The 55,524-nt window shown below is 60.9% G+C and carries 54 protein-coding genes (2 of these 54 only partly in view); 26 read left to right on the top strand and 28 right to left on the bottom strand.

Annotated features, from left to right (window positions below; genetic code table 11):
* Nucleotides 1-562: the 5' portion of a bifunctional nicotinamidase/pyrazinamidase gene (pncA, locus tag OHL16_RS17245; RefSeq protein WP_263368422.1), read on the bottom strand. 77 nt of this gene lie to the left of the window's left edge; the window shows 562 of its 639 coding nt (coding positions 1-562); the start codon lies at nucleotides 560-562; its stop codon lies beyond the left edge, outside the window.
* Complete coding sequence (locus OHL16_RS20375) at nucleotides 559-945, bottom strand: DUF3592 domain-containing protein (RefSeq protein ID WP_396127212.1); 387 nt, start codon at nucleotides 943-945, stop codon at nucleotides 559-561. The genes pncA and OHL16_RS20375 overlap by 4 nt, the downstream gene beginning before the upstream one ends.
* Nucleotides 946-1,251: 306 nt before the next feature.
* Here OHL16_RS20375 and OHL16_RS17250 point away from each other — a divergent pair, with 306 nt between their 5' ends.
* From OHL16_RS17250 to OHL16_RS17275, 6 genes are read left to right on the top strand one after another with little or no spacing between them, the layout of a single operon-like run.
* Nucleotides 1,252-2,964, top strand: coding sequence for an acyl-CoA carboxylase subunit beta (locus tag OHL16_RS17250; protein WP_263368423.1), 1,713 nt, complete (start codon nucleotides 1,252-1,254; stop codon nucleotides 2,962-2,964).
* Nucleotides 2,961-3,485, top strand: a complete 525-nt coding sequence (locus OHL16_RS17255; protein ID WP_263368424.1) for a hypothetical protein — start codon at nucleotides 2,961-2,963, stop codon at nucleotides 3,483-3,485. Before OHL16_RS17250 ends, OHL16_RS17255 begins: the two co-directional genes overlap by 4 nt.
* 10 nt (nucleotides 3,486-3,495) lie before the next feature.
* Nucleotides 3,496-4,359 (top strand): hydroxymethylglutaryl-CoA lyase, encoded by an 864-nt coding sequence (locus tag OHL16_RS17260; RefSeq protein WP_263368425.1) that lies wholly within the window; start codon nucleotides 3,496-3,498, stop codon nucleotides 4,357-4,359.
* Nucleotides 4,360-4,391: 32 nt separating this feature from the next.
* Nucleotides 4,392-5,171 (top strand): enoyl-CoA hydratase/isomerase family protein, encoded by a 780-nt coding sequence (locus OHL16_RS17265; protein ID WP_263368426.1) that lies wholly within the window; start codon nucleotides 4,392-4,394, stop codon nucleotides 5,169-5,171.
* A gap of 30 nt (nucleotides 5,172-5,201) precedes the next feature.
* Nucleotides 5,202-5,639, top strand: a complete 438-nt coding sequence (locus OHL16_RS17270; RefSeq protein ID WP_263368427.1) for an acyl-CoA thioesterase — start codon at nucleotides 5,202-5,204, stop codon at nucleotides 5,637-5,639.
* A gap of 54 nt (nucleotides 5,640-5,693) precedes the next feature.
* On the top strand, nucleotides 5,694-6,428 hold the full coding sequence (locus tag OHL16_RS17275) for an SDR family oxidoreductase (RefSeq protein WP_263368428.1): 735 nt from the start codon (nucleotides 5,694-5,696) through the stop codon (nucleotides 6,426-6,428).
* On the opposite strand, the gene OHL16_RS17280 is transcribed toward OHL16_RS17275, so the two are convergent.
* From OHL16_RS17280 to OHL16_RS17325, 10 genes are all read right to left on the bottom strand, one after another.
* Nucleotides 6,418-6,834: a cobalamin B12-binding domain-containing protein gene (locus tag OHL16_RS17280; RefSeq protein ID WP_263368429.1), complete on the bottom strand. Its 417-nt coding sequence runs from the start codon at nucleotides 6,832-6,834 to the stop codon at nucleotides 6,418-6,420. The genes OHL16_RS17275 and OHL16_RS17280 overlap by 11 nt on opposite strands.
* 58 nt (nucleotides 6,835-6,892) lie before the next feature.
* Nucleotides 6,893-7,753, bottom strand: a complete 861-nt coding sequence (locus tag OHL16_RS17285) for a glycosyltransferase family 2 protein (protein WP_317891083.1) — start codon at nucleotides 7,751-7,753, stop codon at nucleotides 6,893-6,895.
* A gap of 147 nt (nucleotides 7,754-7,900) precedes the next feature.
* A complete protein-coding gene (gene cyaY, locus OHL16_RS17290) occupies nucleotides 7,901-8,245 on the bottom strand; it encodes an iron donor protein CyaY (RefSeq protein ID WP_263368430.1) in 345 nt (114 codons plus the stop codon).
* 131 nt (nucleotides 8,246-8,376) lie between these two features.
* A complete protein-coding gene (locus OHL16_RS17295) occupies nucleotides 8,377-8,847 on the bottom strand; it encodes a single-stranded DNA-binding protein (RefSeq protein WP_263368431.1) in 471 nt (156 codons plus the stop codon).
* Nucleotides 8,848-8,906: 59 nt separating this feature from the next.
* Nucleotides 8,907-9,131, bottom strand: coding sequence for a hypothetical protein (locus tag OHL16_RS17300; protein ID WP_263368432.1), 225 nt, complete (start codon nucleotides 9,129-9,131; stop codon nucleotides 8,907-8,909).
* Nucleotides 9,132-9,138: 7 nt separating this feature from the next.
* Nucleotides 9,139-9,699: a DUF420 domain-containing protein gene (locus tag OHL16_RS17305; RefSeq protein ID WP_263368433.1), complete on the bottom strand. Its 561-nt coding sequence runs from the start codon at nucleotides 9,697-9,699 to the stop codon at nucleotides 9,139-9,141.
* Nucleotides 9,699-10,658, bottom strand: a complete 960-nt coding sequence (gene cyoE, locus OHL16_RS17310) for a heme o synthase (RefSeq protein ID WP_263368434.1) — start codon at nucleotides 10,656-10,658, stop codon at nucleotides 9,699-9,701. The genes OHL16_RS17305 and cyoE overlap by 1 nt, the downstream gene beginning before the upstream one ends.
* Before the next feature lie 137 nt (nucleotides 10,659-10,795).
* Nucleotides 10,796-12,541: a DNA polymerase/3'-5' exonuclease PolX gene (gene polX / locus OHL16_RS17315; RefSeq protein WP_263368435.1), complete on the bottom strand. Its 1,746-nt coding sequence runs from the start codon at nucleotides 12,539-12,541 to the stop codon at nucleotides 10,796-10,798.
* A 131-nt stretch (nucleotides 12,542-12,672) separates the two neighbouring features.
* Nucleotides 12,673-12,897, bottom strand: a complete 225-nt coding sequence (locus tag OHL16_RS17320; RefSeq protein WP_263368436.1) for a cold shock domain-containing protein — start codon at nucleotides 12,895-12,897, stop codon at nucleotides 12,673-12,675.
* 198 nt (nucleotides 12,898-13,095) lie between these two features.
* Nucleotides 13,096-13,713 carry an NUDIX hydrolase gene (locus tag OHL16_RS17325; protein ID WP_317891084.1) on the bottom strand — a complete coding sequence of 206 codons (618 nt, stop codon included), beginning with the start codon at nucleotides 13,711-13,713 and terminating at the stop codon, nucleotides 13,096-13,098.
* A gap of 135 nt (nucleotides 13,714-13,848) precedes the next feature.
* Between OHL16_RS17325 and bshC the strand changes: the two genes are divergently transcribed.
* The 5 genes from bshC (at nucleotide 13,849) to OHL16_RS17350 (ending at nucleotide 20,211) form a co-directional block, all read left to right on the top strand.
* Complete coding sequence (gene bshC / locus OHL16_RS17330; protein WP_263368437.1) at nucleotides 13,849-15,486, top strand: bacillithiol biosynthesis cysteine-adding enzyme BshC; 1,638 nt, start codon at nucleotides 13,849-13,851, stop codon at nucleotides 15,484-15,486.
* A gap of 473 nt (nucleotides 15,487-15,959) precedes the next feature.
* The gene (locus OHL16_RS17335; RefSeq protein WP_263368438.1) at nucleotides 15,960-16,586 is read left to right on the top strand and encodes a sigma-70 family RNA polymerase sigma factor; all 627 of its coding nucleotides are present in this window, start codon (nucleotides 15,960-15,962) and stop codon (nucleotides 16,584-16,586) included.
* Between the two features lie 199 nt (nucleotides 16,587-16,785).
* The gene (locus tag OHL16_RS17340; RefSeq protein WP_263368439.1) at nucleotides 16,786-17,043 is read left to right on the top strand and encodes a hypothetical protein; all 258 of its coding nucleotides are present in this window, start codon (nucleotides 16,786-16,788) and stop codon (nucleotides 17,041-17,043) included.
* 21 nt (nucleotides 17,044-17,064) lie between these two features.
* Entirely contained in the window at nucleotides 17,065-18,867 is a 1,803-nt protein-coding gene (locus tag OHL16_RS17345; RefSeq protein ID WP_263368440.1) for an ABC-F family ATP-binding cassette domain-containing protein, read from the top strand.
* A 45-nt stretch (nucleotides 18,868-18,912) separates the two neighbouring features.
* Nucleotides 18,913-20,211 (top strand): metal-dependent hydrolase family protein, encoded by a 1,299-nt coding sequence (locus OHL16_RS17350; RefSeq protein ID WP_263368441.1) that lies wholly within the window; start codon nucleotides 18,913-18,915, stop codon nucleotides 20,209-20,211.
* A 6-nt stretch (nucleotides 20,212-20,217) separates the two neighbouring features.
* Here OHL16_RS17350 and OHL16_RS17355 read toward each other — a convergent pair whose 3' ends face one another.
* The 8 genes from OHL16_RS17355 to OHL16_RS17390 form a co-directional block, all read right to left on the bottom strand.
* Nucleotides 20,218-20,730, bottom strand: coding sequence for a DinB family protein (locus tag OHL16_RS17355; RefSeq protein WP_263368442.1), 513 nt, complete (start codon nucleotides 20,728-20,730; stop codon nucleotides 20,218-20,220).
* Nucleotides 20,731-20,856: 126 nt separating this feature from the next.
* Nucleotides 20,857-21,624 carry an enoyl-ACP reductase FabI gene (locus tag OHL16_RS17360; protein ID WP_263368443.1) on the bottom strand — a complete coding sequence of 256 codons (768 nt, stop codon included), beginning with the start codon at nucleotides 21,622-21,624 and terminating at the stop codon, nucleotides 20,857-20,859.
* A gap of 358 nt (nucleotides 21,625-21,982) precedes the next feature.
* Nucleotides 21,983-23,185 carry a GGDEF domain-containing protein gene (locus OHL16_RS17365; RefSeq protein WP_263368444.1) on the bottom strand — a complete coding sequence of 401 codons (1,203 nt, stop codon included), beginning with the start codon at nucleotides 23,183-23,185 and terminating at the stop codon, nucleotides 21,983-21,985.
* Nucleotides 23,186-23,270: 85 nt separating this feature from the next.
* On the bottom strand, nucleotides 23,271-23,648 hold the full coding sequence (locus OHL16_RS17370; protein WP_263368445.1) for an EVE domain-containing protein: 378 nt from the start codon (nucleotides 23,646-23,648) through the stop codon (nucleotides 23,271-23,273).
* Nucleotides 23,649-23,759: 111 nt separating this feature from the next.
* Nucleotides 23,760-24,686 (bottom strand): glutamate racemase, encoded by a 927-nt coding sequence (locus OHL16_RS17375; RefSeq protein WP_263368446.1) that lies wholly within the window; start codon nucleotides 24,684-24,686, stop codon nucleotides 23,760-23,762.
* Complete coding sequence (locus OHL16_RS17380) at nucleotides 24,683-25,312, bottom strand: GerMN domain-containing protein (protein ID WP_263368447.1); 630 nt, start codon at nucleotides 25,310-25,312, stop codon at nucleotides 24,683-24,685. Before OHL16_RS17380 ends, OHL16_RS17375 begins: the two co-directional genes overlap by 4 nt.
* The gene (locus tag OHL16_RS17385; protein WP_263368448.1) at nucleotides 25,309-26,247 is read right to left on the bottom strand and encodes an N-acetylmuramoyl-L-alanine amidase; all 939 of its coding nucleotides are present in this window, start codon (nucleotides 26,245-26,247) and stop codon (nucleotides 25,309-25,311) included. The genes OHL16_RS17380 and OHL16_RS17385 overlap by 4 nt, the downstream gene beginning before the upstream one ends.
* Before the next feature lie 124 nt (nucleotides 26,248-26,371).
* Nucleotides 26,372-27,736: a DUF1015 domain-containing protein gene (locus OHL16_RS17390; protein ID WP_263368449.1), complete on the bottom strand. Its 1,365-nt coding sequence runs from the start codon at nucleotides 27,734-27,736 to the stop codon at nucleotides 26,372-26,374.
* A gap of 295 nt (nucleotides 27,737-28,031) precedes the next feature.
* On the opposite strand from OHL16_RS17390, the gene OHL16_RS17395 reads away from it, so the two are divergent.
* From OHL16_RS17395 to OHL16_RS17420, 6 genes are all read left to right on the top strand, one after another.
* Nucleotides 28,032-29,120: a VWA domain-containing protein gene (locus OHL16_RS17395; RefSeq protein ID WP_263368450.1), complete on the top strand. Its 1,089-nt coding sequence runs from the start codon at nucleotides 28,032-28,034 to the stop codon at nucleotides 29,118-29,120.
* Between the two features lie 106 nt (nucleotides 29,121-29,226).
* Nucleotides 29,227-30,105 (top strand): VWA domain-containing protein, encoded by an 879-nt coding sequence (locus tag OHL16_RS17400; protein WP_263368451.1) that lies wholly within the window; start codon nucleotides 29,227-29,229, stop codon nucleotides 30,103-30,105.
* On the top strand, nucleotides 30,089-31,243 hold the full coding sequence (locus OHL16_RS17405) for a VWA domain-containing protein (RefSeq protein WP_263368452.1): 1,155 nt from the start codon (nucleotides 30,089-30,091) through the stop codon (nucleotides 31,241-31,243). The genes OHL16_RS17400 and OHL16_RS17405 overlap by 17 nt, the downstream gene beginning before the upstream one ends.
* Nucleotides 31,243-32,157, top strand: a complete 915-nt coding sequence (locus OHL16_RS17410; protein ID WP_263368453.1) for a PLP-dependent cysteine synthase family protein — start codon at nucleotides 31,243-31,245, stop codon at nucleotides 32,155-32,157. Before OHL16_RS17405 ends, OHL16_RS17410 begins: the two co-directional genes overlap by 1 nt.
* Before the next feature lie 92 nt (nucleotides 32,158-32,249).
* Nucleotides 32,250-33,401 (top strand): trans-sulfuration enzyme family protein, encoded by a 1,152-nt coding sequence (locus OHL16_RS17415; protein WP_263368454.1) that lies wholly within the window; start codon nucleotides 32,250-32,252, stop codon nucleotides 33,399-33,401.
* A 627-nt stretch (nucleotides 33,402-34,028) separates the two neighbouring features.
* Entirely contained in the window at nucleotides 34,029-35,156 is a 1,128-nt protein-coding gene (locus OHL16_RS17420) for a ferritin-like domain-containing protein (protein ID WP_263368455.1), read from the top strand.
* 172 nt (nucleotides 35,157-35,328) lie between these two features.
* Here OHL16_RS17420 and OHL16_RS17425 read toward each other — a convergent pair whose 3' ends face one another.
* Together OHL16_RS17425 and OHL16_RS17430 are read right to left on the bottom strand one after the other, a co-directional pair.
* Nucleotides 35,329-35,790: a hypothetical protein gene (locus OHL16_RS17425; protein ID WP_263368456.1), complete on the bottom strand. Its 462-nt coding sequence runs from the start codon at nucleotides 35,788-35,790 to the stop codon at nucleotides 35,329-35,331.
* A 229-nt stretch (nucleotides 35,791-36,019) separates the two neighbouring features.
* Entirely contained in the window at nucleotides 36,020-36,562 is a 543-nt protein-coding gene (locus tag OHL16_RS17430; RefSeq protein WP_263368457.1) for a DinB family protein, read from the bottom strand.
* Nucleotides 36,563-36,630: 68 nt separating this feature from the next.
* Between OHL16_RS17430 and OHL16_RS17435 the strand changes: the two genes are divergently transcribed.
* Nucleotides 36,631-36,810, top strand: a complete 180-nt coding sequence (locus tag OHL16_RS17435; protein WP_263368458.1) for a hypothetical protein — start codon at nucleotides 36,631-36,633, stop codon at nucleotides 36,808-36,810.
* 51 nt (nucleotides 36,811-36,861) lie between these two features.
* On the top strand, nucleotides 36,862-37,989 hold the full coding sequence (locus OHL16_RS17440) for a ferritin-like domain-containing protein (protein WP_263368459.1): 1,128 nt from the start codon (nucleotides 36,862-36,864) through the stop codon (nucleotides 37,987-37,989).
* Between the two features lie 119 nt (nucleotides 37,990-38,108).
* On the opposite strand, the gene OHL16_RS17445 is transcribed toward OHL16_RS17440, so the two are convergent.
* Complete coding sequence (locus OHL16_RS17445) at nucleotides 38,109-38,525, bottom strand: hypothetical protein (protein WP_263368460.1); 417 nt, start codon at nucleotides 38,523-38,525, stop codon at nucleotides 38,109-38,111.
* A 21-nt stretch (nucleotides 38,526-38,546) separates the two neighbouring features.
* Complete coding sequence (locus tag OHL16_RS17450; protein ID WP_263368461.1) at nucleotides 38,547-42,083, bottom strand: polysaccharide deacetylase family protein; 3,537 nt, start codon at nucleotides 42,081-42,083, stop codon at nucleotides 38,547-38,549.
* A 112-nt stretch (nucleotides 42,084-42,195) separates the two neighbouring features.
* Here OHL16_RS17450 and OHL16_RS17455 point away from each other — a divergent pair, with 112 nt between their 5' ends.
* Complete coding sequence (locus tag OHL16_RS17455; protein WP_263368462.1) at nucleotides 42,196-43,611, top strand: glycosyltransferase family 39 protein; 1,416 nt, start codon at nucleotides 42,196-42,198, stop codon at nucleotides 43,609-43,611.
* 134 nt (nucleotides 43,612-43,745) lie between these two features.
* Here OHL16_RS17455 and OHL16_RS17460 read toward each other — a convergent pair whose 3' ends face one another.
* The 3 genes from OHL16_RS17460 to serS all read right to left on the bottom strand — a co-directional run bounded on the left by OHL16_RS17460 (nucleotide 43,746) and on the right by serS (nucleotide 46,233).
* Nucleotides 43,746-44,450 carry a LolA family protein gene (locus OHL16_RS17460; RefSeq protein WP_263368463.1) on the bottom strand — a complete coding sequence of 235 codons (705 nt, stop codon included), beginning with the start codon at nucleotides 44,448-44,450 and terminating at the stop codon, nucleotides 43,746-43,748.
* Nucleotides 44,451-44,527: 77 nt separating this feature from the next.
* Nucleotides 44,528-44,908, bottom strand: coding sequence for a hypothetical protein (locus tag OHL16_RS17465; RefSeq protein WP_263368464.1), 381 nt, complete (start codon nucleotides 44,906-44,908; stop codon nucleotides 44,528-44,530).
* Between the two features lie 2 nt (nucleotides 44,909-44,910).
* Entirely contained in the window at nucleotides 44,911-46,233 is a 1,323-nt protein-coding gene (gene serS / locus OHL16_RS17470; protein WP_263368465.1) for a serine--tRNA ligase, read from the bottom strand.
* A 290-nt stretch (nucleotides 46,234-46,523) separates the two neighbouring features.
* On the opposite strand from serS, the gene OHL16_RS17475 reads away from it, so the two are divergent.
* The 6 genes from OHL16_RS17475 to OHL16_RS17500 all read left to right on the top strand — a co-directional run bounded on the left by OHL16_RS17475 (nucleotide 46,524) and on the right by OHL16_RS17500 (nucleotide 54,994).
* Nucleotides 46,524-48,230: an alkaline phosphatase family protein gene (locus tag OHL16_RS17475; RefSeq protein WP_263368466.1), complete on the top strand. Its 1,707-nt coding sequence runs from the start codon at nucleotides 46,524-46,526 to the stop codon at nucleotides 48,228-48,230.
* Between the two features lie 65 nt (nucleotides 48,231-48,295).
* Nucleotides 48,296-49,201, top strand: a complete 906-nt coding sequence (locus OHL16_RS17480) for a dihydroorotate dehydrogenase (RefSeq protein WP_263368516.1) — start codon at nucleotides 48,296-48,298, stop codon at nucleotides 49,199-49,201.
* Nucleotides 49,202-49,246: 45 nt separating this feature from the next.
* Nucleotides 49,247-50,863, top strand: a complete 1,617-nt coding sequence (gene purH / locus OHL16_RS17485) for a bifunctional phosphoribosylaminoimidazolecarboxamide formyltransferase/IMP cyclohydrolase (RefSeq protein ID WP_263368467.1) — start codon at nucleotides 49,247-49,249, stop codon at nucleotides 50,861-50,863.
* A gap of 141 nt (nucleotides 50,864-51,004) precedes the next feature.
* The gene (locus OHL16_RS17490) at nucleotides 51,005-53,083 is read left to right on the top strand and encodes a tetratricopeptide repeat protein (RefSeq protein WP_263368468.1); all 2,079 of its coding nucleotides are present in this window, start codon (nucleotides 51,005-51,007) and stop codon (nucleotides 53,081-53,083) included.
* Nucleotides 53,084-53,155: 72 nt separating this feature from the next.
* The gene (gene dgt / locus OHL16_RS17495; RefSeq protein WP_263368469.1) at nucleotides 53,156-54,298 is read left to right on the top strand and encodes a dGTP triphosphohydrolase; all 1,143 of its coding nucleotides are present in this window, start codon (nucleotides 53,156-53,158) and stop codon (nucleotides 54,296-54,298) included.
* Nucleotides 54,299-54,367: 69 nt separating this feature from the next.
* Nucleotides 54,368-54,994, top strand: coding sequence for a DUF4126 domain-containing protein (locus OHL16_RS17500; protein ID WP_263368470.1), 627 nt, complete (start codon nucleotides 54,368-54,370; stop codon nucleotides 54,992-54,994).
* Between the two features lie 82 nt (nucleotides 54,995-55,076).
* On the opposite strand, the gene OHL16_RS17505 is transcribed toward OHL16_RS17500, so the two are convergent.
* Nucleotides 55,077-55,524, bottom strand: partial view of a DUF5996 family protein gene (locus OHL16_RS17505; protein WP_263368471.1) — the 3' portion only. The gene runs 470 nt beyond the window's last position; only the last 448 of its 918 coding nucleotides appear in the window; its start codon lies off the right edge, out of view — the gene reads right to left on this strand; the stop codon is at nucleotides 55,077-55,079.

Consider the following 55,524-nt stretch of genomic DNA (forward strand, 5'->3'; position numbering starts at 1 on the left):
AACCGGGCAACGCTACAGCGCGCGTCGCGTCTTCGACGACGAGGCACTCGAAGCCCAATGCTGTGCCGCCGATGGCGGAGTGGCGGACGCAGTAGTCGTAGGCGAGGCCGCAGAGGAAGAGCCGCTTCAGGCCGCGCTCGCGGAGGTAGCCTGCGAGGCCAGTCGGCGTGAAGTGGTCGTTCTCCAGGAAGGCGGAGTAGCTGTCGATCTCGCGACGGAAGCCCTTGCGGAGAATTAGCTCGGCGTGGGGGACGTCGAGGGCCGGGTGGAAGGCGGCTCCATTCGAGTGCTGGATGCAGTGATCCGGCCACAGGGTCTGCGGGCCGTAGGGGACCTCGATGCTCGCGAAGGGTTTGGTGCCGGGGTGGGTTGAGGCGAACGAGATGTGGCCTGTGGGGTGCCAGTCCTGCGTGAGGATGACGTGAGCGAACTGCTGGGCGAGCCGGTTGACGAGGGGGACGATCTGGTCGCCCTCGGAGACGGCGAGCGCTCCGCCGGGGCAGAAGTCGTTCTGCAGGTCGATGACGAGGAGGGCGTCTGTGGGCCTGATATCAATGGTCATGACTTGAACAACCGATCGAGGTAGATCAATGCCGCGCCCAATGCTGCCCCGAGGGTCCACACCATGATGCGGAACCACCACGGCCCTTGAAAATCTGAGCCGGTATTGCGTGAAGGGTGCTTTGGGTCATAAGAGATCTCGAAGTGATGCCCTGGCTCGATTGGCGTTGATCTCCTCATCTTCCCGGAGTATTTCGTTCCGCTCACTTGATACTCGAAGATAGCTACGTACGTTGTCGGTGTTGGCGGACCACCGGTATCCGAGATGACACCAGCGGAAAAGAAGGAATTGAATGAGCGTCTGCAGGATGTCACGGTCGCTCTTGTGACGTTCCAGCCACTTTGCGTTGTCATATCTAACTGCTGTGAATATCGGGATTGCATTCTAAACAAAGCTCATTTCTTCGCTTTTCCATCCGTGTTCTAGATGGTCTTGATTTTTATATCGCTCTGCCTGAACGGCTTGTCCTTGCAGATACCTGCGATCCAGACCTCGCCTGAGCCGAACATGGCTCCTTTGTAGTTGACGAAGAGGTCCTTATACTTCTGCTTCTGGATAACGTCGGCGATGGAACCAACCTTCTCGCAATCTTTCCTGTCCTTTCCTAATGTTAAAGAGTGTCTTCGGTTCCATGGCGACAGTATGACACTGTATCGTGCTATGCTGACGAGTTTTCGTGCAATAGCGCGATGGTGGAGGAATTGAAGTTGGAGAGTGTTCTGGAGACGAAGCTGGATGGAAAGGCGGCGCGGTTTGCTGCGAACCGCGCTGCGCTGGTGGCACTGTTGGGCGGTATGCGGGAGCAGGAAGCTGTGATCCGCGAGGGCGGCGGAGCAAAGGCCGCCGAGGCGCAGCGGGCCAAGGGGCGGCTGACGGCGCGGGAGCGGCTGGCTCTGTTGCTCGACGAGGGAACGGAGCTGATGGAGCTCGGCCTGTGGGCCGCGCATGGGATGTATGAGGAGTTTGGCGGCGCTCCGGGAGCGGGCGTGGTGACGGGGCTCGGACGCGTGAGCGGGCGGCTGTGCATGATCGTCGCCAACGACGCGACGGTCAAGGCGGGAGCGTTCTTCCCCATGACGGCGAAGAAGGTTCTGCGGGCGCAGACGATTGCGCTGGAGAACAGGATTCCGACGCTGTATCTGGTGGACTCTGCGGGCGTCTTTCTGCCGCTGCAGGAGGATGTCTTTCCTGATCAGGACGACTTCGGCCGCGTCTTTCGCAACAACGCCGTGATGAGCGCGCTGGGAGTGCCGCAGATTACGGCCATCATGGGGATGTGTGTTGCGGGTGGAGCGTATCTGCCGGTGATGACCGATACGGTGCTGATGACCGAGGGTTCGGGGCTGTTCCTCGCTGGGCCTGCGCTGGTGCAGGCGGCGATCGGGCAGAAGACGTCTGCCGAGGAGCTTGGCGGCGCGACGATGCACGCGGAGATCTCGGGCACGGTGGACTTCAAGGAGCCGAACGATCATCTGTGCATCGCGCGGCTGCGTTCGCTCGTGAGCAAGATTGGAGAGCGGCCAGGAGCGCCGTTCAGCGTGGTGCCATACGACGCGAAGAAGGACGCTCCGAGGTTTGCCGCCGAGGAGATGTATGGTTTGATCGATCCCGATCCGGCGAAGGCGGCTACGAATGTCTACGACATGCACGAGGTGATCGCGCGCATCGTCGACCGCTCAGAGTTCGATGAGTACAAGGCCGACTTTGGACGCACGGTGCTGTGCGGGTATGCGCGGATTGGCGGGCGTGCGGTGGGGATTGTGGCCAATCAGAAGGTGCACCAGCAGCAGATTGCGCTCGACGGCAGCAAACGCACGGAGTTCGGCGGGGTGGTCTACACGGAGAGCGCGCAGAAGGCGGCGCGGTTCATCATGGACTGCAACCAGAACCTGGTGCCGCTGATCTTCCTGCACGACGTCAACGGCTTCATGGTGGGCAAGGACGCGGAGTGGAGCGGGATCATCCGCGCCGGGGCGAAGATGGTGAGCGCGGTCTCGACGTCTGTGGTGCCGAAGATCACGGTGATCGTCGGCGGCAGCTTCGGCGCGGGGCACTATGCGATGTGCGGCAAGGCTTACGATCCGCGGTTCGTCTTCGCGTGGCCAACGGCGAGGTATGCGGTGATGAGTGGAGCTTCTGCGGCGAATACGTTGGTTGAGGTTCGGGTGAAGCAGATGGAACGTGGCGGTAAACATCTCTCAGAAGGAGAGAAGAAGGCGATCTTTGACGAGATCAAGGCGACGTATGATGCCCAGGCCGATCCTCGGTATGGGGCTGCGCGACTCTGGATCGATGCGATTATTGATCCAAAGCAGACGCGGGAGGTGCTGATGACGGCGCTGGAGGCTTGTGCGCTGAATCCGGAGGTGGCGAAGTTTAATCCGGGGGTGTTGCAGACGTGAACACTGAAACATCTAGAAGTCAATCGGACTTCGCGGGTCTTTATCGCGAGATGTCGGATGAAGAGATCCTCAAACTTGCAGCCGAAGGCGGTTTGCTGCCGGACGCTGACTACGCACTACGTGCAGAACTGAAAAGACGCTCTCTTCCTATAAAGGACGTGAGGGAAATGCGTCTTCGAGAGAAGCAGGCGGAGCTTCAGATTCGTGTGGGTAGCAATCCCTATAACTACAAAGGAACTGGCCTGAGTTTCCGTGGACACAAGGTTCTATCAAAGGCCGATGAGAGCAGAGGAATTGCAGTGATGACTAGATGGATTGAGCTTGGTTCGATGCCGCTTATCCCCATTGGTTCGTACAGAGTCATTCAGCCTACAGACAATGGTGGGTCGCTAAAGGTTGTAGGGAAGGTCAAGCTTCAATGGGACCAGGTTCTAAATGGGTGGAAGCGAGCCGCGATTGTCGCGTTGCTGTATGTAGCGCTTATTCTGGCGTTCGTGTTGTGGGACAAGTTGAGGCGATAGGAAGACTCGAATGGTAAAGATCATCGAATGTCCGCGGGATGCCTGGCAGGGGCTGCCGGTCCATATACCCGCCGAAGTGAAGGCGGACTATCTGCGCCTTCTGAGTGTTGCGGGTTTCAGGCACATCGACGCGGTGAGCTTCGTCTCGCCTTCGGCGGTACCGCAGATGGCGGACTCAGAGAAGGTACTGGAGTATCTTGATCCGCCTGATGACGTGGAAGTCATTGGCATCGTCGTGAATGCGAAGGGCGCGGAGCGGGCGATCAAGACGGAGGCGGTGCAGACGCTGGGATTTCCGTATTCGATCTCGCCAGGGTTTTTGCAGCGGAACCAGAACCAGACTCCGGAGGAGTCGCTGGAGGCGCTGGAGCAGGTGGGGACTCTAGCCTACAAGGCTGGGCTGGATGTCGTGGCTTATATCTCGATGGCGTTCGGCAACCCGTATGGCGATGCGTGGAGCATCGACGAGGTGGTGAATGCGTGCGATCTGCTGGTGGATGCAGGGGTGACGCAGATCTCGCTGGCCGATACAGTGGGCATCGCGACTCCGAAGCTGGTCGCCGACGTGGTTTCCGATGTGATGGCCGTGCACGACGGGATTGAGATTGGCGTGCATCTGCATGCGCGGTATGATGGCGCGCGCGAGTTGGTGCGGGAGGCGTATAACGCGGGCTGCAGGAGGTTCGATGCGGCTATGGGCGGGCTGGGCGGATGTCCGTTTGCGCAGGATGTGCTGGTGGGGAACCTGGCGACCGAGGTTGTGCTGGAGGAGTTGAAGGCGCTGGGCGCTGAGCTGCCGTCATTGCAGCCGCTCGACGGGCTGCTCTCAGCTAACGCGGAGATTGGGCGGAAGTACGGAATCACGGTTCATTAACGGAAGCGGGGAGGCAGGGAGCAAGGGCAGCCATGAGCTACAAGACGATTCTGGTTACGGAAGAGGACGGCATTGAGACGATCATGCTGAATCGTCCGGAGCGTCGCAACGCGATGACGCCGGAGATGCAGGATGAGCTGATTGCGGCGCTCGAGAGGGCCTCGAACGGACACAACCGTGTGGTGATGCTGACCGGAGCAGGCGACGCTTTCTGCGCCGGGCTCGACCTGGTGCACCTCCAGTCAATGGCAACCAAGTCTCAGTCGGAGCACGTGGCCGACGCGGAGCGTATCGCACGGCTGTTCCGCACATTGTATGAGCTTCCCAAGCCGACGATTGCGGTTGTCCACGGCGCGGCGATTGCGGGCGGGACGGGGCTGGCTACGATGTGCGATTTTACGTTTGCGGCTCCCGGCGTGAAGTTCGGATACACGGAGGTGAAGATCGGCTTTGTCCCGGCGCTGGTGTCGGCATTTCTGGCGCTGCAGATCGGTGACAAGCGCGCGCGGGATCTTCTGCTGACGGGGCGTCTGTTCCAGTCCGAGGAGGCCGAGAAGTTTGGCCTGGTGAATAAGGTGGTTCCTGCCGAAGAGTTGGCCGCTCATGCGTTATCGCTGGCCCAGTCCCTGAAGGCTAATAGCCCGCAGTCGATGCGCGCGACCAAGAAGCTTATGGCGGCGCAGAACAAGGCATGGCTCGACGCAGCGATTGCGCATGCGCTCACGGCGAACTCTGAGGCACGCACCATGCACGACTTCAATGAGGGCGTGACGGCGTTTCTTGAGAAGCGCAAGCCGGTATGGGGCAAGTAGGTCTGCGGCTGCATTCGATAGACTGGAGTGATGAGCGAAGTTGCAGAAGCAAGGCCCATGGTCAGCGAGTCGCGTGTGCGTGTGCGCTACGCGGAGACAGACCAGATGGGTGTGGTGTACCACGCGAACTATCTGGTGTGGTTTGAGGTAGGAAGAGTCGATTTCATTCGCGGGCTCGGGATGGATTATCGATCGATGGAGCGCGAGGATGGGATCGGAATCGCGGTCGTGAATGTGTCGGCAAGGTACCGGGCGCCGGCGCGATATGACGATGAACTGGTGATCGAGACTCGGCTGTTGGCAGCGCGAGGATCGGTGATCAAGTTCGGGTATAGGATCGTTCGGGATGCGGACAAGCAGTCGCTCTGCGAGGGCGAGACGGTGCACGTGGTCGTGGGCAAGGATATGAGGCGGCAACCGCTGCCTGAGAAATATGCGGAACGCTTTGCCGCTGTCCTCATCTCATGAGGGAAGCAGAGACCGGGCCTATGTGAAGTCGATTCTGACTACGAGGTGAATGCGATGAGCACAAAGAAGGTTGCGCTTATTTCGGGCGCCAACAAGGGCATTGGCTTTGAGACGGCACGGCAGCTTGGCAAGCAGGGCATTACGGTAATTCTCGGAGCGCGCGACCTGGCAAAGGGTGAGGCAGCGGCAGCGACGCTGAAGAAAGAGGGCATCGACACGCGCGCAATAAAGCTGGATGTGGTGAATCCAGCCGACGTGAAGGCGGTCGCCGAGAAGATCGAGAAAGAGTTCGGCAGACTCGACATTTTGGTGAACAACGCCGGTATAGCACTGGAGTCATTCTTTGGAAACAGCACGCTGGATACAAGCGAAGAGGCCCTGCGCAAGACCTTCGATACGAACTTCTTTGCGGTCGTGGCGGTGACGAAGGCGATGCTGCCGTTGCTGAGGAAGAGTGAGGCCGGGCGCATCGTGAATGTGTCGAGCATTCTTGGTTCGCTCTCGCTGCAAGCCACCGAAGGCTCGCCGATCTATGAGGCGAAGATATTCAGCTATAACGCGTCGAAGGCAGCTCTGAATGCGTACACGATCCACCTGGCCCATGCTCTCAAGGGCACGAAGATAAAGGTGAATTCAGCGCATCCGGGTTGGGTTAAGACGGACATGGGGACGGATGCTGCTCCGATGGAGATCGTGGACGGAGCGAAGACTGAAGTGGAATTGGCGACGCTGCCTGCGGATGGCCCGACGGGCGGATACTTCCACCTGGGGGAGGCGATCAGCTGGTAAGCAGACCGCGAGGCTTTACGTTCTCGCGGATGAATTGAACCGTGGTTTCAAGCGGCGTGCCGGGGCCAAAGATGGCCGCCACGCCGCTTTGCTTCAGGCGCGGCATGTCCTCTTCGGGGATGGTCCCTCCAACCACGAGAAGAATGTCCTCGGCGTTCTGCTCGCGGAGCAGAGCCGCGATGCGCGGCACGATGACGTTGTGCGCGCCGGAGAGGATGGAGAGCCCGATGCAGTCAACGTCCTCCTGGATGGCGGCCGAGACGATCATCTCGGGCGTCTGGCGGAGGCCGGTGTAGATGACTTCCATGCCGGCGTCGCGAAGGGCGCGGGCGATAATCTTGGCGCCGCGGTCGTGGCCGTCCAGACCGGGCTTGGCGACGAGAACGCGAATCGGTGGCTTGCTCATGCGGATGTGAGTATACGTTCCTGCGTGCGCGATTGTGTATCTGCAAGCGGGTTGTGGCTTAACTCTTGCGCGTCGTCTGCCAGGCCTTCGCGTATTTCCAGCTTGTGTAGGTTGAGTGATATAGGTGCAGCAGGAAGCCCTCGCGGCCATCGAGGAAGCCGAGCCGGAAGACGTAGTTCCAGAGAAAGGTGGCGGCAGGGATCAGCAGCACGTTGTAGTAGAAGCCGAGCCACGAACGGCTTGTCTGCCCCTTCGCGATGAGGATCTCTGCGCCAAGGGTGCTGTACCGGTCCATGTGCTCGAGGTAACTCTCGATGGTGGGGTAGGCGTGGTGGATAAGATCCGCGTGAAGCGTCTCAATCCTGCCTTCGACGGAGACCGTCTCGTGGACTGGCCGCTCGGTAAAGCGGGCCGGGGGAGCGAAGTTTGCGGCATGGCGGCGGAAGAGGCGCAGCTTGGGGTCGGGGTAGTAGCCGCCGTGGCGAATCCAGCGATTGAGAAAGAGGTTGCGGCGGCGGAGCATGTAGGCTTCGGCGTCGGGTTTGCCACGTAGAAGGGCGCGAATCTCGGTCTGAAGCTCCGACGTGAGTTCCTCGTCTGCGTCGAGAGAGAGAACCCATGTGCCTGTGCATTGCTCGATAGCGAAGTTCTTCTGCGCGGCGAAGCCCTTCCAGGGCTCCTGGATGACCTTCGCGTTCATCGAGCGGGCGATCTCGACGGTTCGATCTGTTGAGCCGGAGTCAACGAGGATGACCTCGTCGGCGAACCCCACGCTCGCCAGCGTCCTTGCGATATTTTTCTCTTCGTTCAGCGTGATGATGGCGACCGATAGAGTCTGCGGCATCCTCATGACCCCCTCCGGCGGGGTCTGGGCTTTTTCCTGAGAGTCGTTATTCTGCGAGAGGTACTCGACGGCCATCCCGTTTTCCGTCCCTAGCTTGTGGGCGACACTGAGACCGGCGGCGCGTGCGAGGCCTAGAAGATGTTGCCAATGTCAGGTTTTGTGGCTCCAATTGTACCGGCTTGGATTGCCGGATTGAACCGCGATGTCACTCGAGGCAGTGGTTCAGGAGAGAGTCAGGGCTCTGTCGTGGAGCTGCTCGCGAAGAAGACGCTCGGTCAGCGCGCGAAGATCTTCGCCGGTCTTAGGAAGGACGAATGCCTTTGCGGTCTCGGACCACTCCAGCTTGAAGCTGGTCGAGAGAGCGGAAATCCATATCTGGCGGACCGGAGTGTTGGGGGTAAAAACAAACTTGCTGCCCTCCTCTTCGAACAGCACGTTCAGGACACCGTTCTTCTCTTCGGTCTCGAAGGTAGCTTCGTCGGACTGCTCCTCGGCGCGGATGAGAGATTGTTTGAGGGATTCAAGGGCCTTGTCGGATTCGTGGCGGAAGGTGGCTTCGTCGAGCATAAGGATAGTTTAGCTGGGCGCAGTTCAGTGGTCAGCGCGCTTCTGAGAAGATGTTGGCACCACGTGAAAAGGCGCTCATCGTACCGCAACAATACCGGGAATGAGCGCCTGATGGTGAAGTTGTGTGCAGCTTAGAAGGGAATATCGTCGTCCGTTATGCCCTGGTCGGCGTAGTCGGGTTGCGCTGCCGGCGTGCGCTGATCGTAGCTCGCGGTGTTCGAGCGCGAGTAGCCGCCGGTGCTGCCGGCGCCTTCGCCGCGGCCGGGACCGCCGCCGAGCAGGGTCATCTCGTTGACGAGAATTTCGGTGCGGTACTTCTTTTGCCCGGACTCCTTGTCATCCCACGAGCGGGTTTGGATCTTACCCTCGATGAAGAGCTGTGTGCCCTTCTTGACGTAGTCGCGGACGATCTCGGCGGTGCGGCTGAAGGCGACCAGATTGTGCCACTCGGTCTTGTCCTGCCAGTTGCCCTGCTGGTCCTTCTGGCGGTCGGCGGTGGCCAGCGAAAAGGTCGCGACCATAGTGCCGCTTGGGGTGGAACGGATCTCGGGGTCTTTGCCGACGTTGCCGAGAAGAATAACTTTGTTGACGCCTCGTGCCATTGGGGTTGCTCCGGTTCGTTTGTGGGGTGATGGTTGAGGATAGCAGATGAAACTGTGGGTTAGCGGTGCCGGTCGCCGTAGAGCTTCATAAACGCCAGGATCAGCGTCAGGAAGCCCGTTGGCAGGCAGCCCATGGCCAGTATCAGGGCCAGCCAGCCGGAGTTGGTATGTGGGCCCTGGCGGCCGATGCCTCCAAAGAGCGTGGCGGTCAGGAGTGCGGCGAGGACTCCTGTGCCGAAGATCGCCAGGCCGGTGCGAAGAAGCTTGCGGGTGTCAGGGTGCATGGTGTGGTTAGTGGATGGCCGCCTGCATCCAGTACACGACGACTCCGGTAATGGAGACGTAGAGCCAGATCGGGTAGGTGTAGCGCGCCAGCCTGCGATGCGCCGGGAAGCGGCCGCTGAGCGACAAAAAGAAGGTAATCAGAATCATCGGCAGCGCGATGACCGACAGGACGATGTGCGAGGCCAGCAGCTTCCAGTAGAACGGCCACCAAGCGCTGAGCCGGTTGAAGTGGGTTTCGCCGTGCAGGGTAAAGTTCACCAGGTACGAAACCAGAAAGATGCTCGAGAAGATGAACGCCGTGAACATCGCCGAGCGATGCTCGAGAACTCTGCGGGCGCGTATGAAGCGATAGCCGAAGAGCAGCGCGACGGTCGAAAGCCCGTTCAGCACGGCGTTGACCAGAGGCAGCGAGCGAAGTTGCGTACCGGCGACGTCCGTGGGGGTGTGGAAGTACACCAGCCAGCAGATGAAGGCGCTCGCCAGAGCGCTGACCGCAATGATCGCAGCAATGATCGTCGGCGGTGTCCGCAGATTGGTTGACGGCAAAACGGTGGGGACATTCGGCATCAGAAGAGCAGGCGTCCTTTCGCATCAAGAATCATGGCGGCCATGAGGAGTGGAAGATAGATAACGGAGGCTTTGAGAAGGTCGCGCGCATACCTGCGCGAGGTCGCATCCAGCGGCGATCGCATGATGCGCGCAAAGCGAATCGTATACCAGAGATAGCCGAGCGAGAGTACACCGGCAGCGACCGCGTAGGGCACGCCGGTGATGCCCAGCCATGTGGGCCACAGGCTCACCGGAACCATCAGCACCGCATAAAAGAGCGATTGAATCGCCGTGGAGCGCGCTGCGAACTGTACGTCGGGTTGCGTGGGAGTCAATCGAATTCCGGCGGCGGCATAGTCTTCGCGGTACATCCAGCCGATGGCCATGAAGTGCGGGAACTGCCAGACGAAGAGGATGGCGAAGAGTGCGACGGCAGGCCACTCGATGATGCCGCGCACGGCGGTCCAGCCGATCAGCGGAGGCAGCGCTCCGGGAAAGGCCCCGACGAAGGTGTTGAGGGCCGTGATCCGCTTCAGCGGCGTGTAGATGCCCACATAGCCAATGGCGGTCAGCAGCGTCAGCGTTCCGGTCAGCAGATTGGTCGTGTCGGCAAGGTAGAGCGAGCCAAGAAAGATGGCCGCGAACCCGAGGAACAGCCCATGACTCAGCGAGATGCGGCCTGCTGCCATGGGTCGGTTCGCGGTGCGCCGCATCTGCGCGTCGGTGCGGCGCTCCAGCGCCTGGTTCAGCGCGCTCGATCCGCAGGTGACGACAGCGATCCCGGCCAACGCCTGCAGCATTCCCGCATGAAACGGGCTGATACCGCTCGCGAGCGATCCGAGATAGAATCCTGCGGCTGCCGTAATGATGACCATAACGGAGACGCGAACCTTGAAGAGTGTGGCATAGTCAGACAGGAGACCTGGCGTGGCCTTGACCGGTGCAATGACGTGATCGGATGTCGCGGAGGTAGCCACATCCCTAGAATAACGCGTTTGAATCTCGCTCGCGTTGTTCCGAGATGAGATGCTGGCACGCCACGGGCGGTTAGAGGGTTTACTTCGGGGATGTCATCGTGTGGTGAGACGCTGCCGAAGGCCCGTTGACGGTGGGCTCAAGGCTTGGGGCGCATTTGAGCAAGCAGCGAGTCCGCGTCAGGCTGCGTGTTGAGCAGATCGGCTGCTGTGAGCCAGGCCCGCCGAAGCTGTGTGATCCCATAGCGCATCTGGTCGAGCTCATCGGTCGAGTGCGCGTCGGTATCAACGACGATCTTGCAGCCGTGCTGCTTCGCGAGCCTCAGGTGAAGATCGTTGAGGTCCGCCCGCGCCGGGCTGGCGTTGTGCTCGACCGCGACGCCAAACTCCGCTGCCCGCTTCAGGATCGTGTCGATGTGCAGCGCATACGGATCACGCTTGAGGACCTTGCGGCCGGTGGGATGGCCGAGGATTCGCACATGCGGATTTTCGATGGCGCGCAGGATGCGGTCAGTCATCTGCTCGATGGACTGGTCAAAGCGGCTGTGCACGCTCGCGACCACGACATCCATCTCGGCCAGGGTTGAATCCTCGAGGTCGAGCTCGCCCTCGGCGAGGATGTCGACCTCAACGCCGGCGAGCACGCGGATGCGTCCTTTCATCTCGGCGTCGACCTCGCGGATGCGCTTCACATGCGCGAGCGCGCGTCTGTCGTCCATGCCGTTCGTCATAGCGAGGTTCTTCGAGTGATCGGTGATGGCGATGTACTTCAACCCGCGCGCCAGCGCTGCTTCGGCCATCTCGCGGATTGTGTTTGTGCCGTCGGTCTCTGAGGTGTGCATGTGCAGATCGCCGCGGATGTCCGTGAGTGTAATGAGTTGCGGCAGCGCCTGGGTGGCAGCGGCCTCCAGCTCGCCTCCGTTCTCGCGCAGCTCAGGAGGAATGTAGTCGAGATCGAGCGCGCGGTAGATCTCCTCCTCGCTCGCCGCCGCGACGATCGTGTTGTCCTCCAGCCGCGCCAGCGCATACTCGTTCAGTGTCAGCCCGCGCTTGATGGCCCTTTGGCGCAGCGCGACGTTGTGCATCTTCGAGCCCGTGAAGTACTGCAGCGCGGCGCCGTAGTTTGCGCGCGGCAGCAGCCGAACATCTACCTGCAAGTTGTTGCGCAGCGTGAACGAGACCTTGTTCTGTCCCTTGGCCAGCAGCTTGTCGATCAGCGGCAGCGATGCGACGTGCTCGACGGCAGCATTCACCACGTCCGGCTCGCACGCTGGCCCTGTCACCAGCAGGTCGAGATCGCCCACCGTCTCGCGTCCGCGACGCAGCGATCCCGCCGGCGTAATCTCGTCGATCCCCGGAAGCTCGCGAATGAGCGCGGAGATTTTCTCAGCGTGTTCGTGGGCCTGATCGATACGGAAGCGGCTGGAGTTCCTGCGGTAGTCTTCGATGCCCTTCAGCAGCTTCGCGGTGAACTTCTCGCCCATGCGCGGCAGCTTGGCCAGATGCCCCGCCTTCGCCGCGGCCTCAAGCGAGTCGATATCGGTGACCTCAAGCGCCGACCACACCAACGCGACCGTCTTCGGCCCCATACCGGGCAGCCGCAGCAGTTCGAGCATCGTCGGCTTGTACTTCGCCAGGAGCTCTTCGCGCAGCGGCATCGTGCCAGTCGCGACGATGTCCACAATGTTCGCCGCCATGCCCTTGCCGATGCCAGCGATCGCCAGCAACTGCTTCGGCTCGGCCACGAGGGTGGCAAGCTGGGTCGTCTGCTGCTCGACGGCCTCAGCGGCGCGACGGTAGGAGCGGATACGGAAGGGATCCGCGGCGTCGATCTCCAGCAGCGCTGCCGTCTCTTCAAGCAGCCGGGCAATTGTAATGTTATCCATGCGTAGACCAGTGGCTGGTCTCAGTTTGCCAGCCTGTCAGGTCGGGATGCAACGAGGCAGGGATAGGGCGGAATGTTCTATTGAACAATTCAGCGTTATAGATGGACTAACCAGAGAGGGTTTCTACCGTGTTAGCCAGCAGCGACTTCCTTCAGGCGCACAACCTGGTCCGCCTGAGGACCCTTGGCGCCCTGGATGATGTCGAATTCGACCTCATCGCCTTCTTTGAGGCTCTTGTAGCCCTCGCGCTGGATGGAGCTGTAGTGAACAAAGACATCGGCGCCATCGTTTCTGCCGAGGAAGCCGTATCCCTTTGCATTGTTGAACCATTTAACGGTGCCTTTGTACTGTGCCAAGACCCTACTCCCTTACTTTTGCTTTGCATTTCAGGTCTCCGGCCCCGGAGGCACAAAACTCCACCGCTGGGGAGGGCGACCTAACTCTATGTGACGCGCAAGTTAGGGAAGAGGTTTTCTGCAAATTCCTTTCTTTTTGAGAAGGAATATCTCAAGTCGATGCAGGGCATTACGCCGTGCGGCGGGGACAAGGCTTCGTCAGAGTCGCCCGGTCCTGCGAGCCGCGTCATAGAGCATCAATCCAATCAATGTCTTACCGTCGTGAATCTTGTTGGCCGCCACCAGAGCAAGGGCCTTCGACAGCGGCATCCTCACCACCTCGATCTGCTCGTCGTCCTCCGGCTGCGAGGCGCCCACGCTGATCTCGCGCGCCAGATAGATCTGCATCCACTCGCCCAGAAATCCCGGGCTGGCGAAGTACTTTGTCAGCAGCGTCCAGCGTTTCGCGCGGTAGCCCGTCTCCTCGATCATTTCCCGCTTCGCCGCAGCCAGGGGAGGCTCGTTCGGCTCCCTGCGCCCTGCCGGAAGCTCCAGCAGAAACTGCCCGGCGGCATGGCGATACTGCCGCTCGAGGATAATCTCCGGGTCCTTCGGGTTCATCGACTCGTCCACCGCAAGAATCACGACCGACCCGCTGTGCCGGATCACCTCGCGCGTGTTGCGGGCGCCGCCTGGCTCAATCACCTCATCCGAAGTGACAGAAAAGACCTTGCCTTTGAAGACCACCTTTGAGGAAAGAACGCGCGTCTTCGCAGACTTTTTCTTCGCAGCAGGCCGGATAGCCTTGCCGCCGGACCGCTTTGTTTGCATAGCCATAAGGCTACGGTATCATCCCTGCATCGGCACATGGGTCTGCGGCATCCAACGGGATGCACGTCTATTCTTTAAGAGGTCCGCAGATTTCGGCGACGGAATCGCGGCTCATGCCAGCAACGAGGATAAAAGGCCGCGATGAGCGTCGAGTGTTACCCCATTACGATCCTGCCGCACGTCTCGCAGATCTACCGCGACTATCTCGTCATGGGCGAAAGCGCCCCCGACGCGGCTGTGCGGCGCTGGTATGGGTCAGGTAACACAGGCGGCCCCTTCGCCGGGGGCTGGATGCGCTCCGAGCTCCCAGAGATCGCTGCCGGGCGTCTGGCCGATGAGCTCAAGCGGCAGAACGAGGGCTTCGGCGCAGGCCCTGCCGCACTCGCGAACATTGAAAAGCTCCGCAGCGGAGCCCGCGCTGTTGTCACCGGCCAGCAGGTCGTGCTGCTGGGCGGCCCGCTGCTGACGCTCCTCAAGGCGGCCACTGCCGTATCCCGCGCGAAGGCGGCGACGAAGGCAAGTGGTGTCGAGCACGTCCCCATCTTCTGGATGGCGACCGAGGACCACGACCTGGCTGAGGTCGATAGGGTCGCGCTGCTGACCAAGACCTCCGTCGAGACACTGCGTGCCGGCCTTCACGTCCCGCACGCCGTTCCCGTTGGAGGCGTCACACCCGGCACCGAGATCGACGCCGTGCTCGAGCGCGCTACCGAACTGCTCGAATACGCTCCCGTCAGCGAGTGGCTGCGCGAGTGTTACCAGCCGGCAGACGGCAGCAGGCCCACCCTCGCGAGCGGGTTCGGACGCCTCATCTCGCGCGTCTTCGCCGAGCAGGGCCTCGTCGTCATCGACGCCTCGACGCGCGAGTTCCACGCCCAGGGCGCCTCCACACTTCGCTACGCCATCGAGCACGCCGCCGAGCTGCAGTCGACCCTTATCGCCCGCAGCGAAGAGCTTGTGCGCGAGGGCTACCACGCCCAAGTGCTGGTGGCTGAAGGAGCATCGCTGCTCTTCCTGCTCGACGAGCACACCCGAGAGCGCATTGCGCTGCGTCGGACTCCAGATGCCCAGTGGCGCGCAGGCGGAGACCTCTACACGGAGGAAGAGCTTCTCTCCATCCTCGACCGCACTCCCGAGCGGCTCAGTCCCAACGCGCTCCTGCGACCTGTCTTCCAGGACACCATCCTCCCAACTGCGGCCTACATCGGCGGCCCGGCGGAGATCGCCTACTTCGCGCAGAGCGCCGTCCTCTACGAGCGCATCCTCGGCCGCCTTACTCCGGTGCTTCCGCGCCTCAGCGCTACGCTCATCGAGCCCGCCATCGCCGCCGTTATGAGCAAGGACGAGATCCAGCTCCCCGACGCCATGACCACAGCCGACGATCTCGCACAGCGGCTCGGCGCCCGCGCCATGCCCATCGTGCTTAAGAAGAAGCTCGCTGCCGTCGGCAACGCCCTCGAAGACGAGCTCTCCGCGCTTACCGAGTATCTGCGCGGCATGGATCCCAACCTCGCTGCGTCAGCCGGGACCTCAGGCTCGAAGATGCGCTACCAGATGAACCGCCTCCGCCGCATGGCCGCCAACTACGAGTTGCAGAAGGAGGCCAGCCTGCGCAAGCACGCCGAGGCCATCACGCTCAACGCCTTCCCCGATGGCCACCCTCAGGAGCGCCTGCTTGCCGGAGTCTGGTTCCTCGCGCGCTACGGCGAAGGCCTCATCGAGCGCCTGGTCGGAGTCGCCGGAAATCAGTGTCCGGGGCACGTCGCCGTCAAGTTGTAGACTGTCTATACGAGGTCTTATTGAGTTCTGCGACGGCAAACCTGCGAGCCAAATGGATTCTGGTCGCATTTCTCGTGTTCATAGGCATCTTCGCGGGTAGTATTACCTGCCGGCTCTCAAAGGGATGCCATGTCCCGCAACGAGCCGCCTGCCGCGCGATCGGAGCGAATGGCAGTCTTTTTGCTGCGAATCGCGAGGACTCTCCTTCACCGCCGCCTACCCTCGGTTTCATCCTTCTCGCGCTGCTGCTCAATCCTTTCGTCTTCCGCTTCATCAGGGCGCGCCACTCGCATTCGACAATACGCCGCAGTGTTCGAACGAGTCTCTGGCTGCCTCCACTGCTCTTTCGTCCCCCGCCAGTCATCTCCGTCACCTAGCGCGCTCATCGCTTCACGGCGATTCCTGCCACGCTCTCCGCGTGGTGCGGCTTCATCTCTAAATGCGCGAACAGCACTCTGTTCAGGAGATACAAAATGTTGGCAGTAGAGGGGATCCCTCCGTCTTTTCCATCTTCCACAGATCAGGACATGGCTCAAATCGTTCACGCCCGGCGGCGTGAACTAACAAGTCTCATGCTCGCAGAGAAGAGCTACTTTGAGCGGATAGCGACCGCGATCTTACGAAACGCAACCGACGCGGAAGATGTCGTCCAGACCTCGTTCTGTGCCGCGTGGAAGGCCATCGCTGCGTTTCGCGGCGAATCTTTGCTCAAGACCTGGTTCACACGAATCGTCACGAACCATGCCATTCTGGCTCTCAGAAAGATGGGCCGAGGCAAGCTTGTGTCTATCGAGGACGATCCGAAATATCTTCAAAGTTACGAGCAAGCCTCCAGTTCGGCGGTAGACGATCCTGAAAAGATCATCGTTCGCCGGGAAGCGCTCAACCTCATTCACAGGCATATTGAGCATCTGCCGGAAGAGACTCGCATCGTCTTCATACTGCACTTTTCCAACGACTGCTCGATTGAGAGAATCGCTGAATTGAGAGGCAAATCCTACCGCGCGGTCATCTCCCAACTTCACCGCGGCAAGGCGCTCCTGCGAAAGCGTGTTCGAAAGGTGCCTGCGAGCCGGGTGATCGTTCAACACACACGTTGATTGATCCTCCTGAGGACATCGTCTACGGGCTCTCTCGCGGGCCCGTAGACGATGAAACTCCTCTCCCTCATTGGGTTGCTGTTCTTCTTAGCACGCACTTCCGGTCTCCCACCTTATCGCCTTACAATGGCCAAAGAGGTGAGCTTTTATGGGCCTGAGCGACCAGCCATTTGAAGTGATGTGTCCGGACTGTGGAGCCATGTTGAAGATCGACCCGGTGAGCCGGGCCATCATCTCCCACAAATCCGCCCCAAAGAAGAAGATGTTCGAGGACTTCGGCGAAGCAGCGAAGGCCCTGCGCGAGGCCGATGCTCGCCGCGACTCCGTCTTCCAGCAGTCCGTCGAGGCGCAGAAGAACAAGGAAGACATTCTGGCCAAGAAGTTCGCCGAGGCCGTCAAGAAGGCCAAAGAAACGCCGCTCGGAGATCGTCCGCTCCGCGACTTCGACCTCGACTAGCCAACACGGTAAAGTTAAGAAATGCCTCCCATTCTGAATGCGCAGGGCCTCTCGAAGGCCTTCGGCGCGACTGCCCTGTTTCGCGATATCTCTTTCACCGTCTCCGACGGCGACCGGATCGGCCTCATCGGTCCGAACGGAGCCGGGAAGAGCACGCTGTTGAAGGTGCTCGAGGGCGAAGAGGATGCAGACTCGGGTGACGTCGCCGTCCGCAAGCGCGCCCGCATCGGTTATGTTCGCCAGGAGTCGATGTTCGCAGACGGTCTGACGGTCCGCGCGATCCTCGAAGCGGCGCTCAAACAGGGCGGAGTCGCTGAGGCCGAGCGCGAGGGCAAGCTTCGCGAGACTGCCGGTCGCATCGGCTTTCCGGACCTCGCCGCCGAAGCCGCGAAGCTCAGCGGAGGCTGGCGCAAGCGCCTTGCCATCGCCGAAGCGGTCGTCAGCGGGCCTGACGTTCTGCTGCTCGACGAACCGACCAACCATCTCGACCTAGCCGGAATTGCGTGGCTGGAGGAGCTTCTCAATGCGAGTGATTTCGCTTGTGTTCTTGTCAGCCATGATCGTTATTTTCTTGAGAATGTTGCGACGGAGATAGCGGAGCTCAACCGTGTCTATGCGGATGGTCTGCTCCGCGTCAAAGGGACGTATTCGAAGTTCATCGAGAGCCGGCAGGAGTATCTCGAAGCGCAGTCGAGGCTCGAAGAGTCGCTCCGCAACCGCGTCAAAACAGAGATCGAGTGGCTGCGTCGCGGGCCCAAAGCTCGGGCGACGAAGGCGAAGGCGCGCATCGACAATGCCTACGCTCTCATCGATCAACTTAAGGACGTAAGCTCGCGCTCGCAGACCGCGACTGCGGACATCGACTTCGCTGCCTCCGAGCGGCAGACGAAGCGGCTGGTTGATCTCGACAACGTGACCATCGAACTCGGTGGCCGGAAGATCGTCGAGAACCTGAACTTCCTCATTGCCAACGGCACGCGCGTCGGTCTCGTAGGCCCGAACGGCAGCGGTAAGACGACGCTGCTGCGGCTGCTCACCGGTGAGCTTGAGCCAACCTCAGGCTCGGTGAAGCGCGCCGCATCGCTGAAGATCGTCTACTTCAGCCAGATGCGCGAGCTTGAAGAGGGCGTCACGCTGCGTCGCGCGCTCGCGCCTGATTCGGACTCGGTCGTCTATCAGGGCCGCGTGATTCACGTGGCCAGCTATGCCAGCAAGTTCCTCTTTACCAGCGAACAGCTCAATCAGCCGATCGAGCGGCTCAGCGGAGGCGAGCGCGCTCGCATCCTTATTGCCAGGCTGATGCTTGAGCCGGCCGATCTGCTGCTGCTCGACGAGCCGACGAACGACCTCGACATTGCGACGCTGGAGATTCTGGAAGAGAGCCTGCTTGAGTACAAAGGTGCTCTCGTGCTTGTCACGCACGATCGCTACATGCTCGACCGTGTCTCGACGACCATTCTTGGCCTCGACGGCAAAGGAGCAGCCGAGACCTTCGCCGACTACGCGCAGTGGGAGCAGTGGTTCTTGCAGAAACCGGAGCCTGAGGACATGCCGGCGGCAAAGCCTGCGCAGTCGGTTTCAGTTGCCGCGTCTGCGGGGAAGAAGAAACTTTCTTATCTCGAAGCCCGCGAGTTTGCGGGAATCGAGGAGCGGGTCGAGGCGGCGGACGCGCGTCTGGAGGCTGCGAACGCTCGCGTCAACGATCCTGAGGTCGCAGTCGACGCGGCGAAGCTGACCGAAGCGCTCGCCGAGATGGAAGCCGCACAGGCAGAGGTCGATACGCTCTACGCGCGCTGGGCGGAGCTGACCGAAAAGGCCGGATAAAAGCGGAACATCTTCCAGCGGCGTTTCGCAGTATGCTGCTGGCATATGAAAAGTCTCTCCGGCGTTTTGTTTCTGGGAATTGCTGCGACTGTTTGTTCCGCGCAAGCGCCTGCGGCGAAGCATCCAGTGGTTCTGCGTGCGGCGCGGATGCTGGATGTTGCGAATGGCAAGGTTGCTTCTCCTGGTGAAGTGCTGGTTGATGGCGGCCGAATCGTCGCTGTGGGAGCTTCGGTCTCTCGACCTGCTGGTGCTGAGGTTATTGACCTCGGCGATGCCACGCTGATGCCGGGGCTGATTGATGCGCATGTTCATCTCTTCCTGCATCCCGGCGCTGAAGATCTGCAGACCGTTCAGGAGAGCGTTCCGCAGCGGACGCTGATGGCTGCTGATGCGGCGCGGGCCGACCTGATGGCCGGATTCACGGCGGAGCGCGATATGGGCACCGAAGGCGCGGGTTGCGCGGATGTTGCGGTGCGCAACGCCATCAACGCAGGGATGATTCCCGGGCCGAGGATGCGCGTGAGTTGCAACGCTATCGACATCCTCGGCGGCCACGAGGACGCGATTGGCTACAACCCGGCGCAGAAGGTGCTCTCAAACGCCGATTATGCGGATTCGTCCGAGGAGATCGTGAAGGTGATGCGCGAGCAGCGCAAGGGCGGCGCGGACTTCACCAAGATCTACGAGACCGGGCCGGATTCTTTGCGCGGCGATCAGTTTATTACTCCGTATCAGTATCCGGCAGAGCAGCTTGGGGCTGCGGTTGCCGAGGCGGCGCGAACCGGCGGTGTTGCTGGTTCAGGGCGCGGCGTTGCGGTTCATGCCACGGGCGAGCCGGGAGCCGGATTTGCTGTCGCGGCTGGTGTGGCTTCGGTCGATCATGCGTATCTGTTGAGCGATGCGACGATGAAGGCGATGAAGGAGAAGCAGATTTACGCTGTTCCGACGTTCGCGATCATGGAGTACTTCGCCGACCACGCTGCGACTCCAGAGAGAGCGGCGCGAGATCGCGCGGAGCAGGCGTTTCATGCGGCTGAGTTCAAGAAGCAGATGGCTGCGGGCGTTCCGTTTGCCGTGGGCAGTGATGTGGGGCCGTTCCCGCACGGGACGCAGGCGCGGGAGTTGGAGTTGATGGTCGAGTACGGGATGAAGCCTGCGGATGTGCTGCGCGCGGATTTGATCAATGGCGCGAAGCTGCTTGGCTGGGCCGGCGAGATCGGTGAGCTGAAGGCTGGCTACTTCGCAGATGTGGTCGCGGTTCCGGGCAATCCGCTTGAGGACATCTCGGTGCTTAGGAAGGTTTCGTTTGTGATGAAGGGCGGCGAGGTGTATCGCCGCCCTTGAGATCGTTTATTTTGGCGACCACTGCTCGTCGGCGGAGGGGCCGTAGAGGGCGGGGACGGGGATGTCGTTGAGGCGGAGGTAGACGCCTAGCTGCGCGGTGTGGTGGATGAGGTGGTCGAAGAACATTCCGCGGAAGGCGGCAGAGCGGGGGCCTTTGGAGAGGACCTGCTCGCCCCAGGTGAAAGGCCAGATCTTCGCAAGATGCTCGTCGGACGCTGCGACGAGCGAGGCGCGGCACTTGGCGGCGCCCTCGTCGAGGGCTTTAAGGGCGGCTTCGCGGGTGGTGAATTCGAGCGAGGCGTGTGGACGCTTGGGTGCGGCCAGGTCCATGCCTTCGTCTTCGATGATGTAGTGGCCGAACAAGGGCAGCGTGGCGCAGTGCATGGCTAGCCTGCCCATCGGCATGGACTTGTCGTGACACTTCCAGTCGTTTTTGCCCTCGGGGACTCGTTCGAGGGTGCGGCGGGTGTTTGATATCTCGGTGTCGAAGTCTTGGAGGAGGATTTCGGCGATGGTCATCGGTTGGTTTCCTTTCTCAGAACGTTAGTGCGGAGGAAAGCAGATTCCTCCGCTTCGCTGCGGAATGACAACAAAACGGCCGCGAGGTGAAGCGTAGCGAAGCACTGCTGACAGCATCGTGTCTGGTTACAACCCTGTGACGTTGTAGCCGCAGTCTACGAAGGTTACTTCGCCGGTGATTCCGCTGGCGAGGTCGCTGGCGAGGAAGAGGGCGGTGTTGCCTACTTCGAGCTGGTCGACATTGCGGTGGAGCGGGGCGCGCTCTTCGACGGCGGTGAGGATCTTGGTGAAGTCGCCTATGCCTCGGGCGGCGAGGGTCTTGATGGGACCGGCGGAGATGGCGTTGACGCGGATGTTCTTGCTGCCGAGCGAGGCAGCGAGGTAGCGCACACAGGCTTCGAGGGAGGCCTTGGCGAGTCCCATGACGTTGTAGTTGGGGAAGACCTTGGTGGAGCCGTAGTAGGTCAGGGTGATGATGCTGCCGCCTTCGGTCATCAGTGGGACGGCGGCGCGGCTGACGGCGATAAGCGAGTAGACGCTGACGTCGTGGGCGATGCGGAAGCCTTCGCGGCTGGTGTAGAGGAAGTCGTTCTTGATCTCGTTGGGGGGGGCGAAGGCTACGGCGTGGACGACGGTGTGGAGTGTCCTGTACTGCTCCTTGAGCTTGGCGAAGAGGGAATCGATCTCGGCGTCGGAGGAGACGTCGCACTGGAAGGTTTTGGCAGCGGGGAGTTCGGCGGCGAGGGCCTCGGCGTCGCGCTGGAGGCGCTCGTTCTGGTAACAGATGGCGAGGGTGGCGCCGGCCTCGGAGAGTTTCTGGGCGATTCCCCAGGCGATGCTGCGCTTGTTGGCGAGACCGAAGACGACCGCGACTTTGCCTTTGAGATCAATCATGTTGGCTGAGTTTCTCCTGTGATTTCCGTTGGTAAGGATAGCAGCTTGAGTGGGGCGTTTAGGGAGAGTATCCCCCTCCACCATATTTTGTGCAAAGTATTCAAAAATAATGGTTTAGGTTCGGAATTGCTTGCTAAAGTATTCCATCTAAACGATTTATTAGTCAAAGTATTCAAAATAAATGGGTTGTGGGTTAATTAAATGGACAAGCCCCGGGTGGCCGGGGCTTGGGTCTATTTGTATTCTAGCAAGTTGCGGAAACTGCTCTGCCACTTGTAAGCCGTTTGTTTTTAGTCAGTTGAGTGTTTTGAGCACTTGACAGGATTTTCTGTGGAAAAGCCGTAATTGAAATTGGGGGTTACGAGACGGAGAGTTCGCTTTCGAGGTTGAGTGGCTCGTCCTGAGACTCATGCAGCAGGAGGCGGCTGCAGTCACGCCCAGCGTGCTTTGCGTCGTAGAGGGCCTTGTCGGCGCGGATGAGCGCAGCGGCGATGGGTTCGCCGGGGATGGCTTCGGTGACGCCGATGCTCAGGGTGAGCGGGAGATCGTTACCGGGCCAGTGAAGCGATCGCGTGGCCTCGGTGATGCGGTCAAGGACTGAGGTGGCGTCGAGGCTAGTGGTCTGGGGGAGGACGAGGAGAAACTCGTCGCCACCGTACCGCCCAAGGCTATCGTATGCGCGCAGGCGCGAGGAGATCGCTTTGGCGACCAGTTGGATGGCGGCGTCTCCGGCGGCGTGGCCTAGGGTGTCGTTGATGATCTTGAAGTGATCGACGTCGATGAGCGCGATGGAGAGGTGGCCTCCGCTTCGCGCGATGCGTTTGATCTCGACGTTGAGACGAAGCTCGATGCCACGCCGGTTGAGCGCTCCGGTCAGAGGGTCCTGTTCCGACTCAGTGCGGACGATGGTGAGGATTCTGTTACTGATCATGCTCTTGAAGAAGAGACCAGTGAGGCAGATGTACAGCAGGTTGACGGCGAGCGGGAGCGACTGAAGGACGCTGCGCTGCGTGTAGTTCGCCGACGCTCCGTGCCATGCGATGAAGAAGGCGCGGCAGATGCTGTTGAGTGTGAACAGGGCCATCGTCAGTCCGAAGAGACGCATGTGGGTGCGAGCCTGCGCATGTTGGAGGAGCTTGAAGGCGGTCAGTCCACGGGTGAGAGCTACGGTGAAGGAGACCGCTGCGAGGCAGGGGACGATGTTGTGCCGCACCTGGCCATAGAAGCAGATAAAGGCGAGGGCGACGGTGTCAGCGATCAGGAGGGGCGTGATGGGCTGATCGTCACCCAGAAACCGCAGCAGGCCGCGATAGAAGAGGGTAAACGAAGCAAGAATGAGAAGGCCTGGGACGGTAGTGGAAAGCAAGTCGGGAATGACGCCGCTCATGTAGAGGAGCAGAACCCCGGGAACTCCGAGAAGAAAGCTTGCCGCCACGGAGCCGATGCCGCGGAATGCAGGGTAGGTGCGGCGCATGCTGATAAATAAGACAGCGAAGACGGCTGCCAGGATGAACTGACAGGAGAAGAGAGTTCTGTTGTCAAACCATGACACAAGCAACATCAAGAGGGCCTCGTGCCGCAGTGTAGCGAGGCCTTTTGGGGCGGGAGAAGGCGCCTTTAGTTGTAGTTATTGCGACTGGTCGAAATCAGGAGACGAGCCAGTCGTATTGGTCGTCGGTGAGGGGGACGACGGAGAGGCGGAACTGGCGGAACATGATGGAGCCTTTGAAGACCGGGGCTTCGCGGATCTCGGCCAGCGGCTTTTCGCGCTTGAGACGCTTGACGGGAGCGATGCGGACGATGGGGTTCTTCGGGTCGGAGGGATCGACCGAGACGACCTTCGCGGTTCCGACGGCGGCCTTGCCGATGTTGGAGTGGTAGATGACGAGCTTGTCGCCCTTCTTCATGTTGCGGAGGGTGAGGAGGGCCTGATTGTTGCTGATGCCGTCCCAGGTGGTCTCGCCATCGCGGAGAAGGTCGTCGTAGGAGTATTTGTTGGGTTCGGATTTGAGGAGGTAAGGCATGGCTGTCCTTGGTTGTTGTAGTTCAGCAGAGAAACCGCAGGTCCCTCGACTTCGCTGCGCTTCGCTCAGGATGACACGAATTGGAGCTGGTGGAAAAGACGATGTGTTCGATTAGCCGCCGAGGTCGAGGAGGTGGACTTCGTTGAGGGGGTGGCCGAGGAAGGCGGAGCCGAGGCGCTGGAACTTTTCGATGGAGTCGGTGGCGTAGAACGTGCTTGCAGGTGGCTCGGTGGAGGCTGAGGGTGGGAGAAGCGCGGACACGGCGCGGGCGGTGGCCTCCGCGGAGTCGATGACGTACATGGGGTGGTGGAGCTCATGGAGGGTGTTCTCGATGAGCGGGCGCAGCAGCGGGTAATGGGTGCAGCCGAGGAGGAGGATGCTTGCATCGGGAGCCTCACAGAGTGCTTCAAGGAGGTAGATGCGGAGGACTTCGGCGGTGACGGCGTGGCTGATCCAGCCTTCTTCAACCAGCGGGACGAGGAGGGGGCAGGCCTTCTCCGTGGCGCGCAGGCCGAGGGCTGTGAGGGCGCGGGTGTAGGCGTGGGACTGGGTGGTGGCGGATGTGGCGAGGACGAGAGCGTGGGCAGGCTTTGGCGGTGGCGCGTGGTGAGATGTGGTTGGAGAAGCGTGTTTTTCCGCTCCCCCGTCGACTTGCTTTGTTCGCTCAGGGGCCGATCGAAATAACGATTTGTGCGAAGCGCTCAGTGCGGCCTGGGCTCCGGGCTCGATGACTCCGAAGACGGGGATGAGAAGGGCGGCGCGGATGTCGTCGAGGGCGAGGGCTGTGGCGGTGTTGCAGGCGATGACGAGGTGGTCTGCGCCTTGATCGGCGAGGAAGTGGGCGCTGGAGACAGCGTAGCGGGCGACGGTTTCGTGGGACTTGGAGCCGTAGGGGAGACGGGCGGTGTCGCCGAGGTAGATGTAGCGGGCGTGAGGGACGAGGCGGAGCAGCTCACGGAGGACGGTGAGGCCTCCGAAGCCGGAGTCGAAGACGCCGATGGTGGGACGCTCGGGGGTAGGTGAGGGTGTGGAGCTCATGGCTGGGTGGCCTCTTCGGTGGGCGCGGTGGATTGGGTGGTGGTGTCGATGCAGGGATAGGAGCGGCTGAGGTCGGCGTGGCCGGCGAGGGTGTCGTGGGGCTGGCCGTCGACGAGGAAGCGGACGTGTGCGATCTGCGGGAGTGCGGCGTGGAGGGTTCCGATGATGGAGTTCAGGGTGAGGGTTTCGACCTCGACGCCGGAGGGGTGGTTGGCGACGAAAGAGCCGTGGAGGTTGAGGATGGCGGTCTCGCCGGTGTTGGGGGTGGAGGGATTCGTGAGGAGGAAGACGTCGTCGATGGCGGGTCCGCTCTGGAGCGGGTGGGGCGAGTCGGGCTGGGAGTACTGGGCGAGGAGGTCGTTGAGCAGGACGCGGGCGCGAAGGGTGGGATTCTTGGGCAGGGCGACCTGCGCGCGCGAGGGGGTGATGGTGCCGTCGGCGTCGCTGGCGAGGTAAAACGTGACGTCCTCGGTGGTAGCGGCGTTGGGGGCGGCGATGGGCATGGCACTGTTTAGCTCGGTGAGGCGGAGGTGGGCCTGGCGGCAGCCGTGGATGAGGAAGAGGGCCAGGAGGGAGATGCCGCCGACGAGGCTCCAGAAGAGGATGCGCTGGTAGCGGGGGATCATCGGGCGGCTCCTGTTGGCCCTGTGGCTGCCGCGGCCGGCGGGGGGGCGTTGTGGTTGCGGTAGGAGGAGAGGCCGTCGGCGATGGCCTTGGCAGTGATCTGCTGGTAGCTGCCGTCAGTGACGGAGGTGGGCTGGGCCCCGGCGTGCGCGGGCGGAGCAAGCTCGATGGCGACTGCGGCGCAGGTGAGGTTGTCGAGCGGCGGAACGGACGCGCGCAGCAGGACGGCGGGGAGCTTGTCGGCGGTGAGGGCGAGGCCGATCTCGTTGGCAAGGCGGAGGCTCTGCGGAATCGTGGGAGCCTGGGCGGTCTGCCAGGGCAGGGCTATGCGTGCGGCCGCGAGGTGGTCGGGTGGAGTGAGGGCCGAGGTGACGATGTGGACTCCGGAGCCGCTGGTGGTGGCGTGAAGGATGAGGCAGGCGAGCGGGCGGGCGTGGTTGGCGAGGCCGGCACGCTGGTCGGTGGAAAGGACGTCGGCGGGGTCGGAGTCGCGAGTGGAGAGGACGGTGAAGCCGGCGGCGGAGAGCAGCGTGCGGAGGCGCGCCGAGAAGGAGAGGGTGACGTCCTTTTCGAGGACTTCGCCGGCGAGGTGGGCGCCGGTGTCGGGGCCGCCGTGGGCGGGGTCGATGAGGATAACGTTGCGGTAGAAGGCGGGGAGGGGCTTGGGTGCGGTCTGCGGCTGCGGGGATGGCTGGGGTGTCTGGGCCGTCTGCGCATTGGCGAGGCAGGTGATCGCGCTCAGCAGGAGGGTGGTCGCGGTCTTGAGGATGGAGTGGCGAGTTGGGGTCACGGCTTGGGGGAGATGCGATTTGATTGTAATGGAGAGGATCGTGGGCGATTCCTTCGCAGCCGAAGAGGCAAGGGTCCCTCCGGGGATGACAACGAGAGATGCAAATGCAACTGCAAGAACAACGGCAGGTGCAACTGCAGAAGCCACGGCAGTTCTTTGGCTGGGTTGAATGTGTGCTTTCCCACCCATCGCGATGAAGCTGCGATGGATGGGGCACCCGAATATCCTGAGAATCCCAGGTGGCCGCCGCAATGGTTGCGGCGGCTGTGGTTCAGTCGAGGGCGTAGATAGCCAGGCCGCTCAGGAGCTTGGGGTAGAAGTCGGTGGATTTTTGCGGCATGACGTCGCCGGCGAGGGAGACATCTTTGAGCTGGTCGAGGGTGATGGGTTTGATGAGGAAGGCTATGTTGGCTTCGCCGCTGGTGACCATGGAGACGGCTTCGTCGGCTTCGCGGATGTAGGCGACGCTGCCGAGGCGGGTGATGGTCTCCTGGTCGAGGCCGAGGAGCTTATCGAGGACGACGCGGTGAAGCTGGACGACGTCGAGGTGGCGCTGGCGTGCGGGAAGGTCCTTGAGGATGTCTTCCATGACCTCGGGCTTGGCGGTGAGGAGATAGTTGCCGTCGCCGGTGGCGGCTATGAAGGCCGTGCCAGTGGTGTTGGCGAGGGCGGAGACATCCGGCTTGTCGAGCTCTTTGATGGTGAAGTAAACGCTGGCCTTAGTGATGAAGTCGGGCGAGGAGAAGCCCTCGAGGCCGTGGACGACGCGGTGCGTGGGAAGAATGGTGATTCCGGGGGCGTCCATATTGACGAAGGTCATCATCATGGCTGCCTCGGGGAAGGATGGAGCGGGAAGGTGGCCGGCAGGGAGCTTCCCGTCCTCGCCCATGGGTTCGAAGGGCTGGTTGAGGGGGAGCTTGAGTTGCGCGCTGCGCTCCTTGGCGTAGGCGACGGAGGTTTCGTAGCGGTGGTGGCCGTCGGCGATGATGAGCTTCTTGTCAGCCATGGCGGTGACAATGAGGTTGATGAGGTTTGGGTCGGTGAGCTTCCAGACGCGGTGGACGACGCCGTACTCATCGGTGACGGCAAGGTCGGCGGGGGTGGTGTCTGCTCCGTTGGGGCCGTTGACTCCAAAGATGAGCTTCTCGGCGGTGAAGGCGGGGTCGGAGTAGAGCATGTAGATCTGCTCGCAGTAGGCGCGGGTGGCCTTGAAGAGACTCATTCGGTCGGACTTGTGCTTTGGGAAGGTCTGCTCGTGGCGATAGACGACCTTGTCGGCGTAGTCGTAGAGGTGGCCGAGGGCGATGAATCCGCGGCGCTCGCGGATTTCATTGGAGTGAGGGACTTGGTAGGTCTGGGAGTAGCCGTAGAGTGCGGGCTCGGACTCCTCGGCGAGGATGCCGTCCTTGCGCCATGCGTGGAGGGTTTCGGCGGCGCGGGTGTAGACGTTCTCCTGCTCGGTGTCGCTGGGGAATTGCTTGCCGAGGATGACGCGGACGAGGTTGTAGGGGCTGGCCTCGTAGTAGCGCTGCTGCATGGCTGGGGTGATCTTGTCGTAGGGCTGGGTGACGACGTCCTCCATCTTGACGCGGGCAAGGTCGTAGCGGAGAGCGCGGAAGGGATAGATGCGGGCCATGCTGTGTGATCGCTCCAGAGAAAAGAGATAGGTCGATTGTACGGTGTGGTATGGCGAGGCAGTTGAAAAGCAGAATGCCCGCTGTGGAATAACAATGAGATCGCGGGGAGTGGCAACCTGAGAGTTCGCAGCGTCATCGCAATTCAATCCATTGCTCACAAATGGATGACAAATGACTTTGATGATGCGTCTATTATCTTTGGGATATGTAAATGCGCAGATGCCGGGTGAGGTGGGTGTACTCTAGGGCGTTTGGTCGCACGGTTGGCAGATGGGTTGCGGAGATGACCGGGTCATGTGGGAGACAGACGGTACAAGCCGGACGCGTTGTCGCAAGCGCAGGCGGGTGGCTGAGTTCCTCGTCGCTGCGATGGTTTGGGTGGGCTTATGGGCCGGGCTGGCCACGGGTGTGAGCCGGGGGCAGGAGAATCCGCTGGGACAGGTGCATACGCAGGAGCCGCCACCTCCACCGAAGTCGCCGGAAGACGAGAAGCCGGTGGTTGAAGGGGCGAATAATGTCGCAGCCAATGCGACGGCGCACAGGAGGGACTCGCGCATCCGGGTAGACGTGAACCTGGTGCTGGTTCCTGCGACGGTGACGGACCCGATGAACCGGCTGGTGACCGGTTTGGAGAAGGAGAACTTCGAGGTCTACGACAACAACGTCGGGCAGATAATCAAGTCGTTCTCAACGGAGGATGCTCCGGTGACGATCGGGGTCATCTTTGACCTGAGCGGCAGCATGACGTCGAAGTATGCGCGGGCGAGGAAGGCGCTGAGCGAGTTTCTGCGAACGTGCAATCCTCAGGATGAGTTCTTTGTGGTGGGGTTCAACGACCGTCCCGCGGTGGTTGTTGATTACACGTCGGATGTGGACGACGTGGAGGCGCGGATGGTGATGCTGAAGCCGGAGAACCGGACGGCGCTGATCGATGCGGTGTATCTGGGGGTGAACAAGCTGCGGCAGGCCAAGTATGACCGTAAGGCGCTGCTGATCATCTCCGATGGTGGCGACAACCGCAGCCGCTACACCGAGGGCGAGCTTCGGCGCGTGGTGCGGGAGAGCGATGTGCAGATCTACTCGATCGGCATCTTCGACCAGTATGCGCCGACACAGGAGGAGCAGCTTGGGCCGATTCTACTGACCGATATCTGCGAGATGACGGGTGGAAGAATGTTTCGCGTGGGCGACCTGGCTGACCTGGGTGATATTGCGTCGCGCATCAGCGCCGAGTTGCGCAACGAATACCTGATCGGCTACAGGCCATCGGAAATGAAGAAGGACGGCAACTGGCGTAAATTGAAGATACGACTCGTACCGCCGCCGGGGCTTCCTCCACTGACGGTACACAATCGCCAGGGGTATTATGCACCTTCGCAGTAAAGGATATAGAAAAAATGAGTTCAGGTTACGAAGGCGGCGTGTCCCGTTCCTCCATGTCGCGGCTATTCTTGCCGTTTTTGCAGTGCCACAGATCTGCAGCGCGCAATTGGATAAGAACACGTCGTTGGTGCTTCTAGCGAAGGCCCAAGGAGATTTTGCGGACTGGCCAAAGCTCCGACAGGACGTACAGTTCATTAGCGGAAAATCAACTGTCATTGGATTAGTGAAGAATCAGATTCTGGTTCTGGAGGATGGGGTCGAACAGCCTGACGTGACGTTGCAACAGGCTGATAACGCTGCCTCGATCTGCCTGCTGCTAGACCAAAGCAGCTCCATGAAGGAAAGAGGCAAGGAGGTCATTGAAGCCGCACGACGGCTTATCGCAACCGCAAATCCGGGAGACGAGTTCGCACTCATGAGTTTCTCGGGCCCAGTCTATGTAGAGCAGGGATTCACGACAGATACAAAGAAGCTTGACGCGGCACTGCAGCGCGCTGAGTTTAAAGGCGCTTCCGATGTTTTTGATGCAGTACTGGCGTCAGTTGTCCAGATGGAAACACACGTTCCGAAGTATAGGAAAGTAATAGTGATTCTTTCGGATGGAGATGACAATTACTCCCAAGTCACACTATCAGACTTGTTACGAAGACTGCGATATCCAGGGGCACCATTGATTTACTCTCTAAGCCCACCTCAAGGGCTCAAGGTTAACGTAAGGCAAAACGGGCAGGCCCTCTCAAATCTACTGGCACTCACAAAAGCGACAGGTGGATTCAGTTTTGAGCCCGACACCTCGGATGAGTTGAGGGACTATGCGGCGGAGATTTCTCGGGATATTCGTAGTCGATACAGCCTGCAATATACATCGACGCATACGCAAATAGACGGAAAGCTGCATAAGGTTGAAATAAAGATTGCACCGGGAGTTAGTGCATCCAAGATCAAGCCACATTTTCGGCAGGAGTACTATGCCCCATCGCACTAAAAAGGCGGAACCGAAGTGGCGAGCCGGGATATGGCTCATATCTGTAGCGACGCTGCTATGCGGGACTGTGATCGGCGTGGCGCAACAAACTCAAACGAATGCGCCAGCAGGGCAGCCGCAGCAGCCATCGCTAACGGTGGACCGCGATCCTGTGCCTTCTCCGGACGTTGAGGCGCCGCCTCCTCCGAAGGGGACGAGCGCGCCGCAGGGGCTGGCGCCGATTACGAAGGGCGCAGGCGGCAAGTACACACTGCGTCAGGACGCCTACGAGGTGAGGCTGAACGCGACGGTGCTCGATGGAAGCGGGCGGTCGATCATGGACCTGACCAAAGACGCGTTTCACGTCTACGAAGATGGCGTGCCGCAGACGATCGCGTCGTTCCGGCATGAGGATCTGCCGGTGTCGCTGGGAATTCTGATCGACAGTTCTGGTTCGATGTACGACAAGCGGCCTTCGGTGGAGAAGGCCGCGCTGGACCTGGTGAAGCTCTCAAACCACGAGGATGAGGCGTTTGTTGTGGACTTCTCGTGGGAGGCGTTCATCGACCAGGATTTCACCAGCGATATCGGGAAGCTGCAGCAGGGGCTTAGCTACATCAAGTCGAGCGGTGGAACGGCGATGTACGACGCGCTGGTGGCCTCGGCTGATTACTTGTCGAAGAACGCGAAGCATCCGAAGCAGGTATTGCTGATCGTTACTGATGGCGAGGACAATGCTTCGAGTGCGTCGCTGGAGCAGTCGATACGGAGGATTCAGGACCTGGACGGGCCGGTGATCTACTGCGTCGGGCTGCTGTTTGGCGAGGACACGGACAAGCGCGAGTCGCGGCATGCACGGCGCGTACTGGAGACACTGGCGGAACAGACGGGCGGCGAGGCATACTTTCCAAGGTCGATCAATCAGGTCGATGAGATTGCGTCAGAGGTCGCGAAGGACATTCGGACGCAATATACGATCTCGTACCACTCGACCAAGTCGCCGGCTCTCGGCGGCTACAGACAGGTGCATGTGGATGCGAAGGCAAAGAGTTACGGAAGGTTGACGGTGAGAACACGGAGCGGGTACTACCCGCGGATTAATCGAAATGCGGCAGAGAGTGGGCAGGCGTCCTTGAACAATCCGGAGTCGCGCCCCTGATGAGAATTGCAGAGACGATTACAGAGTTGGTGGGGAAGACGCCGATGGTGCGTCTTGCCGCGCTGGAGCCTGAGGGCGGCGCGGAGATCTGGGCCAAGCTGGAGTACTTGAATCCCGGTGGGAGCGTCAAGGACAGAGCAGCGCTGGGAATTGTCCTCGACGCCGAGCGCCGCGGCGTCCTCAAGCCGGGCTCGACGATTGTAGAGGCGACAGCGGGCAATACCGGCGTGGGGCTGGCGCTGATTGGCATCAATCGCGGGTACAAGGTTGTGCTGTATGTCCCGGAGAACTTTGCCGAGGAGAAGTGCAAGCTGATGCGCGGGCTCGGCGCGACGGTGATTCGTACGCCCGAGGCTGAGGGAATGGCCGGCGCGATTCGGCGGGCGCTGACGTTTGAGCAGGAGAACGAAGGGGCGTTTGCGGCGCTGCAGTTTGAGAATCCTGCGAACCCTGACTTCCACGAGCAGACGACCGCGGTGGAGATATGGGAGCAGATGGAGGGCCGCGTGGATGCCTGGGTCTCGGGGGTGGGGTCGGCGGGGACCTTTACCGGAGTGGCTCGGTTTCTGAGGCGGATGCAGCCGGGAGCGTTGAATGTTGCGGTGGAGACGCAGGGAAGTGTGCTGCAGGGTGGGAAGCCGGGGCCGCACAGGGTGGAAGGGATCGGCGCGTCGTTTGTGCCAGTGACGTTCGACCGCTCGGTGTGCGACCGGATTATCCAGGTGATGGACGATCCGGCGTTCGAGATGGTGAAGCGGTTGGCGGCAGAGGCGGGCGTCTTTGGCGGGTCGAGCGCCGGGGCCGTGGTCTGCGCGTGTGTGGAGGTGGCCCGGGACCTGAGCCCCGGGAAGCGTGTCGTGACGGTGATTCCGGACTCGGCGGAGCGGTATCTCTCGAAGGGATTGTTGGGATAGGTTTCGATGTGCTCCGCGACGTATCGTGGCGCAATGAGAAAAATGCGGGGGTTCTTCGCTCCGCTCAGAATGACTGCTTTAAGTGAGGGGATATGCACGGAAAAAAGATGGGGTTTGCGACGCGGGCGATTCATGATGGTCAGGAGCCGGATGAGCTGACAGGCGCGGTGAATGTGCCGATCTATTTGACCTCGACGTATCAGCAGGAGGCGATCGGGAAGAACAAGGGCCATGAGTATGCTCGGCTGACTAATCCGACGCGCGATGCTCTGGAGGAGAGCTTGTGCTCGCTCGAGGACGGGACGAGCGCGCACGTGTTTGGCTCGGGCATGGCGGCGATTACGGCGATGTGCACAATGATGAAGTCGGGCGATCATGTGGTTTGCTCAGACAATGTGTACGGTGGGACGCAGCGGGTCTTCGACCAGGTGCTGGCGAATTACGGGTTGACGTTTACTTATGTCGACTCGAGCGCTGCGGAAAATGTGGCGGCGGCGATTACTCCAGCGACAAAGCTGGTGCACATCGAGACGCCGACGAATCCGATGATGGCGATCACGGACATTCGCGCGGTGGCAGATATCTGCCATGCGCGGGGCATCGAGTTGAGCGTCGATAACACTTTCTTATCGCCCTATTTGCAGCAGCCTATCGCGTTGGGCGCCGATATCGTGATGCACTCGACGACGAAGTTCCTGAACGGCCACTCGGACGGGCTGGGCGGCGTGCTGGTTTGCACGAAGCCGGAGCAGGCGGAACGGTTCCGGTTTGTGCAGAAGTGCACGGGCGGGATTTTGTCGCCGTTTGAGAGCTATCTGCTGCTGCGTGGGGTGAAGACGCTCGCGGTGCGGATGAAGCAGCATGATGCCAACGGGCGTGTGGTTGCCGATTTCCTGAAGCAGCATCCGGCGGTGAAGAAGGTGTTCTATCCGGGGCTCAAGGAGCATCCGCAGCATGAGTTGGCGAAGCGGCAGCAGCGCGGATTCGGGTCGATGATCTCGATCGAACTGGGGTCGCTGGAGAATGCGAACCGGTTTGCGCAGCGGCTGAAGCTCGGGTTTCTGGCGGAGTCGCTGGGCGGGGTGGAGACGCTGATCTGCCATCCGGCGACGATGACCCATGCGGCGGTTGGGGCGGAGGGTAGGGCTCGGCTTGGGATTACGGATGGGCTGATGCGGATCTCGGTCGGAATTGAGGATGCGGAGGACATCATCGCCGATCTGAAGCAGGCTTTGGAGGGGTAGGCCCTCCCCGTGTTTTTTGTGCAAAATCTTCATTTTATTTGGTTTAAGCCTGGACTTGTTTTGCAAGATATTCCATCTAAAAGGTTTATCCGCAAAGTATTCTCGCTGAATAGGTTATGCGTTTAAAAGGAGAAAGCCCCGGTTGAGCCGGGGCTTCTTCTTTTGAGTCTGGTTCTATTTTAGCGGATTGAGGGAAACTGCTCTGCCACGGGGATGTGGTTTGTTTTGTTTGGGTTGGGTGATTTTTGGGCTTGACAGGATTTCCTGTGGAAAATTTCTCCGGATGCGGGATCGGATCTCCCAATGGCAAAGGGCAATAGAAAAGGGCAATAGATCAGTCGCTTCGGCTGCGCCTTGGGCAGAGCGGTGGCCGCTTCGCGGCAGTGCATGCCATCTCCTTTGCAATGAAACTTGGTGCCAAGACTTTTGCCAGCTAAGAAGGACCACGGCTATCATGACCACCGGCCTAGTCGCGGGGTTGGTACTCCTGGGGGCGTCAGAGGCCGCCGCGCAAAATTTAGTGGGTCCTATGTAGAGGGGCCGGGAAAGCCCTGTCCTATAGCCACGGCTGAGTGATCGGCCGTGCGCGATACCTACCGCATTTCAACCTCTTGAAGGAGGAACCTCATGAAAAATCACGGAAATGTGATCAGCAGTCCTCGGAACCGTCGCAGTTTTCTGAAAACAGGATTGGCAGCAGCCGGGGCAATAGGAACCGGCCTGCTAGCACGCGGCCCCACGGCGTATGCAGCGCCGGCGGGCCTCACTGCAGGCGATACTGCCATTCTGCAGTTCCTGGCTGCTGGAGAAGCCCTCGAAGCTGACTTTTACGACCAATACAACGAACTGGGCGGAATCCACGACAGCGAAGAGACAGGAGGAAGCGGCAATCGGATCTACACCGAAAGACTGAGGAGGATCGATCCCAATATCCCCCAGTACATTCATGACATCACCGACGACGAGAGGAGCCATCAGAGTTTTATAAATGCATACCTGGTCTCAAGGGGGGCCGCAGCCATTGACCTGGAACCTTTCCGCACCGTACCGGGCAGCACCGCGACGGGATCCAGCGGAAAGCTGCGACTGACCAACCTGATGCAGCTCACAGTGGACACCAGTTGGTGGACGCGCTATCGGAGCAGCACAAATAATCCCGATGTCAATCCAACCATGTTCGAGCAGGCGGTCCCGGACCTGCACAACGGAAAGTTCCCCGCCATTCCAAGAACAGACGATGACCTGCACCCAAACAAGCATATTCAGGCCATTGCCAACACCGCGGCCTTCCAGATCCCGACCGTGGAACAAGGCGGCGGCAGTTTGCGCATGGCGCTGGCACAAAGGGCGACAGACGTAGAAGTGCTACGACTCCTCATCAGCATGGGCCCCATCGAGAGCATGCATTTTCAGACCTTTTCGGATAAGGCCGGCAATGCGCCGCCGCTCACCGACCCGACCAATGGGCTGACATTTCCCGACCTTAACTCCGGCAAAGATCCTAACAACGGATCAACGGGTGATGCGGTCAGACAGATGTTCCAGACCAACCTGATCATGCCGGAACCTTGCCCCTTCATCAACGCCAACCTGCCGGCATGTTCTGTAATCCGTCCGACGAACACGACGGGGGCAGCCATGGGAGCGCTCAAGTTTCTTACTGCGATGGGGCTCTTCACTGGCCAGTCGGATGCGTTCTTCAGGTATCTGACTAATCTGGCCGAGGCTGCGGACGACGCACAGCGCGGAGTCTAGACGCAAGGCAAACGCAAGGACAGGAAGTGGCTGGAGTAGGTTCTACATTCCCACCCTTCGCCCAATCACCCTAACGCGCAAATGCGCTCGTCGGGACCGCGCTTCGGTGTGAGAGGTCCCGTCCCAAGGAATGAGGGACGGGGCCGTTGATGGTTCTTCACGGGCAGACGAACTAGTTGGCTGGGGCTGCGATCGGTTTCTCGGCGGCCTTGATGGCCTCGTGCTTCTTGGCGAGGTCCGCGTTCCTGGCCTCGATGGTCTGTTTCTCGGCCTTGAACGCCTGGTTCTTGGCTTCGAGCTTCCTGTTCTTCTCAGCGAGCTTCTTGTTCTTCTCGTCGAGCTTCTTGGCCTCCTTCGCGAGCTCCTGGTTCTTTTTGAGGAGGCTCTGCTGCGCGTCGATCTGGTTCTTGATGACCCTGTCCTGCCGCGCGATGTCGGAGCGCAGCGCGCCGGCACTGACAGCGGGAGTGGAGGTCTCGGCGGGCTGAGAGGCCTCCGTAGCGGAGGCCGTGGTGGCGGAGGACGCCGTGGCGCCTCCAGTGGATACGAGGTTGGATTTGGCACTGCTCTGGCAGACGGCGGGAATCGTCGCAGAGGCAGCGAGGAGGAGAAGGCTAGCGGGGAGGAGTTTCATTTGTTCACCTCATGGTTAAAGGAGAGTTAGAGATTCAACAGTCGCCGAAGCACAACTATCAGGCGGCGGGCTTCTAACTGCTGCCATGCTACTGCGGCCGGCGATGGATTCGGGCCGGAAACTGGGGCCGCGGGATGACACTTTTGGGGGATATGGGAGGTTGGGCGCACCCGAGCTTTTGTGGTTGGTTGAGAGTTGGAGGGGGGCCACCGCATCTCTGGAGAGTTCCTTAGGAAGAGCTGTGGCCGGCACATTGCAGCACCCCAAGGTAGACGCTCCACAGACCCACGGCATCGCGGTATTGGTGGGCCATAATCCTTGAGATCTGGTGCAGATGAGTTAAGTCATGAGTTGCCCAGGTCGCCAGTAGCTGCGACAGGGTGACTACTCCGAGGGCAGGGTGTCGTCCGCGTAGCTCGAGGTCCTCCGGCCGTAGGTTCAACGCACGCAGTTCGCGCAGGTTTTCTGACCGCAAGCGGGCAAATTCATCCAATAACTGCTCCAGCGACTTGCCTTGACTCTCGCGTGTCTGTCCCAGGCGATCGAATGGCTCAAACGTCCGGCTATCGCCGAATTGCAATATCATCCTTGCCCGCGACATCCAGTCAGTGCGTTCGCCGTGAATCAGGTGGCCGACGACATCGAACGCGCTCCAGGTGTTTTCACCTTCGTTGTGCAACGTCCACGTCTCCGGTAGATCGCGCAGAAGGGCATTGAGAGCGGCGGGGGTGCGTGTGAGCAGCGACATTGTTTGTTGCAGATTGTGTTCCATCGTGCTCCTCGATTTTGTGGGAGTAATTCTCCCGAGACTCTAAATTGTATTTGTTGGGGGGGGAGGAAATGTGGATCGCGCTTTTGCGCGATTGCCCACCTTCGAAAAGCACGAAGGGGGGCACCAGAGAAACCAGAAAGCCGGCGCAGCAGGCAACCCACAACTACGGCGAGGTGGAGGAATGGTTCGATTTAGATAAAGAGATGACGACATTTTTACGTGCCGCTGACACCGGCTCGGTTGTGTAAGCTCAAGCTTTTTTCCAAGGAGGTTCTCATATGTACAACATGTGGAGCAGTATGAAAACCGAAATCAATCGGCGTTCGTTCGTAAAGAACGGACTGTCGGCAGCGGGGGCCGCAACCGCTGGCATCGGGCTTCTGGCAACTAGCCCTTCCGCTTTAGCGCAGGAAGAGAACGGCGAGCGCCCCGGTCGTCTCAATCGAGGAGATGCTGCTATGCTTCGGTTCGCTGCAGCGGCGGAGATCCTGGAGACGGACTTCTGGCGGCAGTACAACGAACTCGGGGGTGTGCAGGACAGCGAGGTCCCGGGTGGAACCGGGAATCCTCTCTACACCGCCGCTCTTTCGAAGCTGGACTCCGACATGGCTCAGTACATCCATGACAACACCGATGACGAATTCACTCACCAGAACTTTTTGAACGCTTACCTGGCGTCGAAGGGAGCCGACACGGTGAATCTTGAGCAGTTCCGGACCCTGCCGGGCAGCACGGCGAAAGGCGCCAGCTCAGGACTATGGATTACCAACCTGATGCAGCTGACAGTGGATACCAGTTGGTGGACTCGCTACCGGAGCAGTACCCACAACCCCGACCTGGATCCGAACTTTACTTTTCCGCCGGCGATTCCAACGTTAGCGGTGGGAGCGCATACGGCGATTCCAAGGACGGATGACGATACCAAGGACCCAAACTTTCTTCAGGCGATCGCAAATACTGCCGGTTTCCACTTCGCCACGATCGAACAAGGCGGCACCACCCTGTACCCCGCTTTTGCTCAGAGAGCGACCAGCGTGGAGGTGTTGCGAATTCTGATCAGCATTGGGCCCACGGAGACGATGCACTTTCAAACCTGGCAGGACAAGGCGGGCAATGCACCTCCCCTGACCGCAGTGGATCCAGTGACGAAAGTCTCGGTGACGTTTCCGGACCTGAATTCTCCGCCGTTTGGTGGTGAGGATTTCCAAACGAACCTGATCATGCCTGAGCCTTGCCCATTCATTAGCCGCAAGCTGCCGCCTTGCTCGGTTATCCGTCCGACGGAGACAAAGGGCATTGCCATGGGCGTGGTCAAATTCCTAACCGACATGGGACTATTTATCGGTCAATCGGCCGCGTTCTTCACGTTGTTGAAAGATCTGGCGGAGGATGCGGATGACGCCAGGCGCTTTGGCGGGACAGCCTAAAGATACGTGACGAGACAATCTGCCGGGTGTGTTCGCTAACGGCGAGACAGATCGCGCTTCGCGCGATTGCCCACCTTCGGCGCGATAAGACCGCGCCGAAGATGGGCAACCGGCAGGTTTTATTTCATGACCACGGAAACGTTGCGAACCTCTTGTAGCGACAAAGTTCGATTGGGAATCTGATCCGGATGCCAACTGAATTTCCCTATAAACGTTCCTATTATTGTCTTGTCCAATGTGCCGGGATGGCCCTTGCTAAGGGCTTTAGTCAACGCGCTCTCGCCGACATAACGCTTAGGCGATAACGGCGCGATACCAAAGTTTATACAGTCCTTGTCCGTGAGAACACTTCGTTCGATGCCATCACTTTCGAACTGAGCCCTAATTTCGAGCAATCTACCCTCAAATTTCGAGGGCTCACTAGAAACAGCGCAAACAGTCGTCTCTATCGGAGTTTCGGAATTACTACGCTCGATTGGGGCAGTGGAAACAAGAAGAAAACTAAGTGTTGTGTAGCTGAGCAACAGCTGTGTCATGAATTTTTTCCTGTAAAGCACCTACCTGTGTTCGGCGATTTGTTCGGTTTCTTTGGACATCTTGGCGGTGCGTTCTAGTTTGTCCCAGTTGAAGGGCTTGCCGTCGATGGCTCGCTTGAGCGTCTTGAAGAGGACGATGGAGAAGAGCTGGCGGTAGCTGAAGCGCTGGATCCAGATGTGGACGAGGAGCCAGGCGTCGCCGCGGCTGGCGGGGTGTTTGCGCTCGAGCGCGAAGGCTAGAGCGGAGGCGGCGAAGTCGATGAGCAGGAATGCGAGGAAGAAGATGAGCAGCTTGTGGAGGCTGTCGGCCGAGGCGGTGTCGGGGTGGAAGTGTTTGTCGATGAAGTAATTGATGATGCCGGCGAAGAACATCAGGTCGATGAGCGGAGAGAGCAGCGGCAAGAGGATCTGGAAGATGAGGATGTTGGGCAGGGCGAAGAGGCCCATGGCGCGGTTGCGGGTGATGGCTCCGCGGTGCTTGAAGATGGCCTGGAGGATTCCGAAGGACCAGCGGAAGCGCTGGCGCATGAGTCCGTTTGCGTTGATGGGGGCCTCGGTGAAGGCGAGGGCCTGGTCTTCGTAGATGACGGAGTAGCCCTGCTCGAGGAGGTTCATGGTGAGGTCGGCGTCCTCGGCGACGGTGTTGGCGTGGTAGCCTCCGGTGGCTTTGACGGGAGCCGTGCGCCAGGCTCCGATGGCTCCGGGGACTACGGTGACGACGTCGAAGAGGTCCAGGGCACGGCGCTCGAAGTTCTGGCTGGTGATGTATTCGAGAGCCTGCCAGCGGGTCCATAGGTTGACGCGGTTGCCAACCTTGGCGTTTCCGGCGACGGCTCCGATCTTCGGGTTGGCGAAGTGGGGGACGAGCCGGGAGATGGCGTCGTGGGCGATGACTCCGTCGGCGTCGATGCCGATGTAGACCTCCTCGTCGGTCTGGTTGAGAGCGAAGTTGAGGGCCTCGGCTTTGCCTCCGTTGGGCTTGGTGAGGACGGTGAGACGGCCGGAGGCGATGTCAGCGGGGTAGGCATCGCGCACCACGCGATACGTGTTGTCGGTGGAGCCGTCGTCGATGACGATGATGCGGATGTTCTTGTAGTTCGACATCATGACGGAGCGGACGGTGCGGACGATGACCTTCTCCTCGTTGTAGGCGGGGATGAGGACGGCGACGCGGGGGAAGTAGTCGGGGCCGGCGAAGTTTTTGCGCTTGCGGAAGCGGTCGATGAGGGCGCAGACGCCGATGAGGATGAGGCGGCCGCTCATGAGGACGTCACCGACGAAGAAAAGCGCGACGACGAAGTTGTTAAAGAAGCCGAAGAGGAAGAAGGCGAGGGAGTCGGCGCGTGCCTGCCAGCGTTGGCGCGGGGTGAGCGGAGGCATGACCTCGGCGCGGGTTTTGCCGAGAAGCTCGGAGACGGGAACGATCTGGTAGCCATGCTCGCGGAGGGTGGTGATGAGCATGGGCAGCGCGGCGATGGTCGCGGAGCGGTCGCCTCCGCCGTCATGGAGCAGGATGATGGAGCCGCGGGTCCAGGGGCGGCGGTTCATGTCGGCTATCTGGGCGAAGACGCCGTTGGTGATCTCCTGCGGCATCTTGCGCGGGTTCTCATCCCAGTCGTTGGTGTCGATCTTGTTGCCGACGATGACGTAGCCGAGGCCCTGGATGCGGTCGATGGGAGCGGCCTGGTCGTTGGTGTCGGGCTCCTGGTCGATGGAGTAGGGCGGGCGGAAGTAGAGAGGCTGTACGCCGAGCTTGGAGGCGAAGAGGCGCTCGGTGAGGTTGAGTTGGAGATCGGCCTGGCCCTTGGAGATTTCGGAGATGTCCGGGTGGGTGAAGGTGTGGTTGCCGATCTCGTGGCCCTCGCGGTAGGCGCGCTGCATGACGCCGACGTTCTTCTCGGCCTCTTCGCCGATCATGAAAAAGGTTCCGCGCACGTCGTACTTCTTGAGGACGTCGAGGATGCGTGGGGTCCAGATGGGGTCGGGGCCGTCGTCGAAGGAGAGAGCGACCTTTTTGGGCTGGTAGCCGTACTGCCCGATGGTGTAGGAGAGCGGGTAGGAGTGCATGGACTCCTGCGTGACCATGCGGTATTGCTGGGGGATGGTCTTGTCGTCGTCGAGGGTGACGACGCGGACGCCGTCCTGGGGTTTGCGGGTGACGCGGAGGATGTCGCCTTCACCCTCGGTGTCGACGTCGTAGCCGGGAGCGACGTGGATGAGGTCGTTGACGGGGTCGGCGTGGAGGGGCGAGTCCCAGATCTTCCAGAGGGAGTTGTCCTCCTGGCCGAGACGCCAGAGAGCATAGGTCTGGATGCCGAGCTCGCGAGCGGCGCGCATCTCGTTGAGGACGGTGACGGCGTCGAGGAACCAGACGTAGTGGCGGACGTGGTTGTCCTCGTCATCGTATGCGAAGTGGACGTTGAGGGAGTCGTCGTCGAGGTCGATCTGGGATTCGGAGTCGTAGGCCTCCTGCCATGCCTCCTGGGTGGAGAGCGGGATGGAGGAGAGGACTCTTTCAGGCTGGGGCTTCCGGCCCTTCTTCGGAGGCGGCGGGAGGGTGGTGGTCCAGTCGTAGCCGTAGCTGCCGATGGAGCAGATGATCTTCTCCTTGGGTACGACTTTGAGGACGTCCTTGAGGTTCTGGATGAACCAGTCCTGGGAAGCGATGGGGCCGGGCTCACTGTCGGTCTGGTGCTCGTCGTAGTTCATGAGCAGCAGGCCGTCGGAGTGATCGGCGAGGAACTTCATGTCGAAGTCGTCATCGTGGACGGGGACGTTGACGTAGAGGCGGAGATTGCGGGGGTGAAAGTCGTTGTAGAGCGCTGCGACGAGGGCCTGGAAGCCGGGCTGGGCGGAGGCGGGAATCTCCTCGAAGTCGAGCGAGAGGCCGCGGTAGCTGGGGTTGGCGGCGAGGAAGGTGTGGATCTGGTGGACGAAGTTGGCGCGGGCGTCGTCGCTGGAGAGGAACTTCCCGACCTCGGGCATGAAGAGGCCCTTGATGGGGTCGTAGTTGTTGACGAGGGGGAAGACGTCGAGGTTGACGTGGTTTTCGGCGATGGTGCGGGCGACCTTGTCTTCGCGGTCGACGGGCTGGACGCCGGAGGGCGAGACGACGGGGTAGGCGCGGTTGTCGATGGTGTAGCCGGTGAGCGCGCCGTCAGGGGTGACGACGTGGAGCCACTCGGGGAAGAGGAGGTCGATCTGGCTGATGTGCTGCTTGAGGGAGGAGTAGCTGGCGGGGTCGTCCTCGACGTAGTAGGCGGCGCGGAGACCTTCGCCGGAGTTGAGGGTGACGTCGGCGGGCTTGATGTCGGTCTTGCGATGGGCGGAGCGACGAAGCTTCTGATTGGCCTTGAGTCTGGCGTTCTGCTTGTCAGCGAGCGTTCGGTAGTTGCGCTTCTGCGAGGTGAGGAGCAGCTCTGGCAGGGGCTTCATGCGCATGAGGCCGATGATGAAGACGGTGCCGAGGACGAGGCCGAGCAGGGCCAGGGTGTCGAAGACCAGCCGCAGCCGTTTCCAACGCTTGCGTTGCGGATCGAAAAAGACTTGTTTACTCATTGAGAAAGGCCGCCCGCCACGCGCATGCTCTAAGCCCCATCCTAAGCAGGCGGGTTGCGGGAGTCAACGCGCGGAGGGGGGTGGGAAGATCACGAAGTATCATGCAATCTGCATGCTATCGCGACGAAGGCAGATGGGGATGGGGGCGGCGGCTCTCGTGGCGGGGCTAGCCCTGCGCGTGTGGTTCATCGTGCATGCAGCGCAGATCGATGGCGACACGCTGATCTATGGAGATATTGCGAAGAACTGGATGCTGCACGGGGTGTACGGATATGTCCAGACGGCGGCGGGGTCGGTTCCGACGCTGATCCGGTTGCCGGGATATCCGCTGTTCCTGCTGCTGTGTTTTCGGGTGTTCGGGGTGGACCACTATACGGCTGTGATGGGCGTGCAGGCGGTGGCCGATCTGGCGACGTGCGTTCTGGCGGCGGCGCTGGCGCGCAGGCGATTCGGCGGGAAGGGGGGCATGGCGACGCTGTGGCTGGGAGCGCTGTGTCCGTTCATGGCGAACTATGTCGCTTCTCCGCTGACTGAAACGCTGAGTTTGCTGTGTGTGGCGCTGGCCTTCTATGGGCTGGAGAGATGGCGCGAGGCGGGCGCACGCTGGAACCGCTGGGTGTGGGTGACGGGGTTCGCGCTAGCCTATGCGGTGCTGCTGCGGCCGGAGCAGGGACTGCTGGCGGCGGCAGTGGTGCCGGCGATGCTGTGGCTGGCGTGGAAGAAGAACGGCGCGGAGGGCAGGATGGCGGCTTTGGCTCCGGTGGCGGCTGCGGCGTTGTGCGTTGTGCTGCCGCTGGCTCCGTGGACGGTGAGGAACTGGAGGACGTTTCATGTGTTCGAGCCGCTGGCTCCGCGGTATGCGACAGACCCCGGGGAGCCGGCGCCGCTGGGATTTCAGCGGTGGTTTCGCACGTGGGCGATCGATTATGCGTCGAGCGAGGATGTCTACTGGAACTACGACGGCGCGCCGATCGAGATAGGCAATCTGCCTTCGCGGGCCTTCGATACCGAGGAGCAGTATGTGCAGACGGAGCAGCTGCTGGAGGAGTACAACCAGAACTTCAACCCGACTGCGGAACGCGACGCGAGGTTCGAGGCGCTTGCCGAGGAGCGCATTAAGGCCGATCCGCTGCGCTACTACGTTGCGTTGCCTGTGGCGCGGGTAGTGAATATGTTTCTGCGGCCGCGCACGGAGCTGATGGGGGTGGAGCTTGAGTGGTGGAAGTGGAGCGAGGACCACGCGCAGACGGCGTTCGCAACGGCGTATGCGGGGTTGAACCTGGGGTATTTTGTGCTGGGGGGCGTGGGGTTCTGGGTGTGGCGGCGGAGAGGGTTCGGCGGCGAGGTTGTGCTGGGGTGGGCAATGATGGGGTTCGTCGTGCTGCGGTGCGCGCTGCTGCTGACGGTGGATAACTCGGAGCCGCGGTATACGCTGGAGTTCTTTCCGGTGATTGTGGTGTGGGCGGCGGTGGTGTTTTCGCAGGGTGAGGGCGTGAGGGACGTCTCGGAATCGAGACTTGAGGCATAGATGGTTGGTTGGTGGTATGAGCATCGCACCCACGTCCCAGGAGCGAGACGTGGGGCACCCGCGATCGTGTCCCAGGCAAATCCCCTCGCTGCGCTGGGGGATGACAACCAAAATGAGGAAATGCCGTTGCTCGGCTAGCGGCGGTCGACGGTGGTCTTTTTGTCTGTCTTGATCGCGTAGGGCTTGGCATTGACGGGCTGGTCGTAGCGGATGTTGGTGTAGATGGCGGTGCGGTAGTCGCCGGATGGGGTGAAGAACTTCTGTCTGAGGGAGATGCCGCGCTCGGGGTCGACCCAGATGGTGATGTGAGTGAACATGTTGCGGACGTTGGGGTCCTTGGAGACGAGGTCGAGCTTGCGGGTCTCGATCTGCTTGTGGCCGTCGCTGAGGGTCTCGGGACCGCCATCGGCGATGGTCCACGCCTTGGCCAGGTCGCTGCCGCTGCCGCCGAAGCCGAGGGTGAGGAAGCTCTCGTACTGGGACTGGTTCTTGCCGGCGGTGAGGATGGTGAGGTGGTCAGAGATGGGATCGAAGAGGCGGAGCAGGCCGTTTTTGTATTCGAGGAATTTGGTCTGCGGAGGAGCGACCTGGGCTCCCATCTCGGTCTTGCCTGCGTTCTTCAGGAAGTAGATGGTTCCGCTCTGTGTGGTGGTCTCTTTGACGACGAGTTCGTAGAAGTCCCAGCGGAAGTCGGCCTCGGCGGACTTGAAGCGAGTGCTGGCGGTATCCATCTGGCGGATGACTGCGTCGAGTTCGCCGGGTTTAGGTTGAGCGGACGCGGTGAGCGGGGCGAGGGTGGCAGCGAGAAGGGCAATGGAGATTTTGCGGAGGATCGGCATTCGTTAGAAAGCTCCCTGCGGATTTTTGATGCGCCTGGCGGGTTGAGATTCGTGAATGCTTCTCTGCTTATTTTTCTTTATCGGAGGACCCAGGCGTCGTAGGCGATGATGTGGCCCTGCGCGTCGCGGACGGGCTCGAAGCGCTCGAGGGTGACCTCGCCGGAGATGGGTTCGATGACGCGGAGGATGGCGGCGCGGCGTTCGTCGTCGGTGGAGGCTCCCTGCATGTCGTCGGCGCGGATTTGGTAGAGGAAGCGGCTGCTCTGGCCGCTGGTCCCCGCCTCTTTGACGAGGACCTCGGAGGAATGCAGGGCGACGGTCTCTACGGGGCGGTCGTTGAAGTCGATGAAGCGGGGGCCGAGGAAGAGGAAGAGGAGAATGAGCGTGACCATGACGTCGTAGTGCATGGAGCCGCGCTCGTAGGTCCACCAGAAGTAAGAGCGGAGGGTTTTGAGCATGGTTAGGGGCGCTCCTGTTTGGTGATGATGGTCTGGCCGTTCATGTATGGGATGAGGGCTTCGGGGATTCGGATGCTGCCGTCGGCCTGCTGGTAGTTTTCGAGGATGGCGACGTAGGTGCGTCCGACGGCGAGGCCGGAACCGTTGAGGGTGTGGAGGTACTCGGATTTTTTGGCCGCGGCGGGACGGTAACGTATGTTGGCGCGGCGAGCCTGGAAGTCGAGGAAGTTGGAGCAGGAGCTGATCTCGCGGTAGAGACCCTGGCCGGGGAGCCAGACCTCGAGGTCGTAGGTCTTGGAGGAACTGAAGCCCAGGTCGCCGGTACAGAGGAGCATGCGGCGGTAGGGAAGGCCGAGGACCTCGAGGACCCGCTCGGCGTGGCGGGTGAGGGCCTCGTGTTCGGCGTCAGATTTCTCGGGCGTAGTGAACTTGACCAGTTCGACCTTCTGGAACTGGTGCTGGCGGATCATGCCGCGGACGTCTTTGCCGTAAGAGCCGGCTTCGCTGCGGAAGCAGGGGGTGTAGGCGCAGAAGGAGACAGGGAGCTGAGATCCTTCGAGGGTCTCGTCGCGGAAGAGATTGGTGACGGGGACCTCGGCGGTGGGGATGAGCCAGTGGTCGCCGTCCTGGAGTTCGCCGGAGTAGGAGCCCTTGTCGTCGCAGTGGAAGAGGTCTTCGGCGAACTTGGGGAGCTGGCCGGTTCCGAAGAGCGAGCGGGAGTTGACCATGAAGGGCGTGAGGACCTCGGTGTAGCCGTGGTCGCGGATGTGGAGGTCGAGCATGAAGCTGGCGAGGGCGCGCTCGAGGCGGGCTCCGGGGCCGTAGTGGACGACGAAGCGAGAGCCGGAGATCTTGGCGGCGCGGTTGAAGTCGAGGATGTTGAGGGCCTCACCCAGCTCCCAGTGTGGTTTGGGGGTGAAGTCGAAGGCGGGCCTTGTTCCCCAGGTCTTTTCTTCGCGGTTGGCGTGCTCGTCGGAGCCGATGGGCACGCAGTCCTGCGGGAGGTTGGGGAGGGATTGGAGGATGGTCTTGAGGCGCTCGTCGGAGGCGGTGGCGCGGGCTTCAAAGATTTCTGACTTGAGCTTTATATCGCGAACTCGTTCGGTCAGATTGGTGACATCTTTGCTTTCTTTTTTGAGTTTGGCAATCTCTTCTGACAGCCTGTTTCGCTGCGCTTTGTACGTTTCGACATGGGTAATGGCGTCGCGGCGCTCGCGGTCGATGGCGGCGAAGTCGCCGAGGACGGTGGCGGGATCCATGCCACGGGCGCGCAGCTTTTCCTCTACAACGGGCAGGTTTGCCCGGACGAAGGCTAGATCAATCATTTGTTTTATTTTAGCGGGTTGGACGCAAAGGTTGGGATGAGTCTCTTCCGCCCTTGGCTTCGCGAAGGATGAAGCACCCGAGCATTGGTGGCGTTACAAGCGAAATACAGGGATTCTTCGCTGCGCTCAGAATGACACCGAGAAAAAGCGCTCAGAATGACAACGAGAGGAAGCGTTCAGAATGACAACGAGAGGAAGCGTTCAGAATGACACCTCGAAAAGGTGTCCTCGCGGCGTTGATTTTGCTGTCCTTTTGCATTGCCGGATAGGATTTTGTTTATTCTCCAAAGATGCGAAAGTATATCGCCCTTCTTCTGCTGATGGTGCTTCTGGTGCCCGCTGTTCCTGCCGCTCACGCCGATGAGTACCACGCGAAACCGAAACTTGTGATCATTCTGGTGATTGATCAGTTTCGCGGAGATTACCTGGAGCGCTACCGCGATGACCTGAAGGCTGCGAATGGGTTCAACCTGTTCCTGAAGCGGGGGGCGTACTTCGGTTCGTGCTATTACGACTACGCGAATACGAAGACGGCACCGGGGCACGCGACAATTGGCACGGGCGCATATACGGATGGCCATGGGATCGGGTCGAATGAGTGGTGGGACCTGAGCCGCAATACGGACCGGCCGATCAGCTCGGTGGAGGATGAGCGGTATCGCATCGTGGGGACGTTTGACGACCTGCCTGCGCTGCTGCCGCCGCCGGCTCCGAAGCCGACGGACGCAAGGATCGGGGCTTCGCCGCTGAATCTGCGGGCGACGACGCTGGGCGATGAGGTCCGGCTGGCGACGCATGGCGAGGCAAAGGTGTATGGGATCTCGCTCAAGGACCGTGCGGCGATTCTGCCAGCGGGGCAGACGGCGAATGCGGCGTTCTGGATCGACAATGCGACGGGACGGTTTGTGACGTCGACGTATTACATGTCGAAGCTTCCGGATTGGGTGACGAAGTTCAACAAGGGGCCGAGGCAGGCGCAGGCTGTCAAGGAAGCCGGGCTTGAGGAGACGACACAGTTTTTCGCGATGGTAGGGCGGACTCCGGCGGCGAACAGCTATGAGCTGGACTTTGCCAAGACGCTGATCGACAACGAGCAGATGGGACAGCACGGGGTGACGGATGTGCTGACGGTCAGCCTTTCGGCGAACGACATCATGGGGCACCAGATGGGGCCGGACTCGGACGCTGAGAAGGAGATGGTGATTGGGCTGGACCGCGATCTGGACAGCTTCTTCGGCTATCTGGATAAGAAGATTGGCCTGGAGAATGTAATGATCGCGCTGACGGCGGACCATGGCGTGGCTCCGATTCCGGCGGAGTCGGCGCGGCTGGGCGTGGCTTCGGCGAGGATCGACCTGGAGAACCTGACGGCTGCGATCAACGAAGAGCTGAATGCGAAGTTTTCGCCGGGTAAGAGTGTGCCTTACTTTTTGCCGATGCAGGAGCTGCCGTATCTAGCGCTCGATCCGAGGGCGTTCGGAACGGTTTCGGAGAAGGATGCGGAGCAGGCAGTGGCGGCGGCAATTCCGGTGGCAGTTCGCAAGCTGGGTGCTCCGACGCTGCCGCCGAACAACAACGACACTCTGGAAGCCACTCGGAGGTATGAGGAGAGCCGGGTGGCTGCCGATCCGGCATTTGCGTTTGTGCGGTCGCGGGTGGACCTGGCCGCAGGGAAGATTCCTCGTACGGAGTTTGGTGGGCTGATCGAGCATAGCTATTCTGACCACGGGGGATGGTATGTGATGGCGGTGCCGACGGCGTATCAGATGGAGTATATGAACGGGAGCCAGACGACGCACTTCTCGCCGTGGAGCTATGACCGTCATGTTCCGCTGGCGTTCTTCGGCGCGGAGTTTGCGCCGGGGTTCTATCGCGAGCGGGTGGCTCCGGTGGACATCGCCGCGACGTTTGCCTCGATTCTGGGGGTCAATGCGCCTTCGGCCAACGTGGGCCATGTGCTGACGGAGGCGCTGCGCCCCGTTGAGGCAGGTAAGTAAGCTCGAACCGCTACACTGGAAGGAATGAGAAAAAAGGAAGTGGTGGCGTGAGCAAAGGGCCGGACATGCGCGTGAACATCGCGGGCGTGGAACTGCAGTCGCCGGTGATTGCGGCGAGCGGGACCTTCGGCTATGGGGTGGAGTTCGAGGAGATCGTCTCGCTGGAGAAGATCGGCGCGTTTGTGACCAAGGGGCTCTCGCTGGAGCCGATGGCGGGGAACCCGTCGCCGCGGATTATTGAGACGGCAGCGGGGATGATGAACGCGATCGGGCTGCAGAATATGGGCGTGCGAGCGTTTGTGGAAGAGAAGCTGCCGAAGGCGCTCGCGATCCGGGGCGCAGTGGTATTTGCCAACGTCTTCGGATTTACGGTCGAGGAGTGCGTGGAGGTGATCCGGGTGCTGAACGATGCGCCAGGAATCGCGATGTACGAGCTGAATGCGAGCTGTCCGAATACGAGCCATGGGGGAATGGTCTTCGGGACGGACCCGTCGTTGCTGTATGAGCTGGTTTCGTTCTGCAAGGGAGTTTCGCGGAGGCCGCTGATGGTGAAGCTGTCGCCGAATGTGACCAACATCGGGTACATGGCGCGGGTAGCGGAGGATGCGGGGGCCGATGCCGTGTCACTGGTGAATACGTTTCTGGCGCTCTCGATCGATATTGAGACGGGGAAGCCGCGGATTGCGAACGTGACGGCTGGGCTTTCGGGACCGGCGATCAAGCCGATTGCGGTGAGGATGGTGCATGAGACGTCGAAGTCGGTGCGGATTCCGGTGGTAGGGATGGGCGGGATCGTGCGGGCCGAGGACGCGGTGGAGTTCATGATGGCGGGTGCGACGGCCGTGCAGGTGGGGACGGCGAGTTATGCCGATCCGAGGGCTGTTGAAAACATCGCGAACGGCTTGAAGAAGTGGTGCGCGAGCCATGGGCTGGGCGAGGTGAGATCGCTTACCGGCTCGGCGTTGATGTGAGGGGCGTTCGGCGAAGGGCGGCTGCGGGGCATAAAATAGAGGGTGATGATTCAGTCCAGTTCTGCTCCCTCCTCTGCCGTCTCCGTTGACCTTCGTCCCGTTCGCCGCGCACTTCTTTCCGTTACCGATAAAACCGGTTTGGTTGAGTTTGCCAAGGCGTTGGCCTCGCATGGGGTTGAGCTGGTTTCGACTGGCGGCACGGCCAAAGCGCTGCGCGATGCCGGTCTTGCCGTGCGCGATATCAGCGACCTGACTGGGTTTCCGGAGATGCTGGATGGACGCGTGAAGACGTTGCACCCGAAGGTGCATGGCGGGATTCTGCATATTCGCGGTAATGACGAGCATGAGGCAGCGGTGGCCAAGCATGGGATTGAGCCGATCGACATGGTGGTGGTGAACCTGTACGCCTTTGAGAAGACGGCGGAGAAGCCGGGAGTCGCGTTTGCCGAGGTGATTGAGAACATCGACATCGGCGGGCCGTCGATGGTGCGGTCGGCGGCAAAGAACTTTGGCGACGTCGCGATTGTGACCTCGACGAAGGACTATGCAGGGCTGGCCGAGGAGTTGAAGGCGAACAACGGCAACCTGAGCCGTGCGACGCGGTGGCAGCTGGCGAAGCAGGCCTTTGCGACGACCGCTGCTTATGATGCGGCGATTGCGACGGCGCTGGAGAGCATTGAGGCCCCCGAGGGCAAGGCGGTCTTCAAGACGGATGCGCTGCCGCAGACGCTGCGAGTGATCGATCCGCTGGAGATGACGCTGCGGTATGGGGAGAACCCGCACCAGAAGGCCGCGTTGTATGTCGATGGCAGCGGCAAGGGGATTGCGGCGGGCGAGCAGTTGCAGGGCAAGGAGCTGAGCTACAACAACCTTGTCGACCTGGACGCCTGCTGGGAGCTGGCGAGTGAGTTCGATGAGACGGCGGTCGTGATTATTAAGCACACGAACCCGTGCGGCGCGGCGACGGGCGCGACGGTGCTGGAGGCGTACAAGCGGGCGCTTGAGGCTGATCCGGTTTCGGCGTTTGGCGGGGTGATCGGCGTCAACCGTGAGGTGGATGGCGCGGCGGCGGAGGAGATTGCCAAGTTGTTCGTCGAAGCGATTGTTGCTCCGAGCTTTACGAAGGAGGCGCTGGAGCGGTTTGCGGCGAAGAAGAATCTGCGGCTGATCCGGATTACGCCAGCGGAGACGAAGAGGGTGTTGAAGCAGGTCTCGGGCGGGGTTCTGGTGCAGGATGCTGATCGTCTGAAGGTGACCGAGGCGGAGCTGAAGGCTGTGACGGAGCGCAAGCCGACGGCAGAAGAGATGCGCGCTCTGCTGTTCGCGTGGCGTGTGTGCAAGCACGTAAAGTCGAATGCGATCGTGTACGCGCGGTTTGCTGAGGGACATGGCCAGACTGTTGGAGTGGGCGCCGGGCAGATGAGCCGGGTGGACGCGGCGCGCTTCGGCGCGATGAAGGCCGTGCTTCCGCTGGCAGGTTCGGTGGCGGCTTCGGACGCGTTTTTTCCATTCCCCGATGGGCTGGAAACTGTGGCAAAGGCTGGAGCTACGGCGGTGATTCAGCCGGGCGGGTCGGTGAGGGACGCCGAGGTGATCGAGGCGGCGAACCGGTTGGGTGTGGCGATGGTCTTTACGGGAGCGCGTCATTTCCGGCACGGATAGAGACAGGGAGAATATAATCACGCCCATGCCGGCAACTGGGCCTGTTGTGCCGCCTGCTGCATCCAATTGGCAGGCGTCACACGTCTAATCCCAGTGTCTTCTCTGGAGCGTTTATTCCGGCGGCACAGGAACTTACAATCTATGACCTTGTTTTTGCGTGCCTCTACAGTCCGGTTCTACACTCTGCTACCTGCTGCGGCGATGCTGCTTGCTGTCCAAACGATGGCGGGCCAGGCCCCGGTGGCCACGAAGTCGGGTAAGCAGGCGGATCCTGATCGCTCGGCAGCCTACTATCACTATGGGCTGGCTCATCTCTATGAGGACCTGGCGGTAAACGCCGGGCGGCCGGACTATGCGACACAGGCGGTGGAGGAGTACAAGCTGGCACTGGTCGCCGATCCGAATTCGACGACGCTGCAGGATGGGCTCGCCGATCTTTACTTCAAGATCGGGCGCATTCGCGAGGCGGTCAGCGCGGCGCAGGAGCGAGTCAACAAGGACCCGAACGACGTGGCGGCGCATGAGCTGCTGGGCAAGGTCTATCTGAGGTCGCTGGGCGACATGCAGAGCCAGCAGGCGGGACAGATGCTGCAGCTCGCGATTCGCGAGTATGAGAAGCTCGCGCAATTGAAGCCGAATGACATCGAGACGCACCTTCTGCTGGGACAGCTGTACAGCCTGAACCACGAGTCGGTAAAGGCGGAAGAGCAGTTCAAAACAGCGCAAAAGATCGATGGCGGCTCAGAGGAAGTTGTCCTGAATATGTACCGGCTGTACAGCGAACAGGGCGACTTCAAGAGGGCCGCGGATGTGCTGGCGGCGATCCCTGTCGATGACCGCAGCGCAAGGATGGAGTTTGCGCTGGGCTCGGCGTACGACCAACTGAAGCAGCCGAAGGACGCGATTGCAGCGTACCGGCGCGCTCTGGAACAGGACTCCGATAATCTCGACGCGGAGCGCGGGCTGGCGAATGCCCTGTTGACGGATGGACAGCTGGACGAGGCGCAGAAGATCTTTACCGACATTGTGACGGCGGAGCCGCAGGACGCGCAGTCGCAGATTCATCTGTCAGAGATTCAGCGGCGGCAGGGGCACTACGACCAGGCGCTGGAGACGTTGAAGAAGGCTAAACCGCTGGCTCCGGATTCGCTGGAACTGAGCTATAACGAGGCGTTGCTTTATGACGCTCTGGGCCGCTACGACGACGCGATCGCGCTGCTGAACAAGATGCTGGATGGAACGGCACACGCGGATGGCAAGTACACGGACCAGGAGAAGTCGAACCGCTCGATCTTCCTCGACCGGCTGGGCATCATCTACCGCGAACAGAACAAGACGCAGGATGCGATCAACGCATACAAGCAGATGGTCGATATGGGCGGTGAAAACGCAAGGACCGGCTACCAGGGCGAGATCGATGCGTACCGCGATGCTCATCAGTGGAAGGATGCGACGGCCGCTGCCGCTGCGGCCGCCACGGCGATGCCGAAGGACCGCACGGTGCAACTGGCGTATGCGGGACAGCTTGCGGACACGGGCGAGGCAGAGAAGGGAGTCGCTCTTGCCAAGGCCCAGCTGACGGGAACGCAGGACGATCGCGAGGTGCATCTGTCGCTGGCGCAGATTTATACGCGCCTGAAGCGCTACAGCGAGGCGAAGGCGGAGCTCGACTCTGCGGAGAAGCTTTCGAGGAAATCGGAGGAGAAGCTCTACCTCTACTTCCTGCGCGGCACACTGGCTGATCGACAGAAGCAATATGACGAGGCTGAGGCGGAGTTTCGCAAGGCGCTGGCCATCGATCCGCAGAATCCGACGATCCTGAACTATATGGGATACATGTTCGCGGACCGCGGGGTAAAGCTCACAGAGGCGCTTACGTTCATTCAGAAGGCCGTGGAGCTTGACCCGCAGAACTATGCGTATCTCGACTCGCTGGGGTGGGTGTACTTCAAGACGGGGCAGTACGCACTGGCCGAGGAGAACATCCGCAAGGCGAATGAGCGCAACAGCGGCGATCCTACGATTCACGACCACCTGGGCGAGGTCTACGAGAAGACCGGCAAGCTGAAGTTGGCGGTGGCGCAGTGGGAGCGATCGATGACCGAGTACTCTCGTTCGCTACCGGCGGACGCTGATCCTGACGATGTCGCGAAGGTCCAGCGCAAACTGGAGAACGCACGGGTGAAGCTGGCGAAGGTGAGCTCGGCTGCTATCAAATAACTCCTGTTCGGCGCTGCGCGTTGCATTGTATCGCAGTGTGCCCGGACACTTCCGATACACTCAAGACTGAGTATGGCTAACGATCTGCATCGATGCGCCGTTGACGGCGGCGCGAACGATCCGCTGGAGGTGCGCGTTTACCCGGCGCCGCGCCGGCCCTCGCGCACGCCGTTTCAGCGTGACCGCGAGAGGATCGTGCAGTCGCGCGCGTTTCGCCGGCTCGCAGGCAAGACGCAGGTGTTCACGAGCCGGGCCTCGGACCACTTTCGCAGCCGCCTGACGCACACGATCGAGGTTGCGGAGATCGCTCGGGTGGCCGCCGCGGCGCTGGGCCTGAATGAAGACCTGGCGGAGGCTCTGGCTCTGGTCCATGACATCGGGCATCCGCCCTTTGGCCATGCGGGGGAGCGGGCGCTGGACCGCTGCCTGCGCCGCCACGGCAGCAGCTTCGACCATAATCTGCACGCGCTGCGCATTGTGGAGCACTTTGAACAGCGGTATGCGGCGCATCGCGGGCTAAACCTTACGCTTGGCGTTCGCGAAGGGATCATCAAGCACTCGCGCGACTACGACGTTGCGCGGCATCCGGAGCTTGAGGGCTACTTTCTGGATCAGCGGCCGCCGCTTGAGGCACAGCTTATCGATCTGGCGGACGAGATTGCATATCTGACCGCTGACCTGGACGACGGGGTGGAGTCGGGGCTGCTGGAGATCGGACATATCCGTGAGAACGTGAACGTGGTGGCACGCTGCTACAGCGCGGTGGAGAAGGAACACCCTGGCGTTGAGGAGAAGTATCTGTTTCACGAGGCGCTGCAGAAGATGCAGAACACTCTGACCGACGACCTGATTGCGAGCACGCTCGCAAATGTGCAGGCGATTGGGGCAGAGTCGCTCGAGGACATCCGGCGGCATCAATCGCGGCTGGCGCTGTTCTCGCCTGAGGCAGAGGCGGAGAGGCTACAGGAGAAGCGCTACCTGTATGACACGCTCTACACCTGCGGGACGCTGGAGAATGAGCACTATAAGGCCGAGGAGGTCGTGACGGCGCTGTTCGACTACTGGATTCAGGAGCCGGAGGAACTGCCGCAGAGCTACTTCGAAGAGGTGAAGCAGGAGGGACTGGCTCGCGTGGTGGCCGATTACATCGCCGGCATGACGGACAGCTTCATCCTGCTGCAGTACGCGCGGATCAAGCGGGCTGTGCGTCGATAAGGGCTTAGCTCTCAGCCGGCAGGACTTTGCGCCGAGAGGTTGGACGGCGGATGTAGAATTCCCTCCACTATGAGCTTTTCTCCGGGCAACATTACTGCGCTGATCATCGCGGCCAGCTTTGCCGGCGGGCTGAATATCTATGCGACTGTGCTGACGCTGGGGATTCTGGCGCGCACGCACTGGGTCGCGTTGCCGCCGGGGCTGGATTCGCTGGGGCACACATGGGTGATCGTAGCCTGCGCGATTATGTTCGCCATCGAGTTCTTCGCGGACAAGATTCCGGGCTTCGACATGATCTGGAACGGCCTGCATACAGTGGTGCGCGTGCCGATCGCGGGACTGGTCGCATACCATGCGAGCTCGCAGCTCTCGCCGGAGATGCAGATTCTGGCGACGATGCTGGGAGCGGGCATTGCGCTGGCGGCGCATACGTCGAAGACAGCGGTGCGGGCAGCAGTGACTCCGAGCCCCGAGCCGGTGTCGAACATTGCGCTGAGCACAAGCGAGGATGCGCTGGCAGTGGGACTGACGTGGTTTGCGACGCATCACCCCTATGTTGCCGCGACGATGACTGTGATTCTGTTGCTGGTGGCGATTCTTGCAGCCCGGGCGTTGCTGCGGGCGATCCAGAAGCAGCTGCGGCGAATCTTTCGGCCGGATATTGAAGAGCCGGCGACTAAGACATCTTCCTGGTGAAGGATGAAAAGCGGATACCTCCACTCTGCTTCGCTCCGGTCGGGATGACAGCGGGATGTGAGAAATCATCGGAAGAAGATCGCTACGTGGCGGAGTGCCGCTCCAGTGCTGCGCGATCCCACTTCGCCAATGTTGCTCCGGCGTCGTAGGTGCTTTGTAGGAACTGATGTACGGCGTCATCGGGCGAGGCTGCGGAGCGGACGTCGTCGTACTTCAAGAGGAATTCACCGAGTTTCGGGTCGTAGTGGGCGGCGGTGGGACGAATGGATGCGCGGTCGAGTCCGGCTGGCGCTGGAGCGGCGTAACAGTAGAAGGCAGGTGCACCGTAGCCTCCATTGCCAGGCCAGAAGCCTGCGCTGATGACCTCGTGCGAGTAGGCTTCGCGAGTGATGCGGTCGGCTCCGTCGCGCGGAGGAGCAGGTCTGCCGGAGAAGCGCGTTACAGCGAGGTCGAAGCTTCCCCAGAAAAAGTGCACGGGGCTTTGCTTGCCGAGAAAGCCGGAGCTGAAGTCGGCGAAGAGGCACTCTGCC

The sequence above is a fragment of the Edaphobacter bradus genome (assembly GCF_025685645.1).
GTDB classification, from domain to species: domain Bacteria; phylum Acidobacteriota; class Terriglobia; order Terriglobales; family Acidobacteriaceae; genus Edaphobacter; species Edaphobacter bradus.

Bases quoted from the DNA above. Each gene is read 5' to 3' on its own strand.
- OHL16_RS20375 (WP_396127212.1), bottom strand. From the start codon at position 945: ATGCAATCCCGATATTCACAGCAGTTAGATATGACAACGCAAAGTGGC.
- OHL16_RS17250 (WP_263368423.1), top strand. From the start codon at position 1,252: ATGGTGGAGGAATTGAAGTTGGAGAGTGTTCTGGAGACGAAGCTGGAT.
- OHL16_RS17260 (WP_263368425.1), top strand. From the start codon at position 3,496: ATGGTAAAGATCATCGAATGTCCGCGGGATGCCTGGCAGGGGCTGCCG.
- OHL16_RS17265 (WP_263368426.1), top strand. From the start codon at position 4,392: ATGAGCTACAAGACGATTCTGGTTACGGAAGAGGACGGCATTGAGACG.
- OHL16_RS17270 (WP_263368427.1), top strand. From the start codon at position 5,202: ATGAGCGAAGTTGCAGAAGCAAGGCCCATGGTCAGCGAGTCGCGTGTG.
- OHL16_RS17275 (WP_263368428.1), top strand. From the start codon at position 5,694: ATGAGCACAAAGAAGGTTGCGCTTATTTCGGGCGCCAACAAGGGCATT.
- OHL16_RS17280 (WP_263368429.1), bottom strand. From the start codon at position 6,834: ATGAGCAAGCCACCGATTCGCGTTCTCGTCGCCAAGCCCGGTCTGGAC.
- OHL16_RS17285 (WP_317891083.1), bottom strand. From the start codon at position 7,753: ATGGCCGTCGAGTACCTCTCGCAGAATAACGACTCTCAGGAAAAAGCC.
- cyaY (WP_263368430.1), bottom strand. From the start codon at position 8,245: ATGCTCGACGAAGCCACCTTCCGCCACGAATCCGACAAGGCCCTTGAA.
- OHL16_RS17295 (WP_263368431.1), bottom strand. From the start codon at position 8,847: ATGGCACGAGGCGTCAACAAAGTTATTCTTCTCGGCAACGTCGGCAAA.
- OHL16_RS17300 (WP_263368432.1), bottom strand. From the start codon at position 9,131: ATGCACCCTGACACCCGCAAGCTTCTTCGCACCGGCCTGGCGATCTTC.
- OHL16_RS17305 (WP_263368433.1), bottom strand. From the start codon at position 9,699: ATGCCGAATGTCCCCACCGTTTTGCCGTCAACCAATCTGCGGACACCG.
- polX (WP_263368435.1), bottom strand. From the start codon at position 12,541: ATGGATAACATTACAATTGCCCGGCTGCTTGAAGAGACGGCAGCGCTG.
- OHL16_RS17325 (WP_317891084.1), bottom strand. From the start codon at position 13,713: ATGGCTATGCAAACAAAGCGGTCCGGCGGCAAGGCTATCCGGCCTGCT.
- bshC (WP_263368437.1), top strand. From the start codon at position 13,849: ATGAGCGTCGAGTGTTACCCCATTACGATCCTGCCGCACGTCTCGCAG.
- OHL16_RS17335 (WP_263368438.1), top strand. From the start codon at position 15,960: ATGTTGGCAGTAGAGGGGATCCCTCCGTCTTTTCCATCTTCCACAGAT.
- OHL16_RS17340 (WP_263368439.1), top strand. From the start codon at position 16,786: ATGTTGAAGATCGACCCGGTGAGCCGGGCCATCATCTCCCACAAATCC.
- OHL16_RS17345 (WP_263368440.1), top strand. From the start codon at position 17,065: ATGCCTCCCATTCTGAATGCGCAGGGCCTCTCGAAGGCCTTCGGCGCG.
- OHL16_RS17350 (WP_263368441.1), top strand. From the start codon at position 18,913: ATGAAAAGTCTCTCCGGCGTTTTGTTTCTGGGAATTGCTGCGACTGTT.
- OHL16_RS17355 (WP_263368442.1), bottom strand. From the start codon at position 20,730: ATGACCATCGCCGAAATCCTCCTCCAAGACTTCGACACCGAGATATCA.
- OHL16_RS17360 (WP_263368443.1), bottom strand. From the start codon at position 21,624: ATGATTGATCTCAAAGGCAAAGTCGCGGTCGTCTTCGGTCTCGCCAAC.
- OHL16_RS17365 (WP_263368444.1), bottom strand. From the start codon at position 23,185: ATGTTGCTTGTGTCATGGTTTGACAACAGAACTCTCTTCTCCTGTCAG.
- OHL16_RS17370 (WP_263368445.1), bottom strand. From the start codon at position 23,648: ATGCCTTACCTCCTCAAATCCGAACCCAACAAATACTCCTACGACGAC.
- OHL16_RS17375 (WP_263368446.1), bottom strand. From the start codon at position 24,686: ATGAGCTCCACACCCTCACCTACCCCCGAGCGTCCCACCATCGGCGTC.
- OHL16_RS17380 (WP_263368447.1), bottom strand. From the start codon at position 25,312: ATGATCCCCCGCTACCAGCGCATCCTCTTCTGGAGCCTCGTCGGCGGC.
- OHL16_RS17390 (WP_263368449.1), bottom strand. From the start codon at position 27,736: ATGGCCCGCATCTATCCCTTCCGCGCTCTCCGCTACGACCTTGCCCGC.
- OHL16_RS17395 (WP_263368450.1), top strand. From the start codon at position 28,032: ATGTGGGAGACAGACGGTACAAGCCGGACGCGTTGTCGCAAGCGCAGG.
- OHL16_RS17405 (WP_263368452.1), top strand. From the start codon at position 30,089: ATGCCCCATCGCACTAAAAAGGCGGAACCGAAGTGGCGAGCCGGGATA.
- OHL16_RS17410 (WP_263368453.1), top strand. From the start codon at position 31,243: ATGAGAATTGCAGAGACGATTACAGAGTTGGTGGGGAAGACGCCGATG.
- OHL16_RS17415 (WP_263368454.1), top strand. From the start codon at position 32,250: ATGCACGGAAAAAAGATGGGGTTTGCGACGCGGGCGATTCATGATGGT.
- OHL16_RS17420 (WP_263368455.1), top strand. From the start codon at position 34,029: ATGAAAAATCACGGAAATGTGATCAGCAGTCCTCGGAACCGTCGCAGT.
- OHL16_RS17425 (WP_263368456.1), bottom strand. From the start codon at position 35,790: ATGAAACTCCTCCCCGCTAGCCTTCTCCTCCTCGCTGCCTCTGCGACG.
- OHL16_RS17430 (WP_263368457.1), bottom strand. From the start codon at position 36,562: ATGGAACACAATCTGCAACAAACAATGTCGCTGCTCACACGCACCCCC.
- OHL16_RS17435 (WP_263368458.1), top strand. From the start codon at position 36,631: ATGTGGATCGCGCTTTTGCGCGATTGCCCACCTTCGAAAAGCACGAAG.
- OHL16_RS17440 (WP_263368459.1), top strand. From the start codon at position 36,862: ATGAAAACCGAAATCAATCGGCGTTCGTTCGTAAAGAACGGACTGTCG.
- OHL16_RS17445 (WP_263368460.1), bottom strand. From the start codon at position 38,525: ATGACACAGCTGTTGCTCAGCTACACAACACTTAGTTTTCTTCTTGTT.
- OHL16_RS17450 (WP_263368461.1), bottom strand. From the start codon at position 42,083: ATGAGTAAACAAGTCTTTTTCGATCCGCAACGCAAGCGTTGGAAACGG.
- OHL16_RS17455 (WP_263368462.1), top strand. From the start codon at position 42,196: ATGCTATCGCGACGAAGGCAGATGGGGATGGGGGCGGCGGCTCTCGTG.
- OHL16_RS17460 (WP_263368463.1), bottom strand. From the start codon at position 44,450: ATGCCGATCCTCCGCAAAATCTCCATTGCCCTTCTCGCTGCCACCCTC.
- OHL16_RS17465 (WP_263368464.1), bottom strand. From the start codon at position 44,908: ATGCTCAAAACCCTCCGCTCTTACTTCTGGTGGACCTACGAGCGCGGC.
- serS (WP_263368465.1), bottom strand. From the start codon at position 46,233: ATGATTGATCTAGCCTTCGTCCGGGCAAACCTGCCCGTTGTAGAGGAA.
- OHL16_RS17475 (WP_263368466.1), top strand. From the start codon at position 46,524: ATGCGAAAGTATATCGCCCTTCTTCTGCTGATGGTGCTTCTGGTGCCC.
- OHL16_RS17480 (WP_263368516.1), top strand. From the start codon at position 48,296: ATGCGCGTGAACATCGCGGGCGTGGAACTGCAGTCGCCGGTGATTGCG.
- purH (WP_263368467.1), top strand. From the start codon at position 49,247: ATGATTCAGTCCAGTTCTGCTCCCTCCTCTGCCGTCTCCGTTGACCTT.
- OHL16_RS17490 (WP_263368468.1), top strand. From the start codon at position 51,005: ATGACCTTGTTTTTGCGTGCCTCTACAGTCCGGTTCTACACTCTGCTA.
- dgt (WP_263368469.1), top strand. From the start codon at position 53,156: ATGGCTAACGATCTGCATCGATGCGCCGTTGACGGCGGCGCGAACGAT.
- OHL16_RS17500 (WP_263368470.1), top strand. From the start codon at position 54,368: ATGAGCTTTTCTCCGGGCAACATTACTGCGCTGATCATCGCGGCCAGC.